Genomic DNA, 56,690 nt, shown 5'->3' on the forward strand with positions numbered 1-56,690 from the left:
TCTCGAAGTCCAGCTTGCCGACGCCGCAGTCGGGGCACAGCCAGTCTTCAGGCACGTCTTCCCAGCGCGTTCCCGCCTCGATGCCTTCTTCCGGCCAGCCTTTGGCCTCGTCATAGATCAGTCCACACACCACGCATTGCCACTTCTTCATTGTTTACCTCGGGCGGGTTACCACGGTTCAGCGCCGGCAACCTATAACAAATCCACCCTGTCCGCCAACCTGCCCGAAAGGCAAGGTGGTGCCGAACGGGCCAACCAAAGATGGGTGGTGCCCACCGGTCGCCTCACAGCCCCTCGGCTCCGATCCGCGCCACCTGGGCGTCCTCTTCGGCGCGTACGCCGGAAACCCCGACCGCGCCGACCACCTGTCCGTCCACCAGGATCGGCACGCCGCCCTCCAGGGTGGCCTGCAGCAGCGGCACCGAGAGGAAGGCACTGCGTCCGCCGTTGATCATGTCCTCGTAGCGCTTCGTTTCCCGGCGCCCGAGGGCGGCGCTGCGGGCCTTTTCCGTCGCGATGTAGGCACCGATCGGCGCGCAGCCGTCGAGGCGCTCCAGCGCCAGCGGGTGGCCGCCGTCGTCGACCACCGCGATGCTCACCGCCCAGCCTTGGCGCTGTGCCTCCTCGCGGGCCGCGCCAAGGACGCGGGCGACCTCCTCGCGGCCGAGTACCGGCTTGCTGTGCATGGTTTCACTCTCCTCCGGGCAAGGCCTGGTCGAGCAGCTCGATCCAGTGGCGTACCGGGGTCCGTCCGGCCCCGTCGAGATGGGCCTGGCAACCGACGTTGGCCGTGGCGATGACATCCGGCGCGCCGCTTTCCAGGGCGTCCAGGCGGTTGTCGCGCAGACGCCGGGACAGCGCCGGCTGGGTCAGCGAGTAGGTGCCGGCGGAGCCGCAGCAGAGATGACCGTCGGCCACCTCGGTGAGATGGAAGCCCAGTCGCCGCAGCACCGCCTCCACGGCCCCGCCCAGTCGTTGCACGTGCTGCAGTGTGCATGGGCAGTGGAATGCCAGGCGCTGGTCGCAGCGCAGGCCGAGGGATTCCAGCGGCTCGTCGCGAAGCACTTCCACCAGGTCGCGGGCAGCGGCGGCGACCTCGCGCGCCTTGTCCGCGTACCGTGGGTCGTCGCGCAGCAGGTAGGCGTAGTCCTTGACGAAGGCGCCGCAGCCGCTGGCGGTCTGCACGATGGCCTCGGCACCCTCGCGCAACAACGGCCACCAGGCGTCGATATTGCGCCGCGCGCGCTGGCGGCCGCGCTCCTGCGCATCCAGGTGGAAATCCAGCGCGCCGCAGCAGCCGGCCGCGGCCGCCGGCGTCACGCTGATTCCCAGGCGGTCCAGAACCCGCGCGGCGGCGGCGTTGGTATTCGGCGACAGCGCCGGCTGCACGCAACCTTCGAGCAGCAGCACGCGCCGCGCATGCCGGGGCTGCGGCCGCCTGCCCGGCGCCGCGACCCGACGTGGCAGCTTGCCCTGCATCGCCTCAGGCAGCAGAGGCCTCAGCCACCCGGCAGCGCCGGCCAGCACGCCGAACAACCCCGGGCGCGGGGCCAGCAGGCGCAGCCCGTCGCGCAGCAGGCGTTGCCGGAAGCCGCGCGGCAGGCGTTCGGCGAGGAGGTCGCGGCCGATATCCAGCAGCTTGTGGTACTCGACTCCGGACGGGCAGGTGGTTTCGCAGTTGCGGCAGCTCAGGCAGCGATCGAGGTGCAGGCGGGTGCGCTCGCTGGCCTCGTCGCGCTCGAGGAACTGCTTGATCAGGTAGATCCGTCCGCGCGGGCCGTCGAGTTCGTCGCCCAGCTCCTGGTAGGTCGGGCAGGTGGCGTTGCAGAAACCGCAGTGCACGCAGCTGCGCAGGATGCGCTCGGCTTCGGCGGCCTCGGCGCGTTGCCGGGCGGAATCGCAGAGGTTGGTTTGCATCGCGCCTCCTCAGAGTTCGGCGTACATCCGCCCGGGATTGAAGATGCCCTGCGGGTCGAGCTGGCGTTTGAGTGCCCGGTGCAGGCCGAGCAGTCCAGGCGGTAGCGGCTGGAACGGCGCATCGAGATGGCCGGCGCGGTAGCAGGTGGCGTGGCCGCCATGGGCGGCGGTCCACGCGCGGATGTCCGCGGCCGGCGCGTCGCTCTTCAGCCAGCGCAGCGCCCCGCCCCAGTCCAGCAACTGACGACCGGGCAACGGCGTCTCCGGCGCCAGCGCCGGCAGCGACAGGCGCCAGAGCGGTCGCGGGTCGTCGAAGAACGGCAGGCGCTGCTCGCGCAGGTCGGCCCAGAAGCCGTCCTCGAGCGCTTCGCCACCGAGGCGGTCGCGCGCCGAGCGTACCGAGCCCTCGCCGCCCTCCAGGCGCAGGCGCAGGGCTTCGCCGTCGTGGCAGGCCGCACTGATCGGCAATGGCTGGCCTCCCCACTCGGCCAGCTTGCGCAACGCCGTCGCCACCGGCAGGTCCAGGCTCAGGCCGGCCTGGCAGCGCGGCATGGGCAGCACCTTGAAGGACACTTCGGTGACCACCCCGAGGCAACCGAAGCTGCCCGCCAGCAACCGCGACAGGTCGTAGCCGGCGACGTTCTTCATCACCTCGCCGCCGAAGCGCAGGTGGGTGCCCAGGCCACTGATCAGCCGCGTGCCGAGGACGAAATCGCGTACCGCTCCCGCCCAGGGCCGGCGCGGTCCGGACAGGCCGCTGGCGAGCACCCCGCCGACCGTCGCCCGGCCGCCGAAACCCGGCGCCTCGCAGGCAAGCATCTGCCCGCCGCGCGCCAGCACGGCCTGTAGCTCGTCCAGCGGCGTACCGGCACGGGCGGTGATCACCAGTTCGCAGGGATCGTAGGCGACGATCCCGCGGTGTTCGGCGAGCGCCAGCGGTTCGCCCGCGACCGGCCTGCCGAGGAACGCCTTGCTATCGCCGCCGACGATGCGCAGCGGGGCGCGCCGCGCCAGGGCGTCGCGGACCCGCTCGAGCAGCGCGCCGGCATGGTCGGCGCCAGCGTCCGGATCGAAATACGGCTGGCTCATCAGAAACGCTCCAGTTCGGGGAACGGCAGTCGACCGTGGTGGACGTGCATGGCGCCGAACTCGGCGCAGCGATGCAGGGTGGGCACGTTCTTGCCGGGATTGAGCAGCCCGGCCGGGTCGAACGCCGCCTTCACGGCGTGGAACAGGGTCAGCTCGTCGGCATTGAACTGAGCGCACATCTGGTTGATCTTCTCGCGGCCGACGCCATGTTCGCCGGTGATGCTGCCGCCTACCGCCACGCACAACTCGAGGATCCTGCCGCCCAGCGCTTCGGCGCGCTCCAGCTCGCCCGGCAGGTTGGCGTCGAAGAGGATCAGCGGGTGCATGTTGCCGTCGCCGGCGTGGAATACGTTGGCCACCCGCAGGCCATATTCGCGCGAAAGCTCGGCGATGCCATGCAGCACCCGCGGCAGCTCGCGGCGCGGGATGCTGCCGTCCATGCAGTAGTAATCGGGGGAAATCCGCCCGACCGCCGGAAACGCATTCTTGCGCCCGGCCCAGAAGCGCTGGCGCTCGGCCTCGTCTTGGGCCTGTCGCACCGAGGTGGCGCCGGCCGCCTCGAACAGCTCGCGGACCCGCTCGCAATCCTCGTGCACGTCGGCTTCCACGCCATCCAGTTCGCAGAGCAGGATCGCCGCCGCGTCGACCGGATAGCCGGCGTGGATGAAATCCTCGGCGGCGCGGATCGACAGGTTGTCCATCATTTCCAGCCCGGCCGGGACGATGCCGGCGCCGATCAGGTCGGCCACCGCCCGCCCGGCGCTTTCCACATCGTCGAAGCTGGCCAGCAGGACCTTCGCCACCGGCGGGCGCGGCAACAGCCTGACGGTGACCTCCACCACCACGCCGAGCAGCCCTTCGGAGCCGGTGAACAGCGCCAGCAGGTCGAAGCCGGCGCTGTCCAGGGCGCTGGACCCCAGGCTCAGGCGCTCGCCTTCCAGGGTCACGATGTCCACCTGCAACAGGTTGTGCACGGTCAGGCCGTACTTCAGGCAATGCACGCCGCCGGCGTTCTCCGCGACGTTGCCGCCGATGGAGCAGGCGATCTGCGAGGACGGGTCCGGTGCGTAGTACAGACCATGAGGGGCAGCGGCCTGGGAGATCGCCAGGTTGCGCACGCCAGGCTGGACCCGGGCGAAACGACCCAGCGGATCGATCTCGAGGATCCGCCGGAAACGCGCCATCACCAGCAGCACGCCGTTCTCCAGCGGCAGCGCGCCGCCGGACAGGCCGGTGCCGGCACCGCGCGCCACGACCGGCACCTTCAGCCGATGGCAGAGCGCGAGCAGGCCCTGAACCTGTTCGATGCGTTCCGGCAATGCCACCAGCAACGGCGTGCAGCGATACGCCGAGAGTCCGTCGCACTCGTAGGGACGCAGGTCTTCCGCGGCGTGCAGTAGTTCGAGGTCGGGCAGGCGGAGGCGCAACTCGGCCAGCAGGCCATCCTTGTCCACCTGCGGCAGCGGACCGTCCAGACGCTCGTCGTAGAGGATGTTCATGGCGGCTGTCCTTGTTGTGGTTATCGGCGGGATCAGCAAGCGTCCACAGCCTGTACCGCGCGGACGGCCGGGGTCCAGCAGGCGTCGAACTGGTCCTACCAGTATCGCCAGGCCCCATGAACATGAGGCGCATGCTAGAAAGCCCGTGAGCTTCTATAGTGAATAACGACAGCCAACTGGTCCTACCAGTGCAACGGGAGCTTCCATGCAGAAACAGCGGGTGGCCGACCAGGTCGCCGAGCGTATCGAGCGGCTGATCGTCGACGGCGTGCTCAAGGTCGGCCAGGCACTGCCGTCCGAGCGGCGCCTGGTGGCCAAGCTCGGCTGCTCGCGCTCGGCCCTGCGCGAGGGCCTGCGGGCGCTGCGCGGGCGCGGCATCATCGATACCGAGCATGGCCGTGGGTCGTTCGTCGCCGATCTCGACCGCAACGCCGACGCCAGCCCGCTGATGCACCTGTTCGGCTCCCAGCCGCGCACCCTCTACGACCTGCTCGAAGTCCGCGCCCTGCTGGAGGGCGAGGCGGCCCGCCTGGCAGCGCTACGCGGCACCGAGGCAGACTTCGTCCTGCTCGCCCGACGCTACGAAGAGATGCTCGCCAGCCACGAGGAAGCCCAGCCGATCGATCCCCGCGAGCACGCCCGCCGCGACCACGCGTTCCACCGGGCGATCAGCGAGGCATCGCACAATCCGGTGCTGGTGCATACCCTGCAATCGCTCAACGAACTGCTGCTGAGCACGGTGTTCGCCTCGGTGAACAACCTCTATCACCGGCCGCCGCAGAAACGCCAGATCGACCGCCAGCACGCGCGCCTCTACGCGGCCCTCCGCGAGCGCCAGCCGGACCAGGCGCAACGGGCGGCGCGTGAACATATCCACAGCATCCGCGACAACCTGCGGGAGATCGAGCAGGAAGAACAGCGCCTGGTCCGCGCCACCCTGCGCCTGAACGGCTGGGGGTGACGCGCCACCGCGTCGCAGACCGGCCGCCGACCGAACGTGCTACCCTCGCCGCCTTCTGCCGCCGTCTCGTAGTCCCGTCATGCCCAGCAATGCGCTCTGGCTTCGCGCCGACCAACTGTCCAGCGTCTCCCCCACCGTCCTCGACTGGCTGTTCGACGAAGGGTCGCTGACCCGGCGCCTGACCGCCCTCGCCGACGGCGCGTTCCGCGTCGAACCCCTGCTGGAAGGCTGGCAGACCCTGCGCGACGACGAATGCCAGGGGCTCGACGTCCCTCCCGGCAGTAGCGGCTGGGTCCGCGAGGTCTACCTGCATGGCCACGACCGTCCCTGGGTGTTCGCCCGCAGCGTGGCGGCGCGCAGCGCCCTGGAAGGCTCGGGCTTCGACCTGGCGCTGCTCGGCACCCGCTCGCTGGGCGAGTTGCTGTTCAGCGACAGCGCCTTCGAGCGCGGGCCCATCGAAGTCTGCCGCTATCCGGCGGCCGGTCTGCCCGCCGAGGTCCGCGCCGAGGGTCTCTGGGGCCGTCGCTCACGGTTTTCCCGCGGCGCGCTCGGGGTGCTGGTGGCGGAGGTGTTCCTACCGCGCCTGTGGGACCAGGCGGGAATCGCCGACGTATAATCCCCCGGTCGACTCCGGAGGTCCCCATGTTCGTCACCCTGATCAAGCCGCTGGCCCGCCTGCACCCCCGCGCCTGGGACTTCGTCCAACTGGTGCGGCTGGACCGGCCGATTGGCATCTACCTGCTGCTCTGGCCGACCCTCTGGTCGCTGTGGATCGCCGCGGACGGCGTGCCGGAGCTGAAGAACCTGCTGATCTTCGTCCTCGGCGTCATCCTGATGCGCGCCGCCGGCTGCGTGATCAACGATTTCGCCGACCGCAATTTCGACGGCCATGTCGCACGCACCAAGGCGCGCCCGCTGGCCACCGGCAAGATCAGCGTGCGCGAGGCCTGGATCACCTTCGCCGTCCTGGTCGCGCTGAGCTTCGGCCTGGTCCTGCTGACCAACGCAACGACCGTCTGGCTATCGTTCGGCGCGGTAGCCGTGGCCTCGCTCTACCCCTTCATGAAGCGCTACACCTACTATCCGCAGGTGGTGCTGGGCGCCGCCTATTCCTGGGGCATCCTGATGGCCTTCACCGCCGAGCGCGGTGAACTGCCGGCCAGCGCCTGGCTGCTGTTCCTGGCCAACGTGCTGTGGACGGTCGCCTACGACTCCTACTACGCGATGACCGACCGCGAGGACGACCTGAAGATCGGCATCAAGTCCACCGCAATCCTCTTCGGCGATGCCGACCGCCTGATCATCGGCAGCCTGCAGGGCCTGACCCTGCTCCTGCTGGCGCTGGCCGGCAACCGCTTCGAACTGGGCCTGTGCTTCTACCTCGGCCTGGCGGTGGCGGCGGCCTGCTTCGTCTGGGAAGCCTGGTCGACCCGCGACCGCGACCCGCAGGCCTGCTTCCGCGCCTTCCTGCACAACCACTGGGCTGGCCTGGCGATCTTCCTCGGCACGGTCGCCGACTACGCGCTGCGTTGAGCGGCGCGCAGGCCGGCGACCGTCTAGTCCATGTCCGGCTGGGCGACGTGCCAGGCGCCCATCTTGCCGTCACCGTTCTTGTCGCCAGGCTTCTTGTCCTGGATGAAGGTATAAAGGGGCTTGCCGTAGTAGGCCCACTGCTGGGTGCCGTCCTCGCGAGCGACCAGGCTCCAGTCGCCGCTGGCCTGCGCTCCCTGGGCCGCTGCCAGCGGCGGCCAGTTCTTCGCGCACTGCCCGGAACAGGCGGATTGCCCTTCGCTGTCCTTGTCGTAGGTATAGAGCGTCATGCCCTTGCCATCGACCAGCACGCCGTCCTTTTCGGTGGCCGGCGCCACCGTTTCCTGGGCCAGCGCGGCGAACGCCGGCAGGGCCAGCGCCAGACCCAGCGCCAGGTGGATTCTGTTCATCGCGTCTCTCTCCTGTGTCTTCAGGTGGAGCGTTCGCCGCCCGCAGGGACGGCACCGGAACCTGTTGAGCATAGCCCCGCCGCGGGCAGTCGGCGGAAACTACGCCGTTGTGTCACATACCTGACACAATTTCGTTATCTAATGCGGCGCAAGACAGATCGACCCGAGGCAAGACCATGGTTGGCAAGACAATCCTCATCGTTGATGACGAAGCACCGATTCGCGAGATGATCGCCGTGGCCCTGGAGATGGCCGGCTACGAGTGCCTGGAGGCGGAAAATACCCAGCAGGCGCACGCGGTGATCGTCGACCGCAAGCCGGACCTGATCCTGCTCGACTGGATGCTCCCCGGCACTTCCGGCATCGAACTGGCGCGACGCCTGAAGCGTGACGAACTGACCGTCGACATCCCGATCATCATGCTCACCGCCAAGGGCGAGGAGGACAACAAGATCCAGGGCCTGGAGGTCGGTGCCGACGACTACATCACCAAGCCGTTCTCGCCCCGCGAGCTGGTCGCCCGCCTGAAGGCCGTGCTGCGCCGCACCGGGCCTGGCGACAGCGAGGCGCCGATCGAGGTCGGCGGCCTGCTGCTGGACCCGATCAGCCACCGCGTGACCATCGACGGCAAGCCGGCCGAGATGGGCCCCACCGAGTACCGCCTGCTGCAGTTCTTCATGACTCACCAGGAACGCGCCTATACCCGCGGCCAACTGCTCGACCAGGTCTGGGGCGGCAACGTCTATGTCGAGGAGCGCACCGTCGACGTGCATATCCGCCGCCTGCGCAAGGCGCTCGGCGAGGTCTACGAAAATCTGGTTCAGACTGTCCGCGGGACCGGCTATCGTTTCTCCACCAAGAGCTGACCCCGCGCCCGGCCGCCCGGCGGCCGGAGTCGTTTCCCCTGGACGGTCCGTGACGGACCGCCACTGGACAGGATGCAATCCGTCGTGAACCAAGACTGGCGTGGAGCGCTGATCCGCCACCTGCTTCTCGTGCTGGCCGCCAGCCTCGTGCTCGGCGTGGTCAGCGGCCATTACGGCTGGGCCCTGGCCCTCGGCCTGGCTCTCTACCTCGGCTGGACCCTCTGGCAGCTACTGCGCCTGCACCAGTGGCTGCGCAACCACCAGCCAGACGAGCCACCGCCGGACAGCTACGGCCTCTGGGGCGAAGTCTTCGACAATATCTACCACCTGCAACGCCGCAACCAGCGCGCCCGTGGCCGCCTGCAGGCGGTGATCGACCGGATCCAGGAGTCCACCGCGGCGCTGCGTGACGCGGTGATCATGCTCGACAGCGACGGCAACCTGGAATGGTGGAACCTCGCCGCGGAAAACCTGCTCGGCCTGAAGACCCCGCAGGACGGTGGCCAGCCGGTGAGCAACCTGATCCGCCATCCGCGCTTCAAGGAATACTTCGACCAGGAGGATTACCGCGAGCCGCTGGAAATCCCCTCGCCGATCAACGAGCGCCTGCGCCTGCAGTTCCACATCACCCTCTACGGCAACCGCGAGCACCTGATGCTGGTCCGCGACGTCACCCGCGTCCACCAGCTGGAGCAGATGCGCAAGGACTTCGTGGCCAACGTCTCCCACGAGCTGCGCACGCCGCTGACGGTGATCGCCGGCTACCTGGAGACCCTCCTCGACAACGTCGAGGATGTGAACCCGCGCTGGCTGCGCGCCCTGCAACAGATGCAGCAGCAGGCCGGACGCATGCAGAACCTGCTCAACGACCTGCTCCTGCTGGCCAAGCTGGAGGCCACCGAATACCCCGGCGACAACAAGCCGGTGGCGGTGGACGCTCTCCTCGCCAGCATCCGCAACGACGCCCAGGCCCTGTCCGCCGGGCGCAACCACCGCATCAGCCTGGACGCCACACCCGCGGTGCAGCTCAAGGGCAGCGAGGCGGAACTGCGCAGCGCCTTCTCCAACCTGGTATTCAACGCGGTGAAGTACACCCCCGACGAGGGCGAGATCCGCATCCGCTGGTGGGCCGACGAACAGGGCGCGCACCTGTCGGTGCAGGACACCGGTATCGGCGTCGATCCCAAGCACCTGCCGCGCCTGACCGAGCGCTTCTACCGGGTGGACTCCAGCCGCGCCTCCAACACCGGCGGCACCGGCCTCGGCCTGGCCATCGTCAAGCACGTGCTGATCCGCCACCGCGCGCGCCTGGAAATCAGCAGCGTGCCCGGCAAGGGCAGCACCTTCACCTGCCATTTCGCCCCGGCACAGGTCGCCGAGGCCGAGCGCAAGGCGTCGAAGTGAGCCTCGTCGCGGTGCCGCGCCGCCGGCGTCGGCACGGCCAAGGCTTGCAAGCGACGACACAGCCCCTCATTCTTAAGGGCCTTTTGGCTACCGCACACCCCCATGGACCCTTCTCCTAGTACCAGCATCGCCACCTATTTCGCCGATGCCGGCCTGATCCTCTTTGCGCTTTTCCTCGTCCTGCTCAACGGCTTCTTCGTCGCCGCCGAGTTCGCCATGGTCAAGCTCCGCGCCACCCGCGTGGAAACCATCGCCAAGCAGCACGGCTGGCGCGGCGCCATCCTGCGCAAGGTACACAACCAGCTGGACGCCTACCTGTCCGCCTGCCAGCTGGGCATCACCCTGGCCTCCCTGGGCCTGGGCTGGGTCGGTGAGCCGGCCTTCGCCGAACTCCTGGAACCGCTGCTGGCGATGATCGGCGTGCACTCCGACGAACTGATCCGCGGTATCTCCTTCTTCACCGCGTTCTTCATCATTTCCTACCTGCACATCGTGGTCGGCGAGCTGGCGCCCAAGTCCTGGGCGATCCGCAAGCCGGAACTGCTGTCGCTGTGGACGGCGGTGCCGCTGTACCTCTTCTACTGGCTGATGTACCCGGCGATCTGGCTGCTCAACGCCAGCGCCAACGCCATCCTCAAGATCGCCGGCCAGGGCGAGCCCGGCCCGCACCACGAGCATCACTACAGCCGCGACGAACTGAAGCTGATTCTCCACTCCAGCCGCGCCCAGGACCCCAGCGACCAGGGCATGCGCGTGCTGGCCTCGGCGGTGGAGCTGGGCGAGCTGGAGGTGGTCGACTGGGCCAACTCCCGCGAAGACCTGGTCTACCTCGAGCACGACGCGCCGCTGGCGGACATCCTCGCGGTGATCCGTCGCCACAAGTACAGCCGCTACCCGGTCTGGGACAGCCACAAGGGCGAGTTCATCGGCCTGCTGCACATCAAGGACCTGCTGCTGGCACTGTCCGCCCTGGACAGCCTGCCGGAGACCTTCGACCTCGACGAACTGGTGCGCCCGCTGGAGATCGTCACCAAGCACACCCCGCTGTCGCGCCTGCTGGAGCAGTTCCGCAAGGGCGGCGCGCACTTCGCCGTGGTGGAAGAGGCCGATCACAAGGTGGTCGGCTTCCTGACCATGGAGGACGTGCTGGAAGTGCTGGTCGGCGACATCCAGGACGAACACCGCAAGACCGAGCGCGGCATCCTCGCCTACCAGCCGGGCAAGCTGCTGGTGCGCGGCGACACACCGCTGTTCAAGCTCGAGCGCCTGCTCGGAATCGACCTCGATCATGTCGAGGCGGACACTCTCGCCGGGCTGGTCTACGACACCCTGAAGCGGGTGCCGGAGGAAGAGGAAGTCCTCGACACCGAGGGCCTGCGGATCATCGTGAAGAAGATGCGCGGTCCGAAGATCGTCCTGGCCAAGGTGGTCAAGCTCGACTGAGACGAGCCGGCGCCGCCACGGCGCCGGCGACTTTTCAAGGCTCGCGGACGATGGCGAAGTTCGGCAGGCTGTCGACCGGCTGGGCGAAGTCGTAGGGAATCGACTCCAGCGCCAGGCCGACGTTGCGCTGGATCACGAAGTGCAGGTGCGGCCCGCTGCTGTTGCCGGTGTTGCCGGAGCGCGCCAGCGGCGTGCCGACCTGGACCCGCTGGCCCTCGGCGACCAGCACCGAATGGCGCATCAGGTGCAGGTAGACGCCCATGGTGCCGTCGTCGTGCAGGATGCGGACGAAGTTGCCCGAGGGATTGTTGCCGCGCCCACTCTGGTTGTTCTCGATCTTCACCACGGTGCCGCCGCGGGCGGCGATGATCGGCGTGCCCTCGGGCATGGCGATGTCCATCGCGTAGCGGCCCTTGGGGGTGAAGTGGCTGTACTTGCCATTGGCGCCCTGGGACAGGCGGAACGGCCCGCCGCGCCAGGGCAGCGGATAGCGATAGAGCAGCGGCTGCTGGCGCGGGTCGCCGAGCGCATAGCGCAGCTTCGGCGTGTAGCTCATCGGCTTGCCGGCCTTGCGCGGCGCCAGGGTCGCCAGGCGCACCTGGCTGCGCGCCGGGACCACCCAGCGAATCGGCCCGTCGGGCACCCCGACGGCATTGCGCGGGTTGCGGATCCGCAACTCGACCTCGACCGGCGCGTAGAGGTCGTTGCGCACCTGCAGGGTCTCGCCACCCGCGTGCTTCTTCGTCTCCAGCTTCACTTCCCGTTCCAGGTGCTCGACCATCCGGTCGCGGAAGACGAACACCTGCGCCCCGGCCACGGCGCGGTCGGAGTAGGTCACCACGCCATTGGCGTCGGTGTACTTGTAGATGGTCAGGGCCGCAGCCGGAGCTGCCGCGGCGAACAGGCCACAGAGAAGGAGAAGGCGCCCTAGCATGACTGCACGGATCGTGTCGTTCTGGTTATCCCGAATCGGCAAGACTAGCAGCGCTTTATTGCCAGGGCGAGACGACAGCGAGCGGGCTGTGAACGGATCGTCGGGAAAAAACCCGCTCAGGCGCCGGGAACGTAGTGCTTCTGGGTACTTCCGCGGGCGATCAGGCGCGACAGGTAGTCGAGCTTCTGCGGGTCGCGGTCGACGAAACGCAGGGTCAGCAGCAGCCAATCGCTATCCGGCTTCGGCTCCAGCGCGGCGATGGCGTGCAGGTAGCCGTTCAGGCGCGCCACGTCGCTGTTTTCCTCGAGGTCCAGCACCGCGCTTTCCAGCACCTGCGGCAGCGGGTCGGCGCGCTTCACCACCAGTTGCGCTTCCTTCAGGCTGACCGCCTTGATCACGCAGGGCATGCTGCTCTGCGGCAGGCGCAATTGCGCCTGGCCCAGCGGGTTGCCGCTGCCGGCGGGACGCGCGCTGGCCTGGGGAGCCGAAGCCGGCTTCGGCGCGGGGGCCGGTTTTGCCGGACTGGCGGCGGGCTTGATCACCTCGGCGCGACCGCCGGTCAGAGCGGCCAGCGAATCGTTGGCCATGCCGCTGGCGATCTCCCGGCGCGGCGCGTGGGCCGCCAGGGCTTCCAGCTTGCCGCTGCGGCTCAGGGCCTTCTTGATCTTGGCCACCAGCTGGTCATTGGAGAATGGCTTGCCGATGTAGTCCGACACCCCGGCCTGGATCGCCTGGACCACGTTCTCCTTGTCGCCGCGACTGGTGACCATGATGAACGGGGTAGTCTTGAGGTTTTCCTGGGCACGGCACCAGGTCAGCAGTTCGAGGCCGGACATCTCCGGCATCTCCCAGTCGCAGAGGATCAGGTCGACGTTCTGCCGACTGAGCAGTTGCTGGGCCTTGCGGCCGTTCACGGCCTCCTCGATATGAAGGCCGGGGAAGTTGTCGCGCAACCCTTTCTTCATCAGATCTCGGATGAAGGGGGCGTCATCCACCACTAGCGCGCTGACTTTGCTCATCGACTTCTCCTGGACAGGTTCGCCTAGGATAGCCTCCCCTGCTGGCAGGATGCCAAGCCTTGCTGCAGTCGCGCGAAGAAACAAGGCTCCAGGTCAAGGGAGCCTTGCCTGCGGAAGATCACTCGCCGCGGTTGTTCTCGACCTCTTCCTTCATGCGGGTCAGGCCGATGTGACGAACGTCGGTGCCGCGAACCAGGTAGATCACCAGCTCGGCGATGTTGCGCGCATGGTCGCCGATGCGCTCCAGCGAGCGCAGGGCCCAGATGATGTTGAGCACGCGGGATATCGCCCGCGGGTCTTCCATCATGTAGGTGACCAGCTCGCGGAGGGCGGTCTTGTATTCGCGATCGACGGTCTTGTCGTACTGTGCCACGGACAGCGCCAGGTCGGCATCGAAGCGGGCAAAGGCGTCCAGTGCCTCCTGCACCATCCTCTGCACTTGGCTGCCGATGTGCCGAACCTCGACGTAGCCGCGCGGTGACTCGCCTTCCTCGCACAGCTGGATGGCGCGGCGGGCGACCTTGGAGGCCTCGTCGCCGATCCGCTCGAGGTCGATCACCGACTTCGAGATGCTGATGATCAGGCGCAGGTCGGAGGCCGCCGGCTGACGCCGGGCGAGGATACGCACGCACTCCTCGTCGATGTTGCGCTCCATCTGGTTGATCTGGTCGTCGATCTCGCGGACCTGCTGGGCGAGGCCGGAGTCGGCGTCGATCAGCGCATTGACCGCGTCGTTGACCTGCTTTTCCACCAGCCCGCCCATGGCCAGGAGGTGGCTGCGCACATCCTCCAGCTCGGCGTTGAACTGCTGGGAGATGTGATGGGTGAGACTGTCTTTGTTGATCATGTGGGGAATCCTTCTGGAGCCGCTGCGACCGGTGACATCAACGAGCTACGGAGAGCGCCGGAGGCAGCGGTATCGCCGCGCCTCCGGGCGCGCCGCTAGCCGTAGCGGCCGGTGATGTAGTCTTCGGTCTGCTTCTTCGCCGGGTTGGTGAACAGCGTATCGGTGTCGCCGAACTCGATCAGCTTGCCCATGTACATGAACGCCGTATAGTCGGAAACCCGCGCGGCCTGCTGCATGTTGTGGGTAACGATGACGATGGTGAACTTCGACTTCAACTCGTAGATCAGCTCTTCGATCTTCAGCGTGGAGATCGGGTCCAGCGCCGAGCACGGCTCGTCGAGCAGCAGCACTTCCGGTTCCACCGCGATGGTCCGGGCGATCACCAGGCGTTGCTGCTGGCCACCGGACAGGCCGAGGGCGGACTCGTGCAGGCGATCCTTCACCTCCTCCCACAGCGCAGCCCCCTTCAGCGCCCACTCGACGGCCTCGTCAAGTACGCGCTTCTTGTTGATGCCCTGGATACGCAGGCCGTAGACCACGTTCTCGTAGATGCTCTTGGGGAACGGGTTGGGCTTCTGGAACACCATGCCGACGCGACGGCGCAGCTCGGCGACGTCGACGCCCTTGGCGAAGATGTTGTGACCATCGAGGCGGATCTCGCCTTCGACGCGGCAGCCATCCACCAGATCGTTCATCCGGTTGAAGCAGCGCAGCAGGGTCGACTTGCCGCAGCCGGACGGGCCGATGAAGGCGGTCACGCGCTGCTTCGGAATGTTCATCCGGACGTCGAACAGGGCCTGCTTGGCGCCGTAGAACAGGTTCAGCCCGGGCACTTCCAGTTCGACACTTTCGGAAGCCAGGTCGAGGCTCTGGCGGTCGCGGCCGAGCGCATCGAAGTTGATGCCGTGGCTGGCGGTCTCGTTTTGCATGGGAAGCTCCCTCAATCAGTTTTCCAGGGCCTTGTACTTCTCGCGCAGGCGATTGCGGATCGCGATGGCGGAGAAGTTCAGCAGGGCGATCACCACGACCAGCAGCAACGCCGTAGCGTATACCAGCGGCCGTGCGGCCTCGACGTTGGGGCTCTGGAAACCGACGTCGTAGATATGGAAACCGAGGTGCATGATCTTCTGGTCGAGATGCACGTACGGATAGTTACCGTCGACCGGCAGCGACGGTGCCAGTTTCACCACGCCGACCAGCATCAGCGGCGCCACTTCGCCGGCGGCACGAGCCACGGCGAGGATCAGGCCGGTCATCATCGCCGGGCTGGCCATCGGCAGGACGATCTTCCACAGCGTTTCCGCCTTGGTCGCGCCGAGCGCCAGGGAGCCTTCGCGGACCGCGCGCGGAATCCGCGCCAGGCCTTCCTCGGTGGCGACGATCACCACCGGCACGGCGAGGATCGCCAGGGTCAGCGAGGCCCAGAACAGTCCGGGGGTACCGAAGGTCGGCGCCGGCAGGGCCTCGGGGAAGAACAGCCGGTCGATGGAACCGCCCAGCACGTAGACGAAGAAACCCAGGCCGAACACGCCGTAGACGATCGCCGGTACGCCGGCGAGGTTGTTCACGGCGATGCGGATCACCCGGGTCAGCGGCCCCTGCTTGGCGTACTCGCGCAGGTAGACCGCAGCGATCACGCCGAACGGGGTGACGATCAGCGCCATCACCAGGGTCATCATCACGGTGCCGAAGATCGCCGGGAAGATACCGCCCTCGGTATTGGCCTCGCGCGGATCGTCGCTGAGGAACTCCCAGAGCTTCTTGAAGTACACCGTCATCTTGGTGCCCAGGCCCATGGCGTTGGGCTGGTAGGCATGCACCAGCTTGCCAAGGGTGATTTCGCTCTCGCGGCCGCTGGCGTCGCGCATTACCACGCTGTCGCGGTTGAACTCCTGGTGCAGGCCGTTGAGCTGCTCTTCCAGGACCTTGTAGCGCGCCTGCAACTCGCTGCGCTCGGCGGCCAGGTCGGCCTGGGCGGCGGCGTCCAGCTTGCCGTCCAACTGCAACTTGCGCTCTTTCAGGCGCAGGCGCTCGAGACCGTGGTTGATCCCGCCGATGTCGCCCTTCTCCAGCTTGTAGAGCTTGGCGTAGAGGTCATCCACCCGCTGCATGCGCTTCTGCAGTTCGCCTACCGCGGCGTCGCCTTCGGCGACCACCTGGCCGTTCTCCTTGACGCTCAGCAGGTAGCCGTAGAAGTTGCCCCACTCGCGGCGTTCGAGAACCATCAGCGCTTCGGGACGCTTGATGTCCTGCAGCCACTCGCCGACGACCCAGGAGAAATCGCTGCCGTAAAGCTCGCGGTTGCCCAGCTTGAGCAGCTCGCGGGTCATGAATTCGGGGCCGGCCTCCGGGACCGGCATGCCGGCGCTGCGCAGGCGCGCGCGCGGCACTTCCTCGGCCTGGACCACCTCGCCGATCACGGTCTTGGCGGCTTCGCCAGGGATCTGGTAAGTCGCCTCGATGACGTTCGCCGGCCAGAAGTGGCCGAGGCCGCGTACCGCGATCACCGCCAGCAGGCCGATGGTCATGATCACCGCGATCGACACCGCGCCGGCGTTCATCCACACCCAGGGCGAGCCGCTGCCGAACCAGGCTTTGACGGTTTCCTGTTTCTGTTTCACAGAGCTATACCTCCGCCGCTTACAACGACGCGTATTTCTTGCGCAGACGCTGACGGATCAGCTCTGCCAGGGTGTTCATCACGAAGGTGAACGTCAGCAGTACCAGCGCCGAGAGGAACAGCACGCGGTAGTGGCTGCCGCCGACCTCCGACTCGGGCATCTCCACCGCAACGTTGGCTGCCAGGGTGCGCATGCCTTCGAAGATGTTCAGTTCCATCACCGGGGTATTGCCGGTCGCCATCAGCACGATCATGGTCTCGCCGACGGCGCGGCCCATGCCGATCATCAGCGCCGAGAAGATGCCTGGGCTGGCGGTCAGGATCACCACGCGGGTCAGCGTCTGCCAGGGCGTGGCGCCCAGGGCCAGGGAGCCGTAGGTAAGGCTGCGCGGCACGCTGAAGATGGCGTCTTCGGCGATCGAGAAGATATTCGGGATCACCGCGAAGCCCATTGCCAGCCCGACGATCAGGGCATTGCGCTGGTCGTAGGTGATGCCCAGGTCGTGGCTCAACCAGAGGCGCATGTCGCCGCCGAAGAAGGTGGTCTCCAGGTGCGGGCTCAGCCACAGGGCGAAGGCGCCGACGGCGAGCACCACCGGGATCAGCAGCGCGGCTTCCCAGCCGGCCGGCAGGCTCAGGCGGATACGCTCGGGCAGGCGGCTCCAGAGCAGGCCGGCGAGAAGGATGCCCAGCGGCGTCAGCAACAGCAGGCTGAACACCCCTGGCAGGTGGCCTTCGACGTAGGGCGCCAGGAACAGGCCGGCGAAGAAGCCGAGGATCACCGTCGGCAGCGCCTCCATCAGCTCGATCACCGGCTTGACCTTGCGGCGCATCGCCGGAGCCATGAAATAGGCGGTGTAGACGGCGGCCGCGATGGCCAGCGGAGCTGCCAGGATCATCGCGTAGAAGGCGGCCTTGAGCGTGCCGAAGGTCAGCGGCGAGAGGCTCAGCTTCGGTTCGAAGTCGGTGGTCGCGGCGGTGGACTGCCAGACGTAGGCCGGCTTGTCGTAGCTCTCGTACCAGACCTTGCCCCAGAGCGCGCTCCAGGAGATTTCCGGGTGCGGGTTGCTCAGGGCGAAGCGGTGGATCTTGCCACCCTGCTCCAGCAGCAGTCGGTTGGCCCGCGGCGACAGGGTGATGACCCCGGAAGAGTCGGCGACCGGCTGGACCAGCAGGGTACGGTGCGCCGTGCTGTGGAAGACGCCGAGGTTGCCCTTCTCGTCCAGGGCAATGAAGCCCTTGCGCCGTTGTTCCGGAGCGATGGCGCTGATCGGCGCGCCATCCAGGTTGAAGTCGCGAACGTGCGACAGGCGCGGTTCGCCGTCGGTATCGCGAGCCATGAACCACTGGGCGATGCCACCCTTGGAATCGCCCACCAGCAACGAGATGCCGCCCAGCAGCTGGGTGCTCGCGGTGACCTCGGCGTTGGGGTCTTCCAGCAGCTTGTAGCGACCGTTCAACTGGCGGCTGTGCAGGTCGAACACATCGGCGGTGGCACGTCCGTTGATCACGTACAGCCACTGCTTGCGCGGGTCGAGGTAGATGGCTTTCACCGGTTCGGCGATCTGCGGGAGTTCGATGCGCTCCTCGTCCAGCGTGCTTTCGCCGGTCAGCATGTTCTCTTCGCGAGTCATGCTCAACAGCAGCAGTTGCTTGTCGACGGAGCCAGCCAGCAGCAGGCTGTCGTCGCCGGCATTGATGCTCACATGCTCCAGCGGGCGGCCCTGCGGATCGAGACCGATCGGGGTCTCGCCGTAGGGGAAGGCGATCTCCGGGGTGATGGTCTTCTTGTTGTCCGGGTAGGTGACCTTGTAGGTGTGCTGGAACACCAGCACCTGTCCGTTGGACAGGCCCAGGGCGACCGTCGGGCTGCCCGGCTGGTCCTGGGCGATCGAGCGGATCTCGCTGCCCGCCGGAAGCGGCAGAGCGACACGCTTCAGTTCGACGCCGGTCTTGGCGTTGAAGAAGAGGATCTCGCCCTGGCCGCCGACGCGCATGGCCACCTGGTTCTGCTCCTCGATGCTGAGCAGCAGGGGCACCTGCGCCTGCTGCATCCAGGCCGGAGTCAGCGCTTCGCGGGTCTCCAGGTCGGCGCCGCGGAACAGCGGGAGCACGACGTAGGCCAGGTAGAAGAAGATCAGGGTGATCGCCGCCAGCACGGCCAGGCCGCCGACCAGCACGTACCAGCGGGTCAGGCGGTCCTTGAGGGCACGGATGCGGCGCTTGCGTTGCAGGGCTGGCGTATTGAAGTCAATCCGCTCGGGAGCAAGGGAGGAGTTCATCGGGGAGTTGGCCATGTCGTTCATGGGGTGACACCCTAAAGGCTCTGTATGACAGACAGATGACAGCAACATGACGCAACAAAGCCCGCCAGCAGAGCCTCGCTGGCGGGAAAGGCCGGCGGGTCCTAGCGCCCGCCGGCAGAGCCTTCATGCCTGGACGGCCCATCGCTGGGCCATCCGCTCAAGTCACTGGATTACAGGCCCAGTTCCTTGATCGCCTTCTCGGCCACCTTGGCCGGCAGCGGGATGTAGCCGTCCTTGACCACGACCTGCTGGCCGGTCTTGGACAGAACCAGCTTGAGGAACTGAGCCTCCAGCGGATCCAGCGGCTTGTTCGGCGCCTTGTTCACGTAGACGTAGAGGAAGCGCGACAGCGGGTAGGTGCCGTTCAGGGCGTTCTGCTCGTTGTCCTCGACGAAGGCAGCGCCTTCCTTCTTGGCCAGGGCCACGGTCTTCACGCTGGCGGTCTTGTAGCCGATACCGGAGTAGCCGATGCCGTTCAGCGACTGGCTGACCGACTGCACCACGGAAGCCGAACCCGGCTGCTCGTTGACGTTCGGACGGAAGTCGCCTTTGCACAGGGCTTCTTCCTTGAAGTAGCCGTAGGTGCCGGAAACCGAGTTGCGGCCGAACAGTTGCACCGGCTTCTTCGCCCAGTCACCGGTCAGGCCCAGGTCGCCCCAGGTCTTCACGTCCTGCTTGCTGCCGCACAGGCGGGTAGCGGAGAAGATCGCATCGACCTGCTGCATGGTCAGGCCTTTGATCGGGTTGTCCTTGTGCACGAAGATCGCCAGGGCGTCGACAGCGACCGGGACGGCGGTCGGCTTATAGCCGTACTTCTGCTCGAAAGCCTGCAGCTCGACGTCCTTCATCTTGCGGCTCATCGGGCCCAGGTTGGCGGTGCCTTCGGTCAGGGCCGGCGGCGCGGTGGAAGAACCGGCAGCCTGGATCTGGATGTTCACGTTCGGATAGAGGCGCTTGTACTCCTCGGCCCACATGGTCATCAGGTTGGCCAGAGTGTCGGAGCCGACGCTCGACAGGTTGCCCGACACACCGCTGGCTTTCTGATATTCCGGCAGCGCCGGGTCGATCGCGGCTACCGCGGAAGCGGCGCCTACGCCTGCGGCGACGAACGTCAGGGCCGCCATCAAACGCTTGAGTTTCATGCCTTGCTCCTTGGACAGGATGGGGTTGGATGGAACGGGGGCCAGTATCGTCAGGCCGCATGAAGACTCTATGAAAGGAATGTGACAGTTGGATGAAATGCCATCAGCCTTCCGACATTTTTCCGCAAGCCTTGGGAGAAGCCCTGCCACACCCCTGAAAGCCTGGAAACACAAGGGCTCCAGCCTTTCACGGAGGGGCCCGGGAGGCCCTCTGGAGCGCGTTTTCGATCCGCCTGGGGGAGGTAGCCGTCCATCCGTTTCATGCAGGATGGGTAGTTTCCAGGGCAATTGTGACAGTTGCCGCCGGCATTCGCAGTCGAGAAAAGAAGCGAGGAAGCACGCCTTTTTCCGCGCGCAAAAGCAAAACCCCTGATCATCGCTGACCAGGGGTTTTGGGATAGGAGCTTGACGATGACCTACTCTCACATGGGGAGACCCCACACTACCATCGGCGATGCGTCGTTTCACTTCTGAGTTCGGGAAGGGATCAGGTGGTTCCAACGCTCTATGATCGTCAAGCAATTCGGTTGGATATCCGTTCGCTTGGGCTTACGTCTATCCGGATTCAGGTATGTGATTTCAAGGTGTTTTGCGGTTCATGCGAACTTTCGGTTCGTCGACTTCACCTTACAACACACAATCGTCAGATTGTTTGGGTGTTATATGGTCAAGCCTCACGGGCAATTAGTACTGGTTAGCTCAACGCCTCACAACGCTTACACACCCAGCCTATCAACGTCGTAGTCTTCGACGGCCCTTCAGGGGAATCAAGTTCCCAGTGAGATCTCATCTTGAGGCAAGTTTCCCGCTTAGATGCTTTCAGCGGTTATCTTTTCCGAACATAGCTACCCGGCAATGCCACTGGCGTGACAACCGGAACACCAGAGGTTCGTCCACTCCGGTCCTCTCGTACTAGGAGCAGCCCCTCTCAAATCTCAAACGTCCACGGCAGATAGGGACCGAACTGTCTCACGACGTTCTAAACCCAGCTCGCGTACCACTTTAAATGGCGAACAGCCATACCCTTGGGACCGGCTTCAGCCCCAGGATGTGATGAGCCGACATCGAGGTGCCAAACACCGCCGTCGATATGAACTCTTGGGCGGTATCAGCCTGTTATCCCCGGAGTACCTTTTATCCGTTGAGCGATGGCCCTTCCATACAGAACCACCGGATCACTAAGACCTACTTTCGTACCTGCTCGACGTGTCTGTCTCGCAGTCAAGCGCGCTTTTGCCTTTATACTCTGCGACCGATTTCCGACCGGTCTGAGCGCACCTTCGTACTCCTCCGTTACTCTTTAGGAGGAGACCGCCCCAGTCAAACTGCCCACCATACACTGTCCTCGATCCGGATTACGGACCAGAGTTAGAACCTCAAGCATGCCAGGGTGGTATTTCAAGGATGGCTCCACGCGAACTGGCGTCCACGCTTCAAAGCCTCCCACCTATCCTACACAAGCAGGCTCAAAGTCCAGTGCAAAGCTACAGTAAAGGTTCACGGGGTCTTTCCGTCTAGCCGCGGATACACTGCATCTTCACAGCGATTTCAATTTCACTGAGTCTCGGGTGGAGACAGCGCCGCCATCGTTACGCCATTCGTGCAGGTCGGAACTTACCCGACAAGGAATTTCGCTACCTTAGGACCGTTATAGTTACGGCCGCCGTTTACCGGGGCTTCGATCAAGAGCTTCGCTTGCGCTAACCCCATCAATTAACCTTCCGGCACCGGGCAGGCGTCACACCCTATACGTCCACTTTCGTGTTTGCAGAGTGCTGTGTTTTTAATAAACAGTCGCAGCGGCCTGGTATCTTCGACCAGCCAGAGCTTACGGAGTAAATCCTTCACCCTAGCCGGCGCACCTTCTCCCGAAGTTACGGTGCCATTTTGCCTAGTTCCTTCACCCGAGTTCTCTCAAGCGCCTTGGTATTCTCTACCCGACCACCTGTGTCGGTTTGGGGTACGGTTCCTGGTTACCTGAAGCTTAGAAGCTTTTCTTGGAAGCATGGCATCAACCACTTCGTCATCTAAAAGACGACTCGTCATCAGCTCTCGGCCTTGAAACCCCGGATTTACCTAAGATTTCAGCCTACCACCTTAAACTTGGACAACCAACGCCAAGCTGGCCTAGCCTTCTCCGTCCCTCCATCGCAGTAACCAGAAGTACAGGAATATTAACCTGTTTCCCATCGACTACGCTTTTCAGCCTCGCCTTAGGAACCGACTAACCCTGCGTCGATTAACGTTGCGCAGGAACCCTTGGTCTTTCGGCGTGGGTGTTTTTCACCCCCATTGTCGTTACTCATGTCAGCATTCGCACTTCTGATACCTCCAGCAAGCTTCTCAACTCACCTTCACAGGCTTACAGAACGCTCCTCTACCGCGTCACTTACGTGACACCCGCAGCTTCGGTGTGTGGTTTGAGCCCCGTTACATCTTCCGCGCAGGCCGACTCGACTAGTGAGCTATTACGCTTTCTTTAAAGGGTGGCTGCTTCTAAGCCAACCTCCTAGCTGTCTAAGCCTTCCCACATCGTTTACCACTTAACCACAACTTTGGGACCTTAGCTGGCGGTCTGGGTTGTTTCCCTTTTCACGACGGACGTTAGCACCCGCCGTGTGTCTCCCATGCTCGGCACTTCTGGGTATTCGGAGTTTGCATCGGTTTGGTAAGTCGGGATGACCCCCTAGCCGAAACAGTGCTCTACCCCCCAGAGTGATACATGAGGCGCTACCTAAATAGCTTTCGAGGAGAACCAGCTATCTCCGAGCTTGATTAGCCTTTCACTCCGATCCACAAGTCATCCCCTACCTTTTCAACGGGAGTGGGTTCGGTCCTCCAGTCAGTGTTACCTAACCTTCAACCTGCTCATGGATAGATCGCCCGGTTTCGGGTCTATACCCAGCGACTAAACGCCCTATTAAGACTCGCTTTCGCTACGCCTACCCTATACGGTTAAGCTTGCCACTGAATATAAGTCGCTGACCCATTATACAAAAGGTACGCAGTCACCTAACAAGTAGGCTCCCACTGCTTGTACGCATACGGTTTCAGGTTCTATTTCACTCCCCTCTCCGGGGTTCTTTTCGCCTTTCCCTCACGGTACTGGTTCACTATCGGTCAGTCAGTAGTATTTAGCCTTGGAGGATGGTCCCCCCATGTTCAGACAAAGTTTCTCGTGCTCCGTCCTACTCGATTTCACTTCAAAGATCCTTTCGCGTACGGGGCTATCACCCACTATGGCCGCACTTTCCAGAGCGTTCCGCTAAAATCAATGAAGCTTAAGGGCTAATCCCCGTTCGCTCGCCACTACTAAGGGAATCTCGGTTGATTTCTTTTCCTCAGGGTACTTAGATGTTTCAGTTCCCCTGGTTCGCCTCTTGCACCTATGGATTCAGTACAAGATACCTAGGTTATCCTAGGTGGGTTCCCCCATTCAGAGATCTCCGGATCAAAGTCTGTTTGCCGACTCCCCGAAGCTTTTCGCAGGCTACCACGTCTTTCATCGCCTCTGACTGCCAAGGCATCCACCGTATGCGCTTCTTCACTTGACCATATAACCCCAAGCAATCTGGTTATACTGTGAAGACGACATTCGCCGAAAATTCGCGCTTGAACTCGCAAATTTTACCTTGACTTGAATGATCACCAGTGAAAGAGATCATTCAGTCTTACTTCTATCACATACCCGAATTTTTAAAGAACAGTTCTGGTGCAAAGACCAGAAATCAATGTTCATTCACGAACATTCATTTCTGAGCTTTCGACGATTGTTTTAGATGGTGGAGCCAAGGAGGATCGAACTCCTGACCTCCTGCGTGCAAAGCAGGCGCTCTCCCAGCTGAGCTATGGCCCCGTATCGGATCACGCAGCACACCAACAATTGGTGGGTCTGGGCAGATTCGAACTGCCGACCTCACCCTTATCAGGGGTGCGCTCTAACCAACTGAGCTACAGACCCAATCGTCTAACCAGTGAATCAAGCAATTCGTGTGGGAGCTTATGAAGAAGCTGAGATCTTCGATTAAGGAGGTGATCCAGCCGCAGGTTCCCCTACGGCTACCTTGTTACGACTTCACCCCAGTCATGAATCACTCCGTGGTAACCGTCCCCCTTGCGGTTAGACTAGCTACTTCTGGAGCAACCCACTCCCATGGTGTGACGGGCGGTGTGTACAAGGCCCGGGAACGTATTCACCGTGACATTCTGATTCACGATTACTAGCGATTCCGACTTCACGCAGTCGAGTTGCAGACTGCGATCCGGACTACGATCGGTTTTATGGGATTAGCTCCACCTCGCGGCTTGGCAACCCTTTGTACCGACCATTGTAGCACGTGTGTAGCCCTGGCCGTAAGGGCCATGATGACTTGACGTCATCCCCACCTTCCTCCGGTTTGTCACCGGCAGTCTCCTTAGAGTGCCCACCCGAGGTGCTGGTAACTAAGGACAAGGGTTGCGCTCGTTACGGGACTTAACCCAACATCTCACGACACGAGCTGACGACAGCCATGCAGCACCTGTGTCTGAGTTCCCGAAGGCACCAATCCATCTCTGGAAAGTTCTCAGCATGTCAAGGCCAGGTAAGGTTCTTCGCGTTGCTTCGAATTAAACCACATGCTCCACCGCTTGTGCGGGCCCCCGTCAATTCATTTGAGTTTTAACCTTGCGGCCGTACTCCCCAGGCGGTCGACTTATCGCGTTAGCTGCGCCACTAAGATCTCAAGGATCCCAACGGCTAGTCGACATCGTTTACGGCGTGGACTACCAGGGTATCTAATCCTGTTTGCTCCCCACGCTTTCGCACCTCAGTGTCAGTATCAGTCCAGGTGGTCGCCTTCGCCACTGGTGTTCCTTCCTATATCTACGCATTTCACCGCTACACAGGAAATTCCACCACCCTCTACCGTACTCTAGCTCAGTAGTTTTGGATGCAGTTCCCAGGTTGAGCCCGGGGATTTCACATCCAACTTGCTGAACCACCTACGCGCGCTTTACGCCCAGTAATTCCGATTAACGCTTGCACCCTTCGTATTACCGCGGCTGCTGGCACGAAGTTAGCCGGTGCTTATTCTGTTGGTAACGTCAAAACAGCAAGGTATTAACTTACTGCCCTTCCTCCCAACTTAAAGTGCTTTACAATCCGAAGACCTTCTTCACACACGCGGCATGGCTGGATCAGGCTTTCGCCCATTGTCCAATATTCCCCACTGCTGCCTCCCGTAGGAGTCTGGACCGTGTCTCAGTTCCAGTGTGACTGATCATCCTCTCAGACCAGTTACGGATCGTCGCCTTGGTAGGCCTTTACCCCACCAACTAGCTAATCCGACCTAGGCTCATCTGATAGCGTGAGGTCCGAAGATCCCCCACTTTCTCCCTCAGGACGTATGCGGTATTAGCGCCCGTTTCCGGACGTTATCCCCCACTACCAGGCAGATTCCTAGGCATTACTCACCCGTCCGCCGCTGAATCCAGGAGCAAGCTCCCTTCATCCGCTCGACTTGCATGTGTTAGGCCTGCCGCCAGCGTTCAATCTGAGCCATGATCAAACTCTTCAGTTCAATACTGCTTGGGTTTTGAGAAAACCCTAAACTTGGCTCAGCAATCGCATTCTCTTAAAAAGAGATAAAACTCTCGAATTCACGAGTGTTACTTGCGTTGCTGATAATCTTGCGATCACCAGTCTTACATCACAAGCACCCACACGAATTGCTTGATTCGACTTGTTAAAGAGCAGTTGGTCAAGGCTTTCGTCTCAACCGAGGCCGCGCATTCTACAGCAACCTCTCTTTCCGTCAAGCGTTATTTTCGAAAATTTTCTTTTCTACTCAACCGCTTGCGCCGACCTTCAAACCATCTTCCGATCAGCGGGAGGCGCATTCTACAGCGTTCAAACTCGCTGTCAAGCACCTCGGTGAAGCTTCGTTTCGAATCCCTTTCGGGACCGAACCGCTGCGGCGAACAACCTGCCGAAGCGCTTCACCACTCCTGGGAGAGAATCCGTAAATCCTTGATTTTCAAGCATTTACTCTTCGTCGTCGCCGGGAGTGGTGCGCATTATAGGGAGATAGAAACTGGCGTCAACGATTATTTCAAAAATAATTCAAATAACCGCCGGAAGCGCTTTCAGCCCACCGAAACCGCCTCGCCAGCCGGCTTTTTCTGCGCCAGCAGGTAGAGCCCGACGAGGAAGCCGACCAGGCACAGAGTGACCACGTAGTAAGCCGGCCCCATCGGGCTCTGCTTGAGCAGCAGGGCCACCGCCATCGGCGTCAGCCCACCGAAGATGGCGTAGGCCAGGTTGTAGGAAAAGGACAGGCCGGAGAAACGCACAACCGGTGGGAACGCATTGACCATCACGTAGGGAACGGCGCCGACGATGCCGACGAAGAAGCCGGTCAGTGCATATAAAGGAAAGAGCCAGTCCGGGTGGGCCTTGAGGTTGCCGTAGAAGCTCCAGGACACCAGCGCCAGCAGCACGCTACCGGCGACGAAAGTCAGCCCCGCGCCGAAACGATCCGCCATGCGCCCGGCGACGATGCAGCCAAGGGTCAGGCAGACGATCGCCAGGCTGTTGGCCTTGAGCGCCGTGGCGGCATCGAAGCCGTATACGCTCTGCAGAACGGTAGGGGTCATCAGGATGACCACCACGATCGCGGCCGACAGCACCCAGGTCAGCAGCATCGACACCAGGACGGCGCCACGATGATCGCGGACCACCGCTTTCAACGGCACTTCCTCTGCCAGTGCCTTGCGTTGCTGCAGCTCGGCGAATACCGGCGTCTCGTGCAGCCAGCGGCGCAGGTAGACCGAGAACAGGCCGAACACCCCGCCGAGCAGGAAGGGTATCCGCCAGGCGTAGTCCTGCACCTCTGTCGCGCTATAGAAGCTATTGATCGCAGTAGCCACCAGCGAGCCCAGCAGGATGCCCGCCGTCAGGCCGGAAGTCAGCGTCCCGCAGGCATAACCGACATGCCGTGCCGGTACATGCTCGGCGACGAAGACCCAGGCCCCCGGTACCTCCCCGCCAATCGCGGCGCCCTGGATCACCCTCAGCAGGAGCAGCGCCAGGGGCGCCCAGATGCCGATCTGCGCGTAGGTCGGAAGCAGGCCCATGATCAGGGTCGGCACCGCCATCATGAAGATGCTCAGGGTGAACATGCGCTTGCGCCCGAGCAGGTCGCCGAAGTGGGCCATGATCACGCCGCCCAGCGGCCGCGCCAGGTAGCCGGCGGCGAACAGGCCGAAGGTTTGCAGCTGACGCAGCCATTCCGGCATGTCCGCCGGGAAGAACAGCTTGCCGACCACGGTGGCGAAGAACACGAAGATGATGAAGTCGTAGAACTCCAGCGCTCCACCCAGGGCGGAGAGGGACAGGGTCTTGTAGTCGCTGCGGGTCAATGGACGCTGGGCCGGCGCCTCGGGAGCATTCGCGGATGGCATGTCGGGATTGTTCTCTTTATTCGTTCAGCAAGCATGAGCGGGGTTCGACCGGCAGGCGTGTCGACCTGCGACCCGGGGACGCAGGAGCGAAACCATAGCAAATCGACGAATGTCCACACAGTCGGTCGAAGAGAGAACCGGGCGGTCGTCGGCCGCCCTACTCCTCTATATAATGCCCGGGCGCCTCTGAAAGCTGTCCCAAGACCTTGCACCGGCAGGCGTTTTGGGAGAGTTTTCCCCTAAACCGCGCTTGAACAAGAAATCCGGGGGGCACGAGGCCCTTACCTATGATCGAGCTTGAACAAGAAGACCCCATTCCCCAGGGAGACCTGGCCTTGCAGATTACCGCGCTGCCGCGCGAAACCAACGGTTTCGGCGATATCTACGGCGGTTGGCTGGTATCCCAGATGGACCTGGCGGGAACCGCCATGGCCAGCAAGATCGCCGGCGGCCGTATCGCCACCGTCGCCATCGACCGCATGGCCTTCATGGTGCCGGTCGCGGTAGGTGCCCAGCTTTCCTTCTATACCCAGACCCTGGAAGTCGGTCGCAGCTCGATCCGCATGCTGGTCGAGGTGTGGAGCGACGACCCGCTGTCCAGCGAATGGCGCAAAGTCACCGAGGCGGTGTTCGTGTTCGTCGCCATCGATGGCAGCGGGCGCACCCGCCCGGTCCCGCCACGCCGGGGCTAGACGCAGGAACGCCGGCTATCGCCGGCGTTCTTGTTTGCGCGTTCCTCAGGCCCGCACGGGGTTGCCGCGTACCGGCGCATCCCCGGCCACGTAGTACTTCGCCGTGCTGCGCGGCAGCGGCTGGCGACTGCGGATCCTGTCGGCGATCTTCTCGGCCATCATGATGGTGGTGGCATTGAGGTTGCCGGTGATGATCAGCGGCATGATCGACGCATCCACCACTCGCAGTCCTTCCATGCCATGGACCCGTCCCTGGCCATCGACCACCGCCATGTCGTCGCTGCCCATCTTGCACGAGCAGGATGGGTGGAAAGCGGTCTCCGCATGGTTGCGGATGAACTCGTCGAGTTCGGCGTCCGACTGCACGTTCACCCCTGGGCTCAACTCGCGGCCCCGATAGGGGTCCAGCGCCGGCTGGTTCATGATCTCGCGGGTCAGCCGGATGCCGTCGCGGAACTCCTGCCAGTCCTGCTCGTGGGACATGTAGTTGAACAGGATGCTCGGATGCTGGCGCGGGTCCCTGGACTTCAGGTGGATGCGCCCGCGGCTCGGCGAGCGCATCGAGCCCATGTGCGCCTGGAAGCCGTGCTCCTGCACGCCCTTGCTGCCGTTGTAGTTGATCGCCACCGGGAGGAAATGGAACTGGATGTTCGGCCATTCGAACGCTTCGCGGGTTCGGATGAAGCCGCCAGCCTCGAACTGGTTGCTGGCGCCGAGGCCCTTGCCGAGGAACAGCCACTGGGCACCGATGGCCGGCTGGTTCCACCATTTGGTCGCCGGGTAGATCGACACCGGCTGCTTGCAGGCGTACTGCAGGTAGAGTTCCAGGTGATCCTGCAGGTTGGCGCCGACGCCCGGCAGGTCATGCACCACCGGGATGTCCAGGTCGCGCAGCAGGGCCGCCGGGCCGACGCCGGAGCGTTGCAGCAATTGCGGCGAGGCGATCGCGCCGCTGCACACCAATACTTCGCGGCGGGCGTGGGCGGTGACCGGGTTGTCGCCGTTGCCCACCAGGTAGGAGACGCCGATGGCGCGCTTGCCGCTGAACAGGATGCGGTCGCTCAGGGCGTGGGTGACGATGGTCAGGTTGGGCCGGCCGCGGGCCTGGTCCAGGTAGCCGCGCCCGGTGGCGGCGCGACGGCCCTCCGGGGTGACGGTCCGGTCCATGGGGCCGAAGCCTTCCTGCTGGTAGCCGTTGAGGTCATCGGTTCGCGGGTAGCCGGCCTGCACGCCGGCCTCGACCATCGCATGGAACAGTGGGTTGTTGCCGGCCTTCGGCGTGGTCACGCTGACCGGGCCGTCGCCGCCATGGTAGTCGTTGGGGCCGATGTCCCGGGTTTCCGCCTTGCGGAAGTACGGCAGGCAGTCGAGGTAGCTCCAGTCCTCGAGGCCCGGCTCCTTGGCCCAGCCGTCGAAGTCCAGGGCGTTGCCGCGGATGTAGCACATGCCGTTGATCAGCGAGGAGCCGCCCAGGCCCTTGCCGCGACCGCACTCCATGCGGCGGTTGTTCATGTAGGGCTCGGGGTCGGTCTCGTAGGCCCAGTTGTAGCGCCGCCCCTGCAGCGGGAAGGCAAGGGCCGCCGGCATCTGGGTGCGGAAGTCGAAGCGGTAGTCGGGACCGCCGGCTTCGAGCAGCAGGACGCTGACGTCGGCATCTTCGGTGAGGCGGGTAGCGAGTACGTTACCGGCAGAGCCGGCTCCGATGATGATGTAGTCGAATTCCTGGGACATGCAGGCCTTCCTCTTTTCTCGGCATGACACCGGCCGCGACGCTGGCGCGCCGGTGTCTGGAAGTTCGGAATGGCCGGTGTCAGGGAGCGTTGCCTGGGACCGGCCTGGTTAGGGGTTCGAGCGCTGCGTCGAGGCTCAGAACACCGAGGCGTAGTCGCCCAGCTCCACTTGCACGGACTTGATGCGAGTGTAATGAGTCAGGGTGGTGAGACCGTTCTCGCGACCGACACCGGATTGCTTGTAACCGCCGACCGGCATTTCCGCCGGCGACTCGCCCCAGGTATTGATCCAGCAGATGCCGGCTTCCAGGCGATGGATGGCGCGGTGGGCGCGGGCCAGGTCCTGGGTCACGACGCCGGCGGCGAGGCCGTACTCGGTATCGTTGGCGCGGCGGATCGCCTCGTCTTCGTCGTCATAGACCAGGATGCTCATCACCGGGCCGAAGATTTCCTCGCGGACGATGGTCATGTCGTCGCGGCAATCGGTGAACACGGTCGGCGCGACGTAGGCGCCATTGCCGAACGCTCCATCGGTCACACGCTCGCCGCCGCACAGCAGGCGAGCCTTCTGCGCCTTGCCGGACTCGATGTAGCCGAGCACGCTTTCCATGTGCGGGAAGCTGACCAGCGGGCCGAAGTTGGTGTTCTCGTCCTGCGGGTCGCCGAGACGGATGCGCTGCACGCGCTCCAGTACCTTGGCTTCGAAGCGGGCCTGCTGGGAACGGTGGATGAACACCCGGGTGCCGTTGGTGCAGACCTGGCCGGAGCTGAAGAAGTTGGCCATGACGGCGATGTCGGCGGCACGGTCGAGGTCTGCGTCGGGGAAGATGATCAGCGGGGACTTGCCGCCCAGCTCCATGGTCACTTCCTTCAGCGACGAGCTGGAAGCGCTGGCCATGACTTTCTTGCCGGTGGAGGTGCCACCGGTGAAGGAGATCTTCTCGATCAGCGGGTGCTCGGTCAGCCACTGGCCGACTTCGCGTCCGCTGCCGGTGAGCACGTTGAACACGCCGTCCGGCACGCCGGCCTCGGTGTAGATCTCGGCCAGCTTGAGGGCAGTCAGCGGGGTGACTTCGCTGGGCTTGAAGATCATCGCGTTGCCGGCAGCGAGGGCCGGGGCGGATTTCCACAGGGCGATCTGCACCGGGTAGTTCCAGGCGCCAATGCCGGCGACCACGCCCAGCGGCTCGCGGCGGGTGTAGACGAAACTGGTTTCGCGCAGGGGAATCTGCTCGCCTTCGATGGCCGGGACCAGGCCGGCGTAGTACTCGAGCACGTCGGCGCCGGTGACGATGTCCACCGAGCGGGTTTCCGCCAGCGGCTTGCCGGTATCCAGGGTTTCCAGGGCGGCCAGTTCGTCGTTGCGCTCGCGGAGGATGTCGACGGCGCGACGGAGGATGCGCGAGCGCTGCATGGCGGTCATCGCCGCCCACACCTTCTGCCCCTCGACGGCGCTCTGCACGGCCCGCTCGACGTCTTCCCTGGAAGCCCGCTGGACCTTGGCGAGCACTTCGCCGTTGGCCGGGTTGATGGTCTCGAAGGTGGCGCCACTGCTGGCCTCCACGTAGCGACCGCCAATGTAGAGCTTCTGTTCTTCGAATCGGGCCATGTTGCAGTCCTCTCTTATCGGTATCGCAGGCGCAAGGCGGCGCCGCGGGGGTTTTCGTCCCTACCCCGACTGTTTTGCCAACTGCTGGTCGAGGTAGTCGTAAGCGATGTTCAGGGCCTCGTCGGTATCGAAGGCGTCGCCGGTCAGCGCGCCACGCAACCACAGGCCGTCGATCAGGGCCGCCAGGCCGCGTGCCGCGGCGCGGGCGTCGTCCGCCGAGAGCTGGCGGCGGAACTGGTAGCACAGGTTCGAATACAGGCGATGGTCGTTGACCCGCTGCAATCGACGCAGTGCCGGCTGGTGCATGCTGGTCGCCCAGAACGCCAGCCAGGTCTTCATCGCCGGACCATTGACCTGGCTGTCGTCGAAGTTGCCTTCGACGATCGCTCGCAGGTGCGCCCTCGGACTGTCGTCGTAGAGCGCCGCGCGGCGTTCGCGTACGGCCTTGCTCAAGGCGCTGAGCAGGTGCCGCATGGTCGCTTCCAGCAAGCCGTTCTTGTCCTGGAAGTAGTGGCTGATGATGCCGTTGGAAACACCCGCCAGGCGGGCAATCAGGGCGATGCTGGCGTCTCCCATGCCGACCTGATCGACCGCCTCCAGGGTGGCGTGAATCAGTTGCGAGCGGCGGATGGGCTGCATACCGACCTTGGGCATTGCTATCTCCTCTCGTCGATGGGTGCGTGCGGGCACCGACCGACGTCATTGGTGGCCAGTCTATTTTGTTTTTATTGAACGTTCAATCAACTAAGAATAAGCTCGGCGTCCATGAGCGGCTCCCAGCCTGCGTGCAACCTGGCCCGCGCCGTTCATCACCTCGTCGCCGAAGTCCGCCAAGGATCGCAGAATCCGGGCTTCAAGTGGGGTGGCAATGCTGTGTCTGTAGTCCGCGGCCATAAGCCGCCATGCTTTCACTGCCATGGGGTCATCCTCCAATGAGTACTGCTTCGCCAATAAAAACAAACGAGCAGGTACGTCTGAATCCGATCGTGTTCTTCGGCTCGACCGCACTGATCCTGGTTCTGACCGCCGCCCTCATCCTCTATCCCGACAGCGCCGGAGCCTTGCTCGGCCGCATCCAGGCGTGGCTGTCGCACAGCTTCGGCTGGTACTACATGCTGGCCATCGGCGCCTACCTGTTCTTCGTCGCCTGGGTGGCCTTCTCGCGCTTCGGCACCCTCAAGCTCGGCGAGGAGCATGAAAAGCCGGACTTCAGCTACGGCGCCTGGGCCGGCATGCTGTTCTCCTCCGGGATCGGCATCTCGCTGCTCTACTTCGCCGCATCCGAGCCGATCGACCACCTCTACCACCCGCCCGAAGGCGTTCCCGGCAGCCCTCAGGCGGCGCGCCAGGCGCTGCAACTGACCTTCCTCCACTGGGGCCTGCACGGCTGGGCGATCTATGCCCTGGTCGGCCTCGCCGTCGGTTATTTCGCCTACCGCCATCGCCAGCCGCTGGCGTTGCGTTCGGCGCTCTATCCGATCCTCGGCGAGCGCTGGGTGAAAGGCGCCGCGGGCCACGCGGTGGATTGCTTCGGCATCTTCGTCACCCTTCTCGGGCTGGTGACCAACCTGGGCATCGGCGCCTTGCAGGTGTCGTCCGGTCTCGAGTACCTGACCGGCATGCCGCACAGCAAAGGCACCCTGCTGGCGGTGATCCTGGTGATGAGCCTGGTCGCCACCCTGGCGGCGGTCTCCGGTGTCGAGAAAGGCATCCGCCGGCTGTCCAACCTGAATATCGTGCTGTTCAGCTCGCTGCTGCTGTTCGTGCTGGTCTGCGGTTCGACCCTGGAACTGCTCAACGGCTTCGTACAGAACCTCGGCGACTATCTCGACGGCCTGGTGCTGAAGACCTTCGACCTCTACGTCTACACCGGTGCCGGCGCCGGCAAGAGCGAGGAATGGCTGGGCCTGTGGACCCTGTTCTACTGGGCCTGGTGGATTTCCTGGGCGCCCTTCGTCGGTATGTTCATCGCCCGCATCTCCCGCGGTCGCAGCGTGCGCGAACTGGTCTGCGGGGTGCTGCTGATCCCGCTGGGCTTCACCCTGGCCTGGCTGTCGGTATTCGGCAACAGCGCCCTGGACCTGGTGATGAACCACGGCGCGACCGACCTGGGCAAGGCCGCGCTGGAACAGCCGTCGATGTCGATCTACCTGCTGCTGGAACACTATCCGCTGTCGAAGATCGTCATCGGCCTGTCGATCTTCGTCGGCTTCGTGCTGTTCCTCACCCCGGCGGATTCCGGCTCGGTGATGCTGGCCAATCTCTCGCGCAGCGGCGGCGAGCTGGACGAGGACGCGCCGAACTGGCTGCGCATCCTCTGGTCGGCCGTCGTCACGCTAGTCACCATCGGCCTGCTGTTCGCCGGCAACTTCACGGCGATGCAAACCGTCGTGGTGCTCGCCGGGCTACCGTTCTCGGCGGTGCTGATCCTGTTCATGTTCGGCCTGCACAAGGCCATGCGCGCCGACTACGAGGCCCAGGTCGGCGACCGCCGCACCTACCAGCCAGTGCCGGCGCCAACCCAGCACCAGACCTGAATCCGGCGCCGCTAGGGCGCCCTCGCCAATCAGGTGCGTACTTGGCCCGGCGTTTCGCCGGGCCTTTCTTTTCTGCCGCCCGGCGCCCGGCGCATGCCGCAGGAACCGGCGCGCGGGAGCGTGCGAAAGGAAGAACAGACGGAAAAAGCGCGGAGGATAAACGCGAATGCCCGGCAGCGCCGGGCATTCGCAGCGGCCCCGAGCGGGCCTTGGGGGTCAGCCGAGGTTCTTGCCCAGCAGCGCGTGGTACAGCTCGCTGTCGCCGAGCACCCCGACCACCCTGTCCTGCTCCTGCAGGACCAGCTTGTGGCCGGTCTGGTAGCGAATCTGCAGGGCATCGCGCATACGGATGCTGACATCCACCAGGGTCGGTTCGCGGCGCAGCTTCTCCACCGGGTCGCCCTGGCGCCAGCGTTGCAGGTCGATGACGTTGCTGCCCTGGCGCGCGCCCTTGAGCACGTCGCCTTCGCTGAGACCGATCCAGCAGTCGCGGCCCTGGTCGAAGCAGATCTCGTCGTTCTGCCGGATGCACTGGTCGAGGCCACGCATCAGGCTCTGGCCGCACAGCACGTTGAGCGGGTTGGTATGGGCGACGAAGGTACGCACGTAGTCGTCCGCGGGGCTCAGCACGATCTCTTCCGGCTTGCCGTGCTGGATGATCCGGCCGTCCTTCATGATCGCGATGCGGGTGCCGATCTTCAGCGCCTCGTCGAGGTCGTGGCTGACGAACACGATGGTCTTGTGCAGTTGCCGTTGCAGCACCAGCAGTTCGTCCTGCAATTGCTGGCGGATCAGCGGGTCGAGGGCGGAGAACGGTTCGTCCATCAGCAGGATGTCGCCATCCATCGCCAGCGCGCGAGCCAGGCCGACGCGCTGCTGCATGCCGCCGGAGAGCGAGTCAGGACGCTTGTCGCGCCACTGCGAGAGACCGACCAGCTCGAGCTTCTCGTCGATCAGCTTCTTCCGCTCGGCGGCCGGACGGCCCTGCATCTCCAGGCCGAAGCCGACGTTCTCGGCCACCGTCAGCCAGGGCATCAGGGCGAACTTCTGGAACACCATGGCGATGCGCTTGGTGCGCATGGCCTTGAGGGTCGCCGGCGAGCAGTTGGCGATGTCCACCTGCGAACCTTCGTGCTCGATCAGCAGCTTGCCGCGGCTGACCTTGTTCAGGCCGTTGATGCAGCGCAGCAGGCTCGACTTGCCGGAGCCGGAAAGTCCCATCAGCACGCAGATCTCGCCGCGGTTGACGTCCAGGCAGGCGTCCTCGACGCCGAGCACCTGGCCGGTGCGCTTGAGGATCTCGGCGCGGCCGAGGCCCTGGTCGAGGAGCTTCAGGGCTTCCTTGGTGTGGGTGCCGAAGATGACGTCCACATGGTCGAATCGGATCGCGGTCATGGCTTATTTCCCCTTCACGGCGCGCTGCTTGCACACCCGGTCGAGCAGGATGGCGAGCAGGACGATGGCCAGGCCGGCTTCGAAGCCGAGGGAGATGTCGGCGGTGTTCAGCGCGTTCACCACCGGCTTGCCGAGGCCATCGGCGCCGACCAGCGCGGCGATCACCACCATCGACAGGGAGAGCATGATGCATTGGGTGATGCCGGCGGCGATGCTCGGCATCGCGTGCGGCAGCTCGATGCGCGTGAGCAGTTGCCAGCGCGAGCAGCCGAAGGCCTTGCCGGCGTCGAGCAGCTCCGCCGGCACGTCCTGGATACCCAGGCAGGTCAGGCGGATCGGCGCGGCGACGGCGAAGATCACCGTGGAGATCAGGCCCGGCACCACGCCGAGACCGAACAGGGTCAGGGTCGGGATCAGGTAGACGAAGGTCGGTACCGTCTGCATCAGGTCCAGCAACGGCCGCAGCGCGGTGTAGAACCACGGCTTGTGCGCGGCGACGATGCCCAGCGGCACGCCCACGGCGATGCACACCAGGGTGGCGAATATCACCTGGGCGAGGGTTTCCATGGTCTCCTGCCAGTAGCCCAGGTTGAGGATCAGCAGCAACGAGGCCAGGGCGAACACGGTCAGCCCCCAGCTGCGCTGGATGAAATGCACCAGCCCTACCAGCAAGGCGATCAGCACCAACGGGTTGAACCAGAGCAAGCCGTTGGTGACGCCATGGATGAGGAACTCCAGGGTGTCGGAGATCTTGTCGAAGAACGATGCGCCATGCAGGGTCAGCCAGTCGACGAAACCGGCGATCTGCTCTCCCAGCGGGAGCTTGTGATCAGTCAGGAACATAATCAGGGTCCATCAAGAGCGGGAAATGAACGACCGGTCGCCTACTTGGCGAACGCCAGCTTGGCCGCGGCTGCGGCAGGCTGCCCGTCGCGGGTGGTGACACCGGCCAGCCAGGCATCCAGCTGTTCCGGGTGATCCTTCAACCAGGCCTTAGCGGCTTCCTCGGGTTTCTTGTTTTCGTTGAGTACCGCGTCCATCAGCTTGTTCTCCATCTCGAGGGTGAAGCTGAGGTTCTTCAGCAGTTGGCCGACGTTGGCGCACTCCTGGGCGTAGCCCTTGCGCACGTTGGTGTAGATGGTCGCGCCGCCATAGTTGGGGCCGAAGAAGTCGTCGCCGCCTTCCAGGTACTTCATCTGGAAGCGGGTATTCATGGGGTGCGGCTCCCAGCCGAGGAACACCACCCACTGGTTGCGCCGGATGGCCCGCTGCACCTGCGAGAGCATGCCCGCCTCGCTGGATTCCACCAACTTGAACTTGCCCAGTTCGAAGGCGTTCTTGTCGATCATGCTCTGGGCGACGCGGTTGCCGTCGTTGCCCGGCTCAATGCCGTAGATCTTGTTGCCCAGCTTGTCGGAGAACTTCGCGATATCGGCGAAGCTGCGCAGGCCGCCGTCGTAGACGTACTGGGGAACCGCCAGGGTGTACTTGGCGCCCTCCAGGTTGGCGCGCAGCGTCTCGACCGTGCCTTTCTCGGCGTACTGCTTGATGTCGTTGGTCATGGTGGGCATCCAGTTGCCCAGGAATACGTCGAGGTCGTTGTTGGCCAGGGAGCGGTAGGTCACCGGCACCGAGAGCAGATTGACCTTGGTCTTGTAGCCGAGGGACTCGAGGACCTGGCGGGTGACCGCGGTGGTCACTGTGATGTCGGTCCAGCCGACGTCGGCGAAACGCACCGACGCACAGGATTCGGGCTCCGCGGCCTGGGCTGCCAGCGGTGCGCACAGAGACACGGCCAGCAGCCAAGACTTGCAACCTTTCATAGCGAACTCCTCTGCAGGGTAAGGCGCCGGCGCTACCCCGAAGGGCGCGGCGGTCTATCTGTATCGGGCCGACCGGTAGCGGCCCTCAGCGGGCAATTCGTGAACGATCATGAAACAGGACGCATCCGTCGCCTACAGGGTGGGTCGCAACCAGTGCAGGCGGGGTCGCATTCAGTACCCGCTGTGTCGCATTCAATCATAGTGGTCTTTGCCGGCGACCAGCGGATGCCGTTTTCGGAGCGGCGCGAGCCCGTTCTCATTCCGACGCCGTGCAGGTGCAGACGCCCCTCGGCCGCAGAGGTTCCCCGATCCGGGCGCGGACGCGGCGCTTTTGGACATGGCCGGGTCGGTGGCGGATGCGGCCCGCCTCGGGGAAAGCCCGATGATGCGCAGGAATCGCGGGCGGAGGAGCCGCCACCCCCACTACGCAGGCACGGATGCCGCGGCAATCCCGGAGGCCGGCATGGCTATCAGTGTGTTCGACCTTTTCAAGATCGGTATCGGCCCGTCCAGTTCGCATACCGTCGGCCCCATGCGCGCCGCCGCGCTGTTCACCGCTGCCCTGCGCCAACGCCAGGCGCTGTCGGCGGTGCGGCGTCTCGAAGTGCGCCTGTACGGCTCGCTGTCCGCCACCGGCGTCGGCCACGGCACCGATCGCGCGGTGATCATGGGCCTGATGGGCGAATGGCCGGATCGTATCGACCCGACCCAGATCGCCCCGCGCATGGCCGCGCTACTCGATAGCGGCCTGCTGCAACTGGACGGCCGCGTGGCGGTACCGTTCGACTGGGTGCGCGACATGCGCCTGCTCGACGAGAACCTGCCCTACCACCCCAACGCCATGACCCTGGTCGCCTACGGCGAGCAAGGCGAACTGCACCAGGAGACCTACTACTCGGTGGGTGGCGGCTTCGTGGTCGATGCGGCACAGGCCGCCTCGGGACAGCTCGACCAGGACCACACGGTGCTGCCCTACGACTTCTCCAGCGCCGAGGAACTGTTGCTGCTGTGCAAGCGCCACAACCTGCGGGTATCCGAGCTGATGCTGGCTAACGAACGCATCTGGCGCAGCGAGACCGACATCCGCGAAGGCCTGCGGCGCATCTGGCAGGCGATGCGCGATTGCGTCGACAACGGGTTGCGCAACGAAGGCATCCTTCCCGGCGGGCTCAACGTGCAACGCCGCGCCGCGCGCCTGCACCGCAACCTGCAGGAGATCGGCAAGCCCAACGTGATCGGCTCGACCCTCAGCGCCATGGAATGGGTCAACCTGTTCGCCCTGGCGGTGAACGAGGAGAACGCCGCCGGCGGACGCATGGTCACCGCGCCCACCAACGGCGCGGCGGGGATCATCCCGGCGGTGCTGCACTACTATATGAAGTTCAATCCCGACGCCCAGGACCGCGACGTCGTCGACTACCTGCTGGCCGCCGCCGCGGTGGGCATCCTGTGCAAGAAGAACGCCTCGATCTCCGGCGCCGAGGTCGGCTGCCAGGGCGAGGTCGGCTCGGCCTGCGCGATGGCCGCCGCCGGCCTGGCGGAAGTCCTCGGCGCCACCCCGGCGCAGGTCGAGAACGCTGCCGAGATCGGCCTGGAACACAACCTCGGGCTGACCTGCGACCCGGTTGGCGGGCTGGTCCAAGTACCCTGTATCGAGCGCAACGCGATCGCCGCGGTGAAGGCCATCAACGCGGCGCAAATGGCCTTGCGCGGCGACGGCCAGCATTTCATCTCGCTGGACAAGGTGATCCGCACCATGCGCGACACCGGCGCCGACATGCACGACAAGTACAAGGAAACCTCGCGCGGGGGCCTGGCGGTGAACGCCATCGAGTGCTGAACCGGAATTGCTCACGAAACGATCGAGACGCCACTTTTTGGCGCATATGACGCGTGACCGGGCGGTCGCCATCCGTCACACTGCGGGGTAACGGCTCGCCGCCCGTCGTTACCTTTGTCGCCACGGCCGCTGCCCCGCCTTCTCGCCGGGGGCCGCCCTGGTGCTACCGAAATGCCCAGGCGCGCGGCGCGCCGCCAGCCGTCGCCCATGCTGTCGTTGTGCCAGGCCCGAGTGGAAATGCCGGGCTAAAGCCTTCCGGCTTTTTTGATTGAACGCCCAATCAATATAGGCATGGCATTTGCCTTGCTCTGGTTACAAGCAACGCCGACGGCGTGGCCCAAGCAGCCACCCGGAAATTCCAACAATCATAAAAAAAGCCTCGTGAGAGGCCTGCTTGCTCAGCGTGAGGAGATACACCCATGACCACGTACGCGCCCGGAGTTCCGCCACAGAACCGAAATCCGCAGTCCATCGGCTTCCTGCTGCTGGATAACTTCACCCTGATCTCCCTGGCCTCGGCGGTGGAACCGTTGCGCATGGCCAACCAGCTCTCGGGACGCGAACTCTACCGCTGGCATACGCTGAGCCTGGACAGCCGCCAGGTCTGGGCCAGCGACGGCCTGCAGATCACCCCCGACGCCGGTACCGACAACGCCCCGGCGGTGGATTGCGTGATCGTCTGCGGCGGCGTCGGCATCCAGCGCAGCGTCACCCGCGAGCACGTCACGTTCCTCCAGGCCCAGGCCCGCCAGGGTCGGCGCCTCGGCGCGGTGTGCACCGGCAGTTGGGCGCTGGCCCGCGCCGGCCTGCTCGACGGCTACGATTGCAGCGTGCACTGGGAATGCCTGGCGGCGATGCAGGAAGCCTTCCCCCGGGTGGCCATGAGCACCCGCCTGTTCTCCATCGACCGCAACCGCTTCACCTCTTCCGGCGGCACCGCGCCGATGGACATGATGCTGCACCTGATCGGCCGCGAGCATGGCCGCGAGCTGTCGGCGGCGATCTCCGAGATGTTCATCTACGAGCGCATCCGCAACGAGCAGGACCACCAGCGCGTGCCGCTCAAGCACATGCTCGGCACCAACCAGCCGAAGTTGCAGGAGATCGTCGCGCTGATGGAGGCCAACCTGGAGGAACCGATCGACCTCGACGAACTGGCGGTCTACGTCAACGTCTCGCGTCGCCAGCTCGAGCGGCTGTTCCAGAAGTACCTGCACTGCTCGCCGTCGCGCTACTACCTGAAGCTGCGCCTGATCCGCGCCCGCCAGTTGCTCAAGCAGACGTCCATGTCGATCATCGAGGTGGCCTCGGTCTGCGGCTTCGTCTCCACCCCGCACTTCTCCAAGTGCTACCGCGAGTACTTCGGCATCCCGCCGCGTGACGAGCGCCAGGGCCAGCCGCTGGGCCAGCCGGTGGTGCTGATGCCGATCCCGCAGGACCTGGCGCTGATGCCCAACTCCTCGGCGCTGTCGGCCCTGAGCCAGGCGCAGGGCGAGTCGACCTTCGCCAGCGTGCGGATCTGACCGCGCGTCCCTGCCCGCCCCGTCCACGGGGCGGGCAGGGCCTTGTCAGCCCCGCGGCACCAGCGCCGGCAGCAGTTGCCGGGAAATCGCCTCGCGCACCGCCGGCAGCAGCGTGGCGTGCCCGCCGAGCATGTCCTCCACCAGCCGCCGCAGCGCCTGGGCGCGCTCCGGGCTGAGGCCGCGCACGGCGTATTCGCAGGCCTGCTCCGGAGTCGAGTCCGGCGGCACGCTGAAGCCCAGCGCCTGCAGGCGTTCGCGGAAATCGTCCTGGTCGATCAGATCGGCGTGCATCATCGCGGCAGCTCCTTCGATGGGGATTGCCATCGATTCTGCTGAGCCCACGTCGCTCCCGGCAAGGGGGCTGTCCCGCCTGGACATGGGCAGGTCGTTTTCGGCTAATTCGACCGTCAGCGACACCGCCACAATCACCTCCAGCGGCTTGCGGAATGCAGCGGACGGCTTCCGGAAAACGCCAGACTCACACTGAGGGCCGTTCCTGGCTCCTTTTTCATCCCCCTCCGCGCGTCGGGCGCGGCAGGGGGATTTTTTTGCCGGAAGCCGGCTAGCCGGCGCCGAGTCCCGCCCGACAGTGTTCCCAGAAACGCTCGAAGCCCGGCGAGAGGAACTTGTCGCGCTGGCGCAGCATGTAGAAGCGCCGGCGCAACGGCGGCAGGCTGCTGCGCAGTTCGACCAGCGCGCCGGAGGCCAACTGTTCCTCGACCACCCAGCGCGACAGGCAACTGATGCCCAGCCCGGCGGCGACGCTGTGCTTGATCGCCTCGGAGCTGCCCAGGTCCAGGCTGTCTTCCAGGTAATGCAGGTGGCCCAGCAGGGCGTGGCTGACCTCCTCGCGCGTGCCCGAGCCGGGCTCGCGCAGCAGCCAGCGCGCCCGGCGCAGGGCCTCGCGGGAGACCTGGGTGCGCAAGGCCAGCGGGTGGCCGGGCGCCGCCACCACGATCAGGCTGTCCTCAAGCCAGGGCTCCACCCGCAGGCCCGGCTCGTGGCAGGGGCCTTCGATGAGGCCGATGTCCGCCGCGAAGGTCACCACGTCCTGCACCGCCGAACCGGTGTTGCCGATGCTGGCGTTGACCCTCACCCCCGGCTGCTCCCGCTCGAAGGAGGCCAGCAGGCGTGGCAGCACGTAATTGCCGATGGTGCTGCTGGCCGCCACCGTCAGGCTCGCCTGGGGCGCGGCGGAAACCGCGAACTGCTGCTCCAGTTGCGCCACCCCGTCGAGCAGGCGCAATGCCTGGGGCAGGAAGCGGCGGCCGACCTCGTTCAGTTGCAGGCGCTTGCCGACCCGGTCGAACAGGCGCGTGGAAAGCTGCGACTCCAGCTCGTTGAGCGCGGCGCTGGTGGCCGATTGCGACAGCGAGATGGATTCCGCCGCCGCCGTGGTACTGCCGCAGCGAGCCACCGCACAGAAGATCTGGAGCTGACGGAAACTGAGGGCCATGGACTCACCTACCTGTTTTTCAGGTATTTAATACAGAAACTATTCGTTTCACAAATTCATGCCCGCTACCTAACCTGCGTCCCGTGACCTCACCTGAGGAGCGAAGGATGCACACCCTCCCCGTCAAGACCGGTACCAGACCCCTGGCCCAGGTCCAGAAACTCATCCCCGGCCTGCTGCTCAGCGCCGCCCTGGCCGGCGCGGCGATCCTCCTGGGTCGTTCGCAATGGTTGCAGCACAACGGCATCAGTGCGCTGACCCTGGCCATCGTGCTCGGCATCGTCGTCGGCAACACCCTGTACCCTCGGATCGCCGCCGGCAGCGCCGCCGGCGTCGGCTTCTCCAAGCAGATCCTGCTGCGCGCCGGGATCATCCTCTACGGCCTGCGCCTGACCTTCCAGGACATCGCCGGCGTCGGATTGCACGGCGTGCTGCTGGACGCCCTGATGCTCGCCAGCACCTTCGGCCTGGCGTGCCTGCTCGGCACCCGGCTGTTCGGCCTGGACCGCACCACCACCCTGCTGATCGGCGCCGGCAGTTCGATCTGCGGCGCCGCCGCGGTGATGGCCACCGAGCCGGTGGTGCGCGGCCGTGCCGAACAGGTCGCGGTGGCGGTCTCCACCGTGGTGGTGTTCGGCACCCTGGGCATCTTCCTCTATCCGGCGCTGTTCCAGCTCGACCAGGACTGGGGGCTGCTACCGCGCAACCCTGGCACCTGGGGCGTGTACATCGGTGCCACGGTGCACGAGGTGGCCCAGGTGGTCGCCGCGGGTCGCTCGATCGGCATAGAGGCAGCGGATACCGCAGTGATCGCCAAGATGGTCCGGGTAATGATGTTGGCGCCCTTCCTGATCCTGCTCTCGGCCTGGCTGGCACGCGACAAGGCGCACCGCCGGCAGCACAGCGGCGCGACCAAGATCACCATTCCCTGGTTCGCCGTCGGCTTCGTACTGGTCGCCGGGCTCAACTCGCTGGTCAGCCTGCCGCCGGCGCTGGTCAGCCACGTCAACGACCTCGACACCTTCCTCCTGGCCATGGCAATGGCCGGCCTCGGCCTCGGCACGCACCTCTCGGCGATCCGCCGCGCCGGCCTCAAGCCGCTGCTGCTGGCCGCCCTGCTATTCGCCTGGCTGGTACTCGGCGGTGGATTACTCACCCGCCTGGCGCTCGCCTGAGTCCTCCGCCAGGAAGCCCTGCACGGCCCGCCGCAAGGCCTCGTGCAGGGCTTCCACCTCGTCGATGCCGTGGCCGCGCAGGCAGCCATGGACCAGCCCGTTTCCCGGATAGAACCCTGCCTCGCCACCCGCCGCGCGTAGCGCTGCGCCATAGCGCTCGCCGTCGTCGCGCAGCGGATCGAATTCGGCGACCGCCACGAAGGCCGGCGGCAGGCCAGTGAAATCAGCGGCCTCCAGGGGCAGCGCCAGCGGCTGTCGGTGCAGCGCCGCCAGCGGCAGGTAGGCGTCCAGGCACGCCTGCACATCGCCGAGGCCGAGCAACGGCGCGTCGACGCAGTCGATCCGCGAGGGCGATGGCGCGGCGGACAGCAAGGGATAGAGCAATATCTGCGCAGCCGGCGACGGCGCGCCGCCATCGCGCAGGGCCAGGCACAGCGCCGCCGCCAGGTTGCCGCCGGCGCTGTCGCCGGCCACCAGCAGGCGTCGCCCATCCAGCGCTTCGTCCAGCTCGCCCAGGCTCAGCGCCTGCCAGGCACGCAGGCAATCCTGCAATGCCGCCGGGAACGGATGCTCCGGCGCCAGTCGGTAATCCACCGCCAGCACCAGCAGGCCCAGGCGCGCCGCCAGGTCGGCGCAGATGAAATCGTGTGAATCGAGGCCGCCGAGCATCCAGCCACCACCGTGCAGGTAGAGCAGCGCCGGCCAACCGCCGGGCGGTGCCGGGCGGTCGGGGCGATAGCGGCGCACGCGCACCGGCGGCGCGGCCGGCAAGCAGGAGTCGAGCACCCGCAAACCGGCCGGGCGCGGCGGCGCGAACGCCTGGCACATCCGCGCGTAGGCCGCACGTTGCGCATCCAGGCGCGGACTGTCGCTGGCGAACGCCCGGCTGTGCTCGACGAAGCGCCACATCGCCGGAGACAGCGGATACTTCGCAGCCATCGCGCTCAGCGCAGCGGCGGCAGGCCGATCACCCGACCGACACCTTCCGGCACGGGGAGCGCGCGATGTGCCTCGGCGAGCGCCTCGACCCGCGCCAGCACCTCGCCTGCGAACGGCACCGAGCGCGGGCCGTCGAGGCTGACGTGGAGCAGCATCTGCTCGCTCAGCGCCAGCGCCTGCCCGCTGCCAGGCAGGTACAGGGCATGGTGGATATGCAGGCGCTTGCGATCGTGACCGAGCAGTTGCGTGCGCACCTCGACCCTGGCGCCCTCCTTCACCTCGTGGAGGAAGTTCAGGTGGCATTCCAGGGTGAACAGCGAGTGTCCGCTGGCGTCGCGGTTCTGGCTGTCCAGGCCGATATGCGCCATCAGCGCATCGGTGGCGTAGCTGAACACCAGCAGGTAGAAGGCATCGCGCAAGTGGCCGTTGTAGTCCACCCACTCGGGCAGGACCGGCGTCTCGTAGGTCGTCAGGGCTTGGCTCATGGCATGCTCCGTGGTTGCGCTCCGCCCGGCGGGGCGGAAGGCGCGTCATGTCACTCGGCGAAGGCGAAGCCGTGCCGGGCCTTGGTTTCCCTGATCGCCCCGAGCACCGCCAGCAGGCAGTCGTCGCGGTAGCGCTCGAGCTCGGCGATGCTGCGCGCGCCCTGCTGCTCGGCGGTGCCCTCCACCACCCGGTCGATCAGGGCTTCGGTGAGTTCCGGCGCCGGCAGGTAGGTCCAGGGCAGTTGCAGCGCCGGGCCGAACTGCGCCATGAAGTGGCGCATGCCGGCGTTGCCACCGGCCAGGGTGTAGGTCAGGAAGGTGCCCATGAACGACCAGCGCAGGCCGGCGCCGAAGCGGATCGCATCGTCGATCTCGCCGGTCGTGGCCACGCCGTCGTTGACCAGGTGCAGCGCCTCGCGCCAGAGCGCCTCGAGCAAGCGGTCGGCGATGAAGCCGGGCACTTCCTTGCGTACGTGCAGCGGACGCATGCCCAGCGACTCGTAGACCCGCATCGCCGCCCGCACGGCCTCGGCAGCGGTGCGTTCGCCGCCGACCACCTCCACCAGCGGCAGCAGGTAGACCGGGTTGAACGGGTGGCCGACCAGGCAGCGCTCGGGGTGGCTCGCCTCGGCGTAGAACTCGCTGGGCAGCAGGCCCGAGGTGGAGGAACCGATCAGCACGTCGGGCCGCGCCGCGGCGCTGATCCTGGCGTGCAGGTCGAGCTTCAGGTCGAGCCGCTCGGGGGCGCTCTCCTGGATGAAATCGGCGTCGCCCACGCATTCCTCGATGCTCGCGACGAAGCGCAGGCGTTCCTGCGCCGCGCCGGGCGCCAGGCCCTGTTTCCGCAAGGCCGGCCAGGCATTGGCGACGCGCGCGCGCAACGCCGCTTCGGCGCCCGGCGCCGGATCCCAGGCGACGACGTCGAGGCCGTGGGCCAGGGCGCGGGCGATCCAGCCGCTGCCGATGACGCCGCTACCGAGGGCGGCGAAGGTCTTGATCTCGGTGACGAAGGACATGGACATCTCCAGAAGTTGTTCCCGCCCCCGACGGGGCGGGGAGGAAGAAATCAGCGCGGCTTCAGGTTCATCCTGCGGCGCCCTTCCGCCGGGCTCAGGGCGCGCCCGCCGAGGCGCTCGATGATCTCGATGGCGCGCTCCACCAGGCTGCCGTTGCTCGCCGGCACGCCCTTGTCCAGCCAGATGTTGTCCTCCAGGCCGACCCGCACGTTGCCGCCCAGCAACATGGCCTGAGCGACCATCGGCATCTGCGTGCGGCCGATGCCGAAGCCGGCCCAGGTCGCCCCCGGCGGCAGGTTGTCGGCCATCGCCTTCATGGTCGTGGTATCGGCCGGCGCACCCCAGGGAATGCCCAGGCAGATCTGGAACAGCGGGTCCTCCAGCAGCCCTTCCTTGAGCATCTGCTTGGCGAACCAGAGGTGGCCGGTATCGAAGATTTCCAGCTCGGCCTTGACCCCCAGCTCGGTGATGCGCCGGGCGCCGGCGCGCAGCTGCGCAGGGGTGGAGACGTAGATGTAGTCGCCGTCGCCGAAATTGAGGGTGCCGCAGTCCAGGGTGCAGATTTCCGGCAGCAGCTCCTCGACATGCCTGAGCCGCTCCAGCGGACCGACCAGGTCGGTGCCGGCACCGAACTCCAGAGGCTGCTCGCCCTTGCCGATCTCCAGGTCGCCGCCCATGCCGGCGGTGAGGTTGATGATCACGTCGGTGTCGCTTTCGCGGATACGCTCGACCACTTCGCGGTACAGCGCCACGTCGCGACTGGGCTTGCCGGTGGCGGGGTCGCGGACGTGGCAGTGGGCGACGGTGGCGCCGGCCCTGGCCGCCTCGATGGCGGCCTCGGCAATCTGTTTCGGAGTGACCGGGATCGCCGGATGCCGGCCGACGGTATCGCCGGCGCCGGTCACCGCGCAGGTGACGATGACTTCATGGTTCACGGTGGTAGCTTCCTGTATTCGGGGTGTACGAAGCCCCGCCCGGCCGCGCCGGGCGGAACGGATAGGTGCGGGTTACTTCAGCGAGGCCTGGAGCGCGGCCAGGCCGTCCTTGCCGTCGAAGGTGCTCACGCCATCCAGCCAGGCCTTCAGCGGCTCGGGGTTGGCCTTCAGCCACTGGCGCGCGGCGTCGAGGGGCTGGGTGCGATCGAGGATCGGCGCCATCACCTGGCTGACCTGGGCGCTGCTGAAGCGCAGGTTGTGCAGCAGCCGGGCGACGTTGCCGCACTGCGCCTGGTAGCCGGCGGCGGTCATGGTGGAGACGGTGGCCGCGCCTTCGTCGGGACCGAACACATCCTCGCTGCCGGTGAGGTAGGTCATGTCGATCTGCAGGTTCATCGGATGCGGCTTCCAGCCGAAGAACACCACCCACTGCTTGCGCTTGATCGCCCGCTTCACCGCCGTGAGCATCCCGGCCTCGCTGGACTCCACCAGCTGGAAGCCCTTCAGGCCGAAACGGTTGTCGTCGATCATCTTCCGGGTGATGCGGTTCGAGCCGCTGCCCGGCTCGATGGCGTAGATGCGGCCGCCAAGCTTGTCCTTGAAGCGGGCGATGTCGGCGAAGGTCTTCAGCCCGCCCTCGGCGACGTAGCTCGGCACCGCATAGGTGGACTGCGCGTCGGCCAGGGTCGGCGGCTCGATCACTTCGATCCGGCCTTTGTCCAGGTAAGGCCTGGCGACCGGCTGCATGGTCGGTTGCCAGTAGCCGAGGAACAGGTCCAGCTGCTTGTCTGCCAGGCCGGCCAGGACGATCTGTTGCGAGGCGCTGGTCTGCTTCACCTGGTAGCCCAGGCCGTCGAGCAAGGCTTCGGCCACGGCGCTGCTGGCGACCACGTCGGTCCAGTTCACCGTGCCCAGGCGCACCGTGCGGCACTGCTCGGGTTCGGCGGCCAGGGCGGCGCCACTGGCCAGGATCAGCAGGGCGCAGCCCAGCTGGCGAATCGTCGTCTTCATCGGTCTCCCCTCGTGCGGCTATTGATTGTTTTTCTGCGAGGTGGGCGCCGGCCCCTTGCGAGACCGACCCTGGCGACCAAGGTACGCAGCCGGGACGGCGGCGAAGCGCACTGCGGCGACCAGCTCTTGCACTGCAGCGACCTGGCCATTGCCAAGCGCGGCGGGCCTGCGCTACACACAGGCTGCGCAACCTCAACCCCGGAGCGCCCCATGTCCCAGGACTTCTGGTTTCTCCTGCTGCCCGGCTTCTCGGTAATGGGCTTCGTTTCCGCCGTGGAGCCACTGCGCGTGGCCAACCGCTTCCACGCCGACCTCTATCGCTGGCACGTGCTCAGCGCCGACGGCGGTCCGGTGCTGGCCAGCAATGGCATGTCGGTGAACAGCGACGGCGCGCTGGAGCCGCTGAAGAAAGGCGACCTGCTGTTCGTGGTGGCCGGTTTCGAGCCGCTGCGGGCGGTCACCCCGGCACTGGTGCAGTGGCTGCGCAAGCTCGATCGCAACGGCGTGACCCTCGGTGGCATCGATACCGGCAGCGTGGTGCTGGCCGAGGCCGGTCTGCTCGACGGGCGCCGCGCGACCCTGCACTGGGAAGCCATCGACGCCTTCCAGGAGTCCTACCCGCAACTGAGCGTGACCCAGGAGCTGTTCGAGATCGACGGTCCGCGCATCACCTCGGCCGGCGGCACCGCCTCCATCGACCTGATGCTCGACCTGATCGCCCAGGCCCACGGTCCGCAACTGGCGGTGCAGGTTTCCGAGCAGTTCGTGCTCGGCCGCATCCGCCCGCGCCAGGACCACCAGCGCCTGCAGGTGGCGACCCGCTATGGCGTGAGCAACCGCAAGCTGGTGCAGGTGATCGGCGAGATGGAGCGGCATACCGAGCCGCCACTGACCACCCTGGAGCTGGCCGAGCGCATCCAGGTCACCCGCCGCCAGCTGGAACGGCTGTTCCGCGTGCACCTGGACGACACGCCCTCGAACTTCTACCTCGGCCTGCGCCTGGACAAGGCCCGCCAGTTGCTGCGCCAGACCGACCTCAGCGTGCTACAGGTGAGCCTGGCCTGCGGCTTCGAGTCGCCGTCGTACTTCTCCCGCAGCTACCGCGCGCGCTTCGCCGCCAGTCCCAGCCAGGACCGCGCGGTGCTGCCGCTCAAGGCTCCCGCAGCCACGCCGCCAGGCGCGCCAGCAGGGCGTCGCACGCCTCGAGCTGAGCGAGGCTGACGAACTCGTCCGGCTTGTGGCCCTGGTCCATGCTGCCGGGACCGCAGATCACCGCCGGGATACCGGCCTGGTGGAACAGCCCGCCCTCGGTGCCGAAGGCCACGGTGGAGAAATCCGTCGAACCGCTGAGCAGGCCGATCAGCTCCGCCGCCTGGCTGTCGTCTGCGGTGAGCAGGCCGGGATAGGCCGATAGCGGCGTGAAGCGGATATCGGTACTTCGCTCTACCGCATGCATCCGCGGCAGCAGTTCGCTTTCGGCATAGTCACGGAGTTCCTCGGCGACCTGCCGCGGGTCGTCCGCCGGCAGCGCGCGGACCTCGAAGTCGAAGCGGCACTCGGCGGGCACGATGTTCAGCGCCCGGCCGCCCTGGATCAGTCCGGTCTGCACCGTCGAGTAGGGCGGGTCGAAACGCCGGTCGTGGCGCTCCGGCGCCGCCAGGCGCGCGCCGATCTCGCCGAGGCGGCCGATCAGCCGCGCGGCGTATTCGATGGCATTCACCCCCTGCGGCGCGTAGGCCGAATGACAGGCCGCGCCGTGCACCTCGCAGCGCATGGCCAGCTTGCCCTTGTGGCCGAGCACCGGCTTCAGCTCGGTGGGCTCGCCGATGATGCACAGCAACGGCTTGTGCGGACGCCGCTCCAGCGCCGCGAGCAGCGAACGGACGCCCAGGCAGCCGACTTCCTCGTCGTAGGAGAACGCCAGGTGCACCGGCAGGCGCAACGGCGCGGCGAGGAACGCCGGGACGGCCGCCAGCACGCAGGCCAGGTAGCCCTTCATGTCCGCCGTGCCACGCCCGTAGAGGCGACCATCGCGCTCGCTGAGCCGGAACGGCGGCACGCTCCAGGCCTGGCCGTCCGCCGGCACCACGTCGGTATGCCCGGAAAGGCAGACGCCGCCACGGTCGCTGGGGCCGATGGTGGCATAGAGATTGGCCTTGCGGCCGTCGGCGTCGAAGAACAGTTCGCTGTCGACGCCGAAACCCGCCAGGTAGTCGCGGACGTAGTCGATCAGCGCCAGGTTGGACTCGCGGCTGACGGTGTCGAAGGCCACCAGGTCGACGAGGATGTCGCGGCTGCCGGGCATGTCGGGCTCCAGGGCGCAGGTCTCGCGCTGCGCCGTCGAGGAAGGGAACGACCCGCTCACTCGTCGCCGGGCACGCCGTAGCTCGGCGCACGGGTCGGGTCGAGGGCGCGGGTCACATAGTCCTGCATCTGCGGCTTGTAGGCGAGCCACAGTCGCTCGAGCTGGCCGATGGGGTCGTGCTCGGCCCAGTCGACGCGCAGGTCGACCACCGGCCAGAGCAGGTCGCCGACCACCGACAGCGCCGCCGAATGCACCGGCCCGGCTTCGCCACCAGCGGCCAGCGCGGCACCCATCGCCGCCAGCAGGCGCTCGGCGAGCAGGCCTTCGGCGTTCTCGAAGGCATCCACCATCGCCTCGATCACTTCCGGCGCGGCCAGCAGGTTGCCGGCCGCCACGCATTGTTCGCCGGCCCGCGCATGGTGGACGCCGAGCGCCTCGCGGCCGGTGAACAACGCGGTGCGGCCGTGCTGGTCGATCACCGTGACCTGGCGATACTGGCCATAGCCGTTGCTGCTCAGCGCCTGGTCCAGCGCTTCGCCAGGGGCCAGGCCCTGGTCGAGGCGGTCGAGGATCTGCGGGCCGAGCGCCGGCAGGGTGATGTTCTGCGTAGCCACCGCGCCGGTGCCGGCGCGCAGCCAGGGACAACGGGCGCCGACGGCGATGCTCGACGAGCTGATGGCGATGCCCAACTGGCCGGTTTCGGCGCAGCGGCCGACGATGGAAAAGGTCATGGCGCGCGCCTCCTCATTGCTGCCAGTCGTCGGGAATCACCGCGATCACGTCGATCTCCATCAGCCACTGCGGCTGGCCGAGGGCCGAGACCACCAGTCCGGTGGAGATCGGGAACACCCCTTTGAGCCACTTGCCGACTTCGCGATAGACCGGCTCGCGGTAGCGCGGATCGATCAGGTAGGTGGTGGTCTTGACGATGTGCGAGAGGTCGCTGCCGGCTTCCTCAAGCAGTTGCTTGACGTTCTTCATCGCCTGCTCGGCCTGGGCGCGCGGATCGCCGAGGCCGACCAGGTTGCCGTCGAAGTCGGTGCCGACCTGGCCGCGCACGTACACCGTGTTGCCGGCGCGCACGGCCTGGCAGAGATCGTTGTCCAGGGACTGGTTGGGGTAGGTGTCCTTGGTGTTGAACATGCGAATGCGGGTATGGGTAGGCATCAGCTGACTTCCTGGAGGCTGGTTTGCGGAGCTTGCGAGGCGCGGTCCTGTTCCTGGCGCTGGGCGGCGTCGCGGTATGCGAGGTACTTGCGCTGGATGGCGATGTGGTCGGCGACATGGCGCGCGTCGTGCCAGACGCCCCAGATGAACGAGGAGCCGCGCCGCGATAGCCAGGGCAGGCCGATGAAGTACACGCCGGGTTCGCTGGACACGCCACGCTGGTGGCGCGGCTTGCCGTCGCGGTCGAAGGCATCGACCTGCAGCCAGCCGAAGTCGACGGCATAGCCGGTGGCCCAGATGATGCTGCCCACCCCGGCCTCGGCCAGGTCCAGTTCGAGGATCGGATCGGTCACGCACTGCGGGTCCGGCAGCCGGCGGCGCGCCTCGGGCTCTTCCGGCAGGTCAAGGCCGTTGCGGGCGATATAGGCGTCGGCGGCGTCGAGCAACGCCAGGTAGTTCTCGTCGCCGCGCGCCAGGTTCTCCGCCAGGTCCGGCCGGAAGGTCGCGACGCCGTCGACGAAGGATTCGGTCAGTCCGACCAGGGTCACGCCCTGATGCGCCAGGGCGCGGAAGTCCACGGTATGTCCGCCGCGGGCACCGCTCACGGCGATGGTCACATGCTCGCGCCCGGGCTTGGCGACTTCCGCATCCCATTCGCCGAGCACGCCCAGCCACCAGCAGAAGTCGCGGTTGCGGTAGGAACGCGGCGGACGGTCATGAGCGCCCACCGAGAGGTAGACCTGGCGCCCGGCACGTTGCAGCTCGTCGGCGATCTGTACCCCCGACGAACCGGCGCCGACCACCAGTACCGCACCTTCGGGCAGCTGCTGCGGGTTGTAGTAGTGGGCCGAGTGGATCTGCCGGATACGCTCGTCGCGCGGCGCGATCGGCGGGATCACCGGACGCTGGAACGGGCCAGTGGCGGCGACCACGCGGTTGGCCTCGATGGTCCCGGCGGAGGTTTCCACGGTGAAGCCGGGGCGGCCGACATTGCGCACCACCTTCCTCACCTCGACGCCGGTACGGATCGGCGCGTCGAATTTCTTCGCGTAGGCCTCGAAATAGGCCGCCACCTGGTCCTTGCCGGGGAAACCGTCGGGATCGATGTCGAATTCCATTCCCGGGAAGCGGTCGTGCCAGGCCGGGCCGTTGGCCACCAGCGAGTCCCAGCGTCCGCTGCGCCAGGCCTCGGCTATGCGGTTGCGCTCCAGGACCAGGTGCGGCACGCCGAGCCGGCTCAGGTGCTCGCTCATCGCCACGCCGGCCTGGCCGGCGCCGACGACGAGGGTGTCGGTCTTTTCCACGGTCCCGTCCGTGCGCGAGGGCAAGGCGGTGCGATTCAGGTCGGTCATGGCTCGGTTCCTCGGACTCTGGTCGTTCTTGTTCTGCGGTTGCGTGATGGCCGCATTCTGTTCAGAGCCGGGGAATAGCGAAATTATGATTTTTGTAGTCGCTGGCTAGGGAAAAGCTGCACGCCCGCGCGGTCGGCGGGCGGCAGAGGCGTCGTTCAGGACCTGCCGACGATCTGGCGAGCTGGAGAAACCGGGCGAAAACGAACGGGGAAGCGGAGTCCCCGAACGGCAACCGAGCTTTCCGAAGCCGTTTCCAACGCGGTTTTGCCGACGTACAGAGTTCGCGAAGGTTTTCAGAGGATCGGCGAGACCAGCCGCGCCACGCGCATCCCCAGTTGCTGCAGGCGGCGCACGCTGCGGCGGTCTTCCGGAGTGAATTCGAGCGACTCGGCGAAGTCCGCCTCGAGCATCGCCTCCACCTCGCCGGCGAAGCCCTCGTCGACGGTCACCACCATCACCTCGAAATTCAGCCGGAACGAACGGTTGTCCAGGTTGGCGCTGCCGACGGCGGCGGTGTCGCGGTCCACCAGCACCACCTTCTGGTGGAGGAAGCCGGGCTGGTAGCGGAACACCTTGACCCCGGCACGGATCGCTTCCAGCGCGTAGAGGCTGGACGCGGCATACACCGTGCGGTGGTCCGGGCGCGAGGGGATCAGCAGGCGCACGTCGACGCCGCGCAGCACCGCCAGGCGCAGGGCGGCCATCACCGCTTCGTCGGGAACGAAATACGGCGAGGTGATCCAGACCCGCTCGTGGGCGGCGTTGATCATCTCGACGAAGAACAGCGAGCAGGTTTCCTGGGCATCCGCCGGGCCGCTGGCGACTACCTGGCAGAGCGCGCCCTCGCTGTCGTACTGCGGCGGCAGGATCAGCGGCGGCAGGCTGTGGGTCGCCCAGTACCAGTCCTCGGCGAAGCTTTCCTGCAGGCACGCCACCGCCGGCCCGCGCAGTTCCATGTGGGTGTCGCGCCAGGGCGCCAGCGGCGGCTTCTCACCGAGGTACTCGACGCCGACGTTATGCCCGCCGACGAAACCGCACTCGCCATCCACCACCACGACCTTGCGGTGGTTGCGGAAATTCACCTGGAAGCGGTTGAGCATGCCGCTGCCGGTGCTGAAGCCGTGCACCTGCACGCCGCCCTGGCGCAGCCGCTCGACATAGCGGTGCGGCAGCGCGTGGCTGCCGATGGCGTCATAGAGGAAGAACACCTCGACGCCGTTGGCCGCGCGTTCCAGCAGCAGTTGCCGGAGGCGCTGGCCGAGGGCGTCGTCGCGGACGATGAAGAACTGCACCAGGATCACCTGGCGGGCGGCGGAAATCGCCTTGAACATCGCCTCGAAGCTGGCCTCGCCGTTGACCAGCAGGCGCACCCGGTTGTTCGCCAGGGTCGGCGTGCGGGTCATCCGCACCAGCGCCTTGAGCCCCTTGTAGCCGCTGACCTGGCGGGCCGCCAGGGCCTCCTCGACCCAGGGACGCCAGTCCAGCTCGGCGGCCGCCAGGTGCATCTCGCGGTTGGCCTGGCGCCGCGCCTCGATGTAGGCGTCGAAACGGCTGCGACCGAACACCAGGTACGGCAGCAGGGTCAGGTACGGCATGAATACCAACGAGGTGGCCCAGGCGATCGCGCCCTGGGCGGTGCGCACGGTGAGCACGGCATGGATGGCGGCGACGAAGCCGAGTACCTGGATACCGACCAGCAGCAGGCCGAGGTAGGTGGTGGAGGTCATTGCGCGAGGTCGATCCTTGTCCACTCCGGTGGCGGCCATCATAGCCCTCTCCGGGGTAGGTCTGGCCAGCCTGGCAAACAGCCAGGGGGCGAGGCGGGATTGGCAGGATCCGTGGGATCGACGTCATTCGGCCGCGCTCGCCCTGCCCTACGCTGTTCCCATCGAAAACCACCGCAGACCGAGGAGCCCGCCATGAGCGACGTCCGTCCCCCGCTTCCCCCCTTCACCGCCGAAACCGCCGCGCAGAAGGTCCGCGCCGCCGAGGACGGCTGGAACAGCCGCGACCCGCAGCGCGTCTCGCTGGCCTACAGTCCCGACAGCGTCTGGCGCAATCGCTCGACCTTCGTCCGCGGCCGCGAGCGGATCGTCGAATTCCTCAGCGGCAAGTGGCAGCGCGAGCAGGAGTACCGGCTGATCAAGGAACTCTGGGCGTTTACCGGCAACCGCATCGCCGTGCGCTTCGCCTATGAATGGCACGACGACTCGGGCAACTGGTTCCGCTCCTACGGCAACGAGAACTGGGCGTTCGACGAGCAGGGCTTGATGTACGAACGTCACGCCAGCATCAACGACCTGCCGATCCGCGAGGACCAGCGGCTGTTCCGCTGGCCGCTGGGGCGCCGGCCGGACGACCATCCGTCGCTCAGCGAACTCGGCCTCTGAACCCGCGCCGGCAGGAGCGCGCGCACTCCCCGTTGGCGGCCCCGGGCGGCCAGCGCCTGTTCCATCCGCGACATTGCCCTCCGTCGTTGCGGTCGCACGCTTGACGCTTTCGGCACGACCCTGGTCGTTTTCGGGCCGGGTCGCGCCGGGCCCCGACGATATGCTGCCCCCAAAGCGTCGGCACAAGTCCCGGCGCGCCCAGCCTGAAAGGGGTATGCCAGATGAGCCCAGCCGAATTGCACGCCGACAGCATCGTCATCGACGGTCTGATCATCGCCAAGTGGAACCGCGAACTGTTCGAGGACATGCGCAAGGGCGGCCTGACCGCCGCCAATTGCACCGTATCGGTATGGGAAGGCTTCCAGGCGACGGTGAACAATATCGTCGCCAGCAACAAGCTGATCCGCGACAACAGCGACCTGGTGATCCCGGTGCGCAGCACCGCGGACATCCGCAAGGCCAAGGAGCAGGGCAAGACCGGCATCCTCTACGGCTTCCAGAATGCCCACGCATTCGAGGACCAGATCGGCTACGTCGAGGTGTTCAAGCAGCTCGGCGTGGGCATCGTGCAGATGTGCTACAACACCCAGAACCTGGTCGGCACCGGCTGCTACGAGCGTGACGGCGGGCTCTCCGGCTTCGGTCGGGAGATCGTCGCGGAGATGAACCGGGTCGGCATCATGTGCGACCTCTCCCACGTCGGCAGCAAGACCTCCGAAGAGGTCATCCTCGAATCGAAGAAACCGGTCTGCTACTCCCACTGCCTGCCGTCCGGCCTCAAGGAACACCCGCGCAACAAGTCCGACGAGGAGCTGAAGTTCATCGCCGACCATGGCGGCTTCGTCGGCGTGACCATGTTCGCGCCGTTCCTCAAGAAAGGCATCGACTCGACCATCGACGACTACGCCGAGGCCATCGAGTACGTGATGAACATCGTCGGCGAGGACGCCATCGGCATCGGCACCGATTTCACCCAGGGCCACGGCCACGACTTCTTCGAGTGGCTGACCCACGACAAGGGCTACGCCCGGCGCCTGACCAACTTCGGCAAGATCGTCAACCCGCTGGGCATCCGCACCGTCGGCGAATTCCCCAACCTCACCGAGACCCTGCTCGAGCGCGGCATGCCCGAGCGCGTGGTGCGCAAGGTGATGGGCGAGAACTGGGTAAGGGTCCTGCGCGACGTCTGGGGCGAGTAACTCCCGGCCCATTCCCGACTCGTCGCCTCTCCCTCCAGGGAGGGGCATTGCATCGCACCCATCTTCCCTCTCCCCGCCTCTCTCCCCGAAGGGAGAGAGGGAGTCAAAAGAATCGGAGCTTACACCATGGCCAAACATGCCCCCCAACTGCCCATCGAGGTCGACAGCGAGACCGGCGTCTGGACCACCGACGCCCTGCCGATGCTCTACGTACCGCGACATTTCTTCGTCAACAACCACATGGGCATCGAGGAAGTGCTGGGCGCCGACGCCTACGCCGAGATCCTCTACAAGGCCGGCTACAAGTCCGCCTGGCACTGGTGCGAGAAGGAAGCCGAATGTCACGGCCTGGAGGGCGTGGCGGTGTTCGAGCACTACATGAAGCGCCTGTCCCAGCGCGGCTGGGGCCTGTTCGAGATCGAGCGGATCAACCTCGAGGAAGGCACCGCCGAGGTCCGCCTGCGGCACTCCGCCTTCGTCTACGTCTACGGCAAGGTCAATCGCAAGGTCGATTACATGTTCACCGGCTGGTTCGCCGGCGCCATGGACCAGATCCTCGCCGCCCGCGGCAGCAGCCTGCGCACCGTGGCCGAACAGGTCTACAGCGGCGCCGAGGACGGTCACGAAGACGGCCTGTTCGTCGTCAAACCCCTGTAAGCCGAGGAAAGGGTCATGGCCTTC

At 65.6% G+C, this 56,690-nt stretch carries 49 protein-coding genes, 2 tRNA genes and 3 rRNA genes (2 of these 54 cut by a window edge); 17 read left to right on the forward strand and 37 right to left on the reverse strand.

Going from position 1 to position 56,690, the window contains the following annotated elements; genetic code table 11:
- The 5 genes from VQ067_RS29385 to glcD form a co-directional block, all read right to left on the reverse strand.
- A protein-coding gene (locus VQ067_RS29385; protein ID WP_003098330.1) for a rubredoxin crosses the window boundary here: on the reverse strand, positions 1-151 show its 5' portion. Its footprint begins 17 nt before the window's first position; only the first 151 of its 168 coding nucleotides appear in the window; its start codon is at positions 149-151; its stop codon lies beyond the left edge, outside the window.
- 133 nt (positions 152-284) lie between these two features.
- Entirely contained in the window at positions 285-686 is a 402-nt protein-coding gene (locus VQ067_RS29390; protein WP_003096637.1) for a heme-binding protein, read from the reverse strand.
- Between the two features lie 4 nt (positions 687-690).
- Positions 691-1,917, reverse strand: a complete 1,227-nt coding sequence (gene glcF, locus VQ067_RS29395) for a glycolate oxidase subunit GlcF (protein WP_033991778.1) — start codon at positions 1,915-1,917, stop codon at positions 691-693.
- 9 nt (positions 1,918-1,926) lie between these two features.
- Positions 1,927-3,006 carry a glycolate oxidase subunit GlcE gene (gene glcE, locus VQ067_RS29400; protein WP_003117170.1) on the reverse strand — a complete coding sequence of 360 codons (1,080 nt, stop codon included), beginning with the start codon at positions 3,004-3,006 and terminating at the stop codon, positions 1,927-1,929.
- Positions 3,006-4,505 (reverse strand): glycolate oxidase subunit GlcD, encoded by a 1,500-nt coding sequence (glcD, locus tag VQ067_RS29405; protein ID WP_003136273.1) that lies wholly within the window; start codon positions 4,503-4,505, stop codon positions 3,006-3,008. Before glcD ends, glcE begins: the two co-directional genes overlap by 1 nt.
- A gap of 205 nt (positions 4,506-4,710) precedes the next feature.
- Here glcD and glcC point away from each other — a divergent pair, with 205 nt between their 5' ends.
- The 3 genes from glcC to ubiA all read left to right on the forward strand — a co-directional run bounded on the left by glcC (position 4,711) and on the right by ubiA (position 6,999).
- The gene (gene glcC / locus VQ067_RS29410) at positions 4,711-5,466 is read left to right on the forward strand and encodes a transcriptional regulator GlcC (protein ID WP_004352288.1); all 756 of its coding nucleotides are present in this window, start codon (positions 4,711-4,713) and stop codon (positions 5,464-5,466) included.
- A gap of 79 nt (positions 5,467-5,545) precedes the next feature.
- Positions 5,546-6,082, forward strand: a complete 537-nt coding sequence (locus tag VQ067_RS29415; RefSeq protein ID WP_015503856.1) for a chorismate lyase — start codon at positions 5,546-5,548, stop codon at positions 6,080-6,082.
- A gap of 26 nt (positions 6,083-6,108) precedes the next feature.
- Positions 6,109-6,999: a 4-hydroxybenzoate octaprenyltransferase gene (ubiA, locus tag VQ067_RS29420; protein WP_003096650.1), complete on the forward strand. Its 891-nt coding sequence runs from the start codon at positions 6,109-6,111 to the stop codon at positions 6,997-6,999.
- Between the two features lie 23 nt (positions 7,000-7,022).
- Here ubiA and VQ067_RS29425 read toward each other — a convergent pair whose 3' ends face one another.
- Entirely contained in the window at positions 7,023-7,406 is a 384-nt protein-coding gene (locus tag VQ067_RS29425; RefSeq protein ID WP_003096652.1) for a COG4315 family predicted lipoprotein, read from the reverse strand.
- A gap of 176 nt (positions 7,407-7,582) precedes the next feature.
- Between VQ067_RS29425 and phoB the strand changes: the two genes are divergently transcribed.
- The 3 genes from phoB to VQ067_RS29440 all read left to right on the forward strand — a co-directional run bounded on the left by phoB (position 7,583) and on the right by VQ067_RS29440 (position 11,119).
- A complete protein-coding gene (gene phoB / locus VQ067_RS29430; RefSeq protein WP_003096653.1) occupies positions 7,583-8,272 on the forward strand; it encodes a phosphate regulon transcriptional regulator PhoB in 690 nt (229 codons plus the stop codon).
- Between the two features lie 72 nt (positions 8,273-8,344).
- Positions 8,345-9,676 carry a phosphate regulon sensor histidine kinase PhoR gene (phoR, locus tag VQ067_RS29435; RefSeq protein ID WP_003136283.1) on the forward strand — a complete coding sequence of 444 codons (1,332 nt, stop codon included), beginning with the start codon at positions 8,345-8,347 and terminating at the stop codon, positions 9,674-9,676.
- 102 nt (positions 9,677-9,778) lie between these two features.
- Complete coding sequence (locus tag VQ067_RS29440) at positions 9,779-11,119, forward strand: hemolysin family protein (protein ID WP_003096655.1); 1,341 nt, start codon at positions 9,779-9,781, stop codon at positions 11,117-11,119.
- Between the two features lie 34 nt (positions 11,120-11,153).
- On the opposite strand, the gene VQ067_RS29445 is transcribed toward VQ067_RS29440, so the two are convergent.
- From VQ067_RS29445 to VQ067_RS29500, 12 genes are all read right to left on the reverse strand, one after another.
- Positions 11,154-12,053, reverse strand: coding sequence for a peptidoglycan DD-metalloendopeptidase family protein (locus VQ067_RS29445; protein ID WP_003096656.1), 900 nt, complete (start codon positions 12,051-12,053; stop codon positions 11,154-11,156).
- Positions 12,054-12,169: 116 nt separating this feature from the next.
- A complete protein-coding gene (locus VQ067_RS29450; RefSeq protein ID WP_003096657.1) occupies positions 12,170-13,072 on the reverse strand; it encodes a response regulator in 903 nt (300 codons plus the stop codon).
- Positions 13,073-13,190: 118 nt separating this feature from the next.
- Complete coding sequence (gene phoU, locus VQ067_RS29455) at positions 13,191-13,919, reverse strand: phosphate signaling complex protein PhoU (protein ID WP_003142030.1); 729 nt, start codon at positions 13,917-13,919, stop codon at positions 13,191-13,193.
- A 95-nt stretch (positions 13,920-14,014) separates the two neighbouring features.
- Positions 14,015-14,848: a phosphate ABC transporter ATP-binding protein PstB gene (gene pstB, locus VQ067_RS29460; RefSeq protein WP_003096663.1), complete on the reverse strand. Its 834-nt coding sequence runs from the start codon at positions 14,846-14,848 to the stop codon at positions 14,015-14,017.
- 15 nt (positions 14,849-14,863) lie between these two features.
- A complete protein-coding gene (gene pstA, locus VQ067_RS29465) occupies positions 14,864-16,540 on the reverse strand; it encodes a phosphate ABC transporter permease PstA (RefSeq protein ID WP_003096667.1) in 1,677 nt (558 codons plus the stop codon).
- 19 nt (positions 16,541-16,559) lie between these two features.
- On the reverse strand, positions 16,560-18,593 hold the full coding sequence (locus VQ067_RS29470; RefSeq protein WP_003123734.1) for an ABC transporter permease subunit: 2,034 nt from the start codon (positions 18,591-18,593) through the stop codon (positions 16,560-16,562).
- Positions 18,594-19,015: 422 nt separating this feature from the next.
- Positions 19,016-19,987, reverse strand: a complete 972-nt coding sequence (gene pstS, locus VQ067_RS29475) for a phosphate ABC transporter substrate-binding protein PstS (protein WP_003096673.1) — start codon at positions 19,985-19,987, stop codon at positions 19,016-19,018.
- A gap of 403 nt (positions 19,988-20,390) precedes the next feature.
- Positions 20,391-20,506, reverse strand: a 5S ribosomal RNA gene (gene rrf, locus VQ067_RS29480).
- A 144-nt stretch (positions 20,507-20,650) separates the two neighbouring features.
- A 23S ribosomal RNA gene (locus VQ067_RS29485) occupies positions 20,651-23,541 on the reverse strand.
- Between the two features lie 226 nt (positions 23,542-23,767).
- Positions 23,768-23,843: transfer RNA gene (locus tag VQ067_RS29490), tRNA-Ala, on the reverse strand.
- 28 nt (positions 23,844-23,871) lie between these two features.
- Positions 23,872-23,948 (reverse strand) — tRNA-Ile (locus VQ067_RS29495).
- Positions 23,949-24,012: 64 nt separating this feature from the next.
- Positions 24,013-25,548: ribosomal RNA gene (locus tag VQ067_RS29500) — 16S ribosomal RNA — on the reverse strand.
- The 16S, 23S and 5S rRNA genes sit together here with 2 tRNA genes alongside, the layout of an rRNA operon.
- A 152-nt stretch (positions 25,549-25,700) precedes the next feature.
- Here VQ067_RS29500 and VQ067_RS29505 point away from each other — a divergent pair.
- Positions 25,701-26,165, forward strand: coding sequence for a hypothetical protein (locus tag VQ067_RS29505; protein ID WP_152990879.1), 465 nt, complete (start codon positions 25,701-25,703; stop codon positions 26,163-26,165).
- Here the strand turns inward: VQ067_RS29505 and VQ067_RS29510 are convergent.
- Positions 26,114-27,430, reverse strand: a complete 1,317-nt coding sequence (locus VQ067_RS29510; RefSeq protein WP_003096675.1) for an MFS transporter — start codon at positions 27,428-27,430, stop codon at positions 26,114-26,116. The genes VQ067_RS29505 and VQ067_RS29510 overlap by 52 nt on opposite strands.
- A 287-nt stretch (positions 27,431-27,717) precedes the next feature.
- Here VQ067_RS29510 and VQ067_RS29515 point away from each other — a divergent pair, with 287 nt between their 5' ends.
- Entirely contained in the window at positions 27,718-28,122 is a 405-nt protein-coding gene (locus tag VQ067_RS29515; RefSeq protein ID WP_003096677.1) for an acyl-CoA thioesterase, read from the forward strand.
- Positions 28,123-28,167: 45 nt separating this feature from the next.
- On the opposite strand, the gene betA is transcribed toward VQ067_RS29515, so the two are convergent.
- The 3 genes from betA to betI form a co-directional block, all read right to left on the reverse strand.
- The gene (betA, locus tag VQ067_RS29520; RefSeq protein WP_033990352.1) at positions 28,168-29,853 is read right to left on the reverse strand and encodes a choline dehydrogenase; all 1,686 of its coding nucleotides are present in this window, start codon (positions 29,851-29,853) and stop codon (positions 28,168-28,170) included.
- A gap of 135 nt (positions 29,854-29,988) precedes the next feature.
- Positions 29,989-31,461, reverse strand: coding sequence for a betaine-aldehyde dehydrogenase (gene betB, locus VQ067_RS29525; RefSeq protein ID WP_033990354.1), 1,473 nt, complete (start codon positions 31,459-31,461; stop codon positions 29,989-29,991).
- 60 nt (positions 31,462-31,521) lie between these two features.
- Positions 31,522-32,115, reverse strand: a complete 594-nt coding sequence (gene betI / locus VQ067_RS29530; RefSeq protein ID WP_003096684.1) for a transcriptional regulator BetI — start codon at positions 32,113-32,115, stop codon at positions 31,522-31,524.
- Between the two features lie 332 nt (positions 32,116-32,447).
- On the opposite strand from betI, the gene VQ067_RS29535 reads away from it, so the two are divergent.
- Complete coding sequence (locus VQ067_RS29535; RefSeq protein ID WP_003122396.1) at positions 32,448-33,998, forward strand: BCCT family transporter; 1,551 nt, start codon at positions 32,448-32,450, stop codon at positions 33,996-33,998.
- Between the two features lie 216 nt (positions 33,999-34,214).
- On the opposite strand, the gene choV is transcribed toward VQ067_RS29535, so the two are convergent.
- Genes choV through VQ067_RS29550 form a run of 3 tightly spaced genes read right to left on the reverse strand, consistent with a single transcriptional unit; the run spans position 34,215 to position 37,216 of the window.
- Positions 34,215-35,393, reverse strand: a complete 1,179-nt coding sequence (choV, locus tag VQ067_RS29540) for a choline ABC transporter ATP-binding protein (protein WP_003096690.1) — start codon at positions 35,391-35,393, stop codon at positions 34,215-34,217.
- Positions 35,394-35,396: 3 nt separating this feature from the next.
- Positions 35,397-36,236, reverse strand: coding sequence for a choline ABC transporter permease subunit (choW, locus tag VQ067_RS29545; RefSeq protein WP_003096692.1), 840 nt, complete (start codon positions 36,234-36,236; stop codon positions 35,397-35,399).
- A gap of 41 nt (positions 36,237-36,277) precedes the next feature.
- On the reverse strand, positions 36,278-37,216 hold the full coding sequence (locus VQ067_RS29550) for a choline ABC transporter substrate-binding protein (protein ID WP_003104841.1): 939 nt from the start codon (positions 37,214-37,216) through the stop codon (positions 36,278-36,280).
- Positions 37,217-37,679: 463 nt separating this feature from the next.
- Between VQ067_RS29550 and VQ067_RS29555 the strand changes: the two genes are divergently transcribed.
- Complete coding sequence (locus VQ067_RS29555; protein ID WP_003111339.1) at positions 37,680-39,056, forward strand: L-serine ammonia-lyase; 1,377 nt, start codon at positions 37,680-37,682, stop codon at positions 39,054-39,056.
- Between the two features lie 419 nt (positions 39,057-39,475).
- A complete protein-coding gene (locus VQ067_RS29560) occupies positions 39,476-40,579 on the forward strand; it encodes a choline metabolism transcriptional regulator GbdR (protein ID WP_023090977.1) in 1,104 nt (367 codons plus the stop codon).
- Positions 40,580-40,624: 45 nt separating this feature from the next.
- On the opposite strand, the gene VQ067_RS29565 is transcribed toward VQ067_RS29560, so the two are convergent.
- The gene (locus VQ067_RS29565; RefSeq protein ID WP_003096701.1) at positions 40,625-40,873 is read right to left on the reverse strand and encodes a hypothetical protein; all 249 of its coding nucleotides are present in this window, start codon (positions 40,871-40,873) and stop codon (positions 40,625-40,627) included.
- Between the two features lie 268 nt (positions 40,874-41,141).
- The gene (locus VQ067_RS29570; RefSeq protein ID WP_003142060.1) at positions 41,142-42,035 is read right to left on the reverse strand and encodes a LysR family transcriptional regulator; all 894 of its coding nucleotides are present in this window, start codon (positions 42,033-42,035) and stop codon (positions 41,142-41,144) included.
- Between the two features lie 107 nt (positions 42,036-42,142).
- Here VQ067_RS29570 and VQ067_RS29575 point away from each other — a divergent pair, with 107 nt between their 5' ends.
- Positions 42,143-43,210: a YeiH family protein gene (locus tag VQ067_RS29575; protein ID WP_031686807.1), complete on the forward strand. Its 1,068-nt coding sequence runs from the start codon at positions 42,143-42,145 to the stop codon at positions 43,208-43,210.
- Here VQ067_RS29575 and VQ067_RS29580 read toward each other — a convergent pair.
- The 5 genes from VQ067_RS29580 to VQ067_RS29600 form a co-directional block, all read right to left on the reverse strand.
- Complete coding sequence (locus VQ067_RS29580) at positions 43,184-44,149, reverse strand: acylcarnitine hydrolase (protein WP_004364692.1); 966 nt, start codon at positions 44,147-44,149, stop codon at positions 43,184-43,186. The two genes, VQ067_RS29575 and VQ067_RS29580, sit on opposite strands and share 27 nt — an antisense overlap.
- A 5-nt stretch (positions 44,150-44,154) precedes the next feature.
- Positions 44,155-44,634, reverse strand: coding sequence for a thioesterase family protein (locus VQ067_RS29585; RefSeq protein WP_003096710.1), 480 nt, complete (start codon positions 44,632-44,634; stop codon positions 44,155-44,157).
- A gap of 50 nt (positions 44,635-44,684) precedes the next feature.
- Complete coding sequence (locus VQ067_RS29590; protein WP_003096713.1) at positions 44,685-45,650, reverse strand: L-carnitine dehydrogenase; 966 nt, start codon at positions 45,648-45,650, stop codon at positions 44,685-44,687.
- A 50-nt stretch (positions 45,651-45,700) separates the two neighbouring features.
- Positions 45,701-46,585, reverse strand: coding sequence for a BKACE family enzyme (locus tag VQ067_RS29595; protein WP_003096716.1), 885 nt, complete (start codon positions 46,583-46,585; stop codon positions 45,701-45,703).
- A gap of 72 nt (positions 46,586-46,657) precedes the next feature.
- Positions 46,658-47,596 carry a choline ABC transporter substrate-binding protein gene (locus VQ067_RS29600; protein WP_003096718.1) on the reverse strand — a complete coding sequence of 313 codons (939 nt, stop codon included), beginning with the start codon at positions 47,594-47,596 and terminating at the stop codon, positions 46,658-46,660.
- Positions 47,597-47,806: 210 nt separating this feature from the next.
- Here VQ067_RS29600 and cdhR point away from each other — a divergent pair, with 210 nt between their 5' ends.
- On the forward strand, positions 47,807-48,817 hold the full coding sequence (gene cdhR / locus VQ067_RS29605; protein WP_003096721.1) for an HTH-type transcriptional regulator CdhR: 1,011 nt from the start codon (positions 47,807-47,809) through the stop codon (positions 48,815-48,817).
- On the opposite strand, the gene argE is transcribed toward cdhR, so the two are convergent.
- The 5 genes from argE to cls form a co-directional block, all read right to left on the reverse strand.
- Complete coding sequence (gene argE, locus VQ067_RS29610; RefSeq protein WP_003096724.1) at positions 48,747-49,901, reverse strand: acetylornithine deacetylase; 1,155 nt, start codon at positions 49,899-49,901, stop codon at positions 48,747-48,749. The genes cdhR and argE overlap by 71 nt on opposite strands.
- Positions 49,902-49,957: 56 nt before the next feature.
- On the reverse strand, positions 49,958-50,632 hold the full coding sequence (locus tag VQ067_RS29615) for a DUF1028 domain-containing protein (protein WP_003096726.1): 675 nt from the start codon (positions 50,630-50,632) through the stop codon (positions 49,958-49,960).
- A 13-nt stretch (positions 50,633-50,645) separates the two neighbouring features.
- Positions 50,646-51,068: a RidA family protein gene (locus VQ067_RS29620; protein WP_003096732.1), complete on the reverse strand. Its 423-nt coding sequence runs from the start codon at positions 51,066-51,068 to the stop codon at positions 50,646-50,648.
- Positions 51,068-52,420, reverse strand: a complete 1,353-nt coding sequence (locus VQ067_RS29625) for a flavin-containing monooxygenase (protein ID WP_003096737.1) — start codon at positions 52,418-52,420, stop codon at positions 51,068-51,070. Before VQ067_RS29625 ends, VQ067_RS29620 begins: the two co-directional genes overlap by 1 nt.
- Positions 52,421-52,713: 293 nt before the next feature.
- Positions 52,714-54,186 (reverse strand): cardiolipin synthase, encoded by a 1,473-nt coding sequence (gene cls / locus VQ067_RS29630; protein ID WP_074241102.1) that lies wholly within the window; start codon positions 54,184-54,186, stop codon positions 52,714-52,716.
- 153 nt (positions 54,187-54,339) lie between these two features.
- Here cls and VQ067_RS29635 point away from each other — a divergent pair, with 153 nt between their 5' ends.
- The 4 genes from VQ067_RS29635 to dgcA form a co-directional block, all read left to right on the forward strand.
- Positions 54,340-54,810 (forward strand): nuclear transport factor 2 family protein, encoded by a 471-nt coding sequence (locus VQ067_RS29635; protein ID WP_003122386.1) that lies wholly within the window; start codon positions 54,340-54,342, stop codon positions 54,808-54,810.
- A gap of 221 nt (positions 54,811-55,031) precedes the next feature.
- Positions 55,032-56,009 (forward strand): dipeptidase, encoded by a 978-nt coding sequence (locus VQ067_RS29640; protein ID WP_003106042.1) that lies wholly within the window; start codon positions 55,032-55,034, stop codon positions 56,007-56,009.
- A 126-nt stretch (positions 56,010-56,135) separates the two neighbouring features.
- Positions 56,136-56,666 (forward strand): DUF5943 domain-containing protein, encoded by a 531-nt coding sequence (locus tag VQ067_RS29645; protein WP_003107282.1) that lies wholly within the window; start codon positions 56,136-56,138, stop codon positions 56,664-56,666.
- A gap of 15 nt (positions 56,667-56,681) precedes the next feature.
- Positions 56,682-56,690, forward strand: the beginning of a protein-coding gene (gene dgcA, locus VQ067_RS29650; RefSeq protein WP_003110060.1) for a dimethylglycine demethylation protein DgcA. Its footprint extends 2,052 nt past the window's final position; the window shows 9 of its 2,061 coding nt (coding positions 1-9); it begins with the start codon at positions 56,682-56,684; its stop codon lies off the right edge, out of view.

This window comes from Pseudomonas sp. KBN12P06040, from assembly GCF_037574965.1.
Classification (GTDB): Bacteria; Pseudomonadota; Gammaproteobacteria; order Pseudomonadales; family Pseudomonadaceae; genus Pseudomonas; species Pseudomonas aeruginosa.

Coding starts and splice junctions, on each gene's coding strand:
- VQ067_RS29390 (WP_003096637.1), bottom strand. CDS start 686: ATGCACAGCAAGCCGGTACTCGGCCGCGAGGAGGTCGCCCGCGTCCTT.
- glcF (WP_033991778.1), bottom strand. CDS start 1,917: ATGCAAACCAACCTCTGCGATTCCGCCCGGCAACGCGCCGAGGCCGCC.
- glcE (WP_003117170.1), bottom strand. CDS start 3,006: ATGAGCCAGCCGTATTTCGATCCGGACGCTGGCGCCGACCATGCCGGC.
- glcD (WP_003136273.1), bottom strand. CDS start 4,505: ATGAACATCCTCTACGACGAGCGTCTGGACGGTCCGCTGCCGCAGGTG.
- glcC (WP_004352288.1), top strand. CDS start 4,711: ATGCAGAAACAGCGGGTGGCCGACCAGGTCGCCGAGCGTATCGAGCGG.
- VQ067_RS29415 (WP_015503856.1), top strand. CDS start 5,546: ATGCCCAGCAATGCGCTCTGGCTTCGCGCCGACCAACTGTCCAGCGTC.
- ubiA (WP_003096650.1), top strand. CDS start 6,109: ATGTTCGTCACCCTGATCAAGCCGCTGGCCCGCCTGCACCCCCGCGCC.
- VQ067_RS29425 (WP_003096652.1), bottom strand. CDS start 7,406: ATGAACAGAATCCACCTGGCGCTGGGTCTGGCGCTGGCCCTGCCGGCG.
- phoB (WP_003096653.1), top strand. CDS start 7,583: ATGGTTGGCAAGACAATCCTCATCGTTGATGACGAAGCACCGATTCGC.
- phoR (WP_003136283.1), top strand. CDS start 8,345: ATGCAATCCGTCGTGAACCAAGACTGGCGTGGAGCGCTGATCCGCCAC.
- VQ067_RS29440 (WP_003096655.1), top strand. CDS start 9,779: ATGGACCCTTCTCCTAGTACCAGCATCGCCACCTATTTCGCCGATGCC.
- VQ067_RS29445 (WP_003096656.1), bottom strand. CDS start 12,053: ATGCTAGGGCGCCTTCTCCTTCTCTGTGGCCTGTTCGCCGCGGCAGCT.
- VQ067_RS29450 (WP_003096657.1), bottom strand. CDS start 13,072: ATGAGCAAAGTCAGCGCGCTAGTGGTGGATGACGCCCCCTTCATCCGA.
- phoU (WP_003142030.1), bottom strand. CDS start 13,919: ATGATCAACAAAGACAGTCTCACCCATCACATCTCCCAGCAGTTCAAC.
- pstB (WP_003096663.1), bottom strand. CDS start 14,848: ATGCAAAACGAGACCGCCAGCCACGGCATCAACTTCGATGCGCTCGGC.
- VQ067_RS29470 (WP_003123734.1), bottom strand. CDS start 18,593: ATGCAGCAGGCGCAGGTGCCCCTGCTGCTCAGCATCGAGGAGCAGAAC.
- pstS (WP_003096673.1), bottom strand. CDS start 19,987: ATGAAACTCAAGCGTTTGATGGCGGCCCTGACGTTCGTCGCCGCAGGC.
- VQ067_RS29510 (WP_003096675.1), bottom strand. CDS start 27,430: ATGCCATCCGCGAATGCTCCCGAGGCGCCGGCCCAGCGTCCATTGACC.
- VQ067_RS29515 (WP_003096677.1), top strand. CDS start 27,718: ATGATCGAGCTTGAACAAGAAGACCCCATTCCCCAGGGAGACCTGGCC.
- betA (WP_033990352.1), bottom strand. CDS start 29,853: ATGTCCCAGGAATTCGACTACATCATCATCGGAGCCGGCTCTGCCGGT.
- betB (WP_033990354.1), bottom strand. CDS start 31,461: ATGGCCCGATTCGAAGAACAGAAGCTCTACATTGGCGGTCGCTACGTG.
- betI (WP_003096684.1), bottom strand. CDS start 32,115: ATGCCCAAGGTCGGTATGCAGCCCATCCGCCGCTCGCAACTGATTCAC.
- choV (WP_003096690.1), bottom strand. CDS start 35,393: ATGACCGCGATCCGATTCGACCATGTGGACGTCATCTTCGGCACCCAC.
- choW (WP_003096692.1), bottom strand. CDS start 36,236: ATGTTCCTGACTGATCACAAGCTCCCGCTGGGAGAGCAGATCGCCGGT.
- VQ067_RS29550 (WP_003104841.1), bottom strand. CDS start 37,216: ATGAAAGGTTGCAAGTCTTGGCTGCTGGCCGTGTCTCTGTGCGCACCG.
- VQ067_RS29555 (WP_003111339.1), top strand. CDS start 37,680: ATGGCTATCAGTGTGTTCGACCTTTTCAAGATCGGTATCGGCCCGTCC.
- VQ067_RS29560 (WP_023090977.1), top strand. CDS start 39,476: ATGACCACGTACGCGCCCGGAGTTCCGCCACAGAACCGAAATCCGCAG.
- VQ067_RS29565 (WP_003096701.1), bottom strand. CDS start 40,873: ATGATGCACGCCGATCTGATCGACCAGGACGATTTCCGCGAACGCCTG.
- VQ067_RS29570 (WP_003142060.1), bottom strand. CDS start 42,035: ATGGCCCTCAGTTTCCGTCAGCTCCAGATCTTCTGTGCGGTGGCTCGC.
- VQ067_RS29575 (WP_031686807.1), top strand. CDS start 42,143: ATGCACACCCTCCCCGTCAAGACCGGTACCAGACCCCTGGCCCAGGTC.
- VQ067_RS29580 (WP_004364692.1), bottom strand. CDS start 44,149: ATGGCTGCGAAGTATCCGCTGTCTCCGGCGATGTGGCGCTTCGTCGAG.
- VQ067_RS29585 (WP_003096710.1), bottom strand. CDS start 44,634: ATGAGCCAAGCCCTGACGACCTACGAGACGCCGGTCCTGCCCGAGTGG.
- VQ067_RS29590 (WP_003096713.1), bottom strand. CDS start 45,650: ATGTCCTTCGTCACCGAGATCAAGACCTTCGCCGCCCTCGGTAGCGGC.
- VQ067_RS29600 (WP_003096718.1), bottom strand. CDS start 47,596: ATGAAGACGACGATTCGCCAGCTGGGCTGCGCCCTGCTGATCCTGGCC.
- cdhR (WP_003096721.1), top strand. CDS start 47,807: ATGTCCCAGGACTTCTGGTTTCTCCTGCTGCCCGGCTTCTCGGTAATG.
- argE (WP_003096724.1), bottom strand. CDS start 49,901: ATGCCCGGCAGCCGCGACATCCTCGTCGACCTGGTGGCCTTCGACACC.
- VQ067_RS29615 (WP_003096726.1), bottom strand. CDS start 50,632: ATGACCTTTTCCATCGTCGGCCGCTGCGCCGAAACCGGCCAGTTGGGC.
- VQ067_RS29620 (WP_003096732.1), bottom strand. CDS start 51,068: ATGCCTACCCATACCCGCATTCGCATGTTCAACACCAAGGACACCTAC.
- VQ067_RS29625 (WP_003096737.1), bottom strand. CDS start 52,420: ATGACCGACCTGAATCGCACCGCCTTGCCCTCGCGCACGGACGGGACC.
- cls (WP_074241102.1), bottom strand. CDS start 54,186: ATGGCCGCCACCGGAGTGGACAAGGATCGACCTCGCGCAATGACCTCC.
- VQ067_RS29635 (WP_003122386.1), top strand. CDS start 54,340: ATGAGCGACGTCCGTCCCCCGCTTCCCCCCTTCACCGCCGAAACCGCC.
- VQ067_RS29640 (WP_003106042.1), top strand. CDS start 55,032: ATGAGCCCAGCCGAATTGCACGCCGACAGCATCGTCATCGACGGTCTG.
- VQ067_RS29645 (WP_003107282.1), top strand. CDS start 56,136: ATGGCCAAACATGCCCCCCAACTGCCCATCGAGGTCGACAGCGAGACC.